The organism is Neisseria sp. HMSC068C12 (assembly GCF_001814095.1).
In the GTDB taxonomy this organism is placed as follows: Bacteria; Pseudomonadota; Gammaproteobacteria; order Burkholderiales; family Neisseriaceae; genus Neisseria; species Neisseria perflava.
This window is the reverse complement of record NZ_KV814783.1, coordinates 1-55103: the sequence shown is the minus strand read 5'-3', so window position 1 is coordinate 55103 and position 55103 is coordinate 1. Positions and strand designations below refer to the sequence as shown.

Genomic DNA, 55103 nt, shown 5'->3' with positions numbered 1-55103 from the left:
GAGCTGATTTTCGGGTTTAAATCGTGCAACATGCCGTTGCCGATTAGGTTTCAGACGGCCTGAATGCCGTTATTTTAATGGTTTGAAAAAAGGCGGGCAAGAATGCCCGCCTTTGTGCTTGCTTCAATTTAGTGATGAATGCCCAAAACGGTCGCGTTGTGGCTGATGATTTCGTCCGCCAAAGACGGATTGTCGTTCAGCTTGATGCCGTAACCGGGCACCAATTCTTTCAGACGGCCTGACCATGATTCGGCATGATCGGGGAAGCATTGGTGAACAAGTCTGATCATCAGCGGAACTGCTGTCGATGCACCGGGAGACGCGCCCAGCAATGCGGCCAGCGAGCCGTCGGCATGGGCGACGATTTCGGTACCGAATTGGAGTACGCCGCCTTTTTTCGGGTCTTTTTTGATGATCTGCACACGCTGACCGGCGGTAATCAGTTCCCAATCGTCAGGATTGGCTTCGGGATAGTAGTCGAGCAGCGAGGCGAAGCGTTCTTCTTTGGTTTTGCGCAATTCGCCCAAGAGGTATTTGGTCAGCGGCATATTGTCCCAACCGGCGCGGAGCATGGGGTAGAGGTTGTCCATGTGGATGGACATCGGCAAATCCATGAGCGAGCCTTGTTTGAGGAAGTTGGGGCGGAAGCCTGCATACGGGCCGAACATCAAATGGCGTTGGCCGTCCACGTTGCGGGTATCCAAGTGCGGAACGGACATTGGGGGCGCGCCGACGGAGGCTTGGCCGTACACTTTGGCGTTGTGTTGCGCGGCCGTTTCGGGATTGCTGTTGCGGAAGAAGAGGCCGGAAACCGGAAAGCCGCCGTAGCCTTTGCCTTCGGGGATACCGGATTTTTGCAGCAGGGTCAGTGCGCCGCCGCCTGCGCCGAGGAAGACGAAACGGGTGCGGAGTGTCAACGGGTCGTCATCGTCTTTGGTGCTGCTGGTTTTCAGCACCCATGCGCCGTCCGATTCGCGGTTGAGGTCGTCGACATGGCGGTTGAATTTGATTTTTACGCCTTTGTCGCTCAAGTATTTGACCATCTGGCGGGTCAGGCTGCCGAAATCGACGTCCGTGCCTTCGGCGGAGTAGTTGGCGGCGATGGATTGGTTTTCATCACGGCCGTTGATAACCAGCGGCGCCCATTCGGCAATTTTGGCGCGGTCGGTAGAAAACTCCATTTTTTCAAAGAGTTTTTGGTTTTTGAACACGTCGAAACGTTTTTGCAGATAACTGCAATGGTCGGCGTTCATCACCAGCGACATATGGGGGACGGAATTGATGAAAGTGCGGTCGGTCAGTTTGCCTTCTTCGACCAAAGTCGCCCAAAATTGGCGGCTGATATGGAATTGTTCGGCAATATTGAGGGCGCGGGTCGGATCAATCGTGCCATCGGCAGTCAGGGGCGCATAGTTCAATTCACACAGCGCAGAGTGTCCCGTACCGGCATTGTTCCATGCATTTGATGATTCCAACGCTACATCTTCCAAGCGTTCGATCAGGGTGATTTCCCAAGATGGTTCGAGTTCTTTGAGCAATACGCCCAAAGTGGCGCTCATAATGCCGCCGCCTACTAATACGACATCGGTTGCTTCAGCCATGGTTTTACTCCTACTAAAGTCAGGCATGGTTTGCCTTGTGGTTATCTATCATTATAAACAACTGATTTCAGAGGAATTATTTTGTATTTTTGTTGTGCATGAAACTTTTGTTGCCTGCTGAGTTTCCGAGCGTAAATGGCGGAAGGCAGTTTCGGTTTGGGTTCCAGATTTCAGGTCTTTATAATATGTTATTGAGAATTTAGTAGATTTTACGGAGAAATGCAAAGATTTTCTGTTCGGTTCATATAAAAATAAGAGACTAGGCCATCTGAAAACGTTTTCTTAACCTTTATCCGCCAACGTTTGCCAAGAAAAAAGAATTTTTCATTTCTTTTTTAATTGACCGTTTTTGTCAGCAATTTCAGCGCTAACAAACGTGAATCAACCGCCAATCTGCTATCATTTCGACTTATCCCACAACAAGGCAAACCGCCATGTATCTGACACAAGAAAAACCCTACCGCCCCCTATTGGTCGCACTGATGTTCCTCACCCTGCCGTTGGCGATGATATTGCACAATATCGTGCAAATCGCCTTTTCAGACGGCCAAGGACTGCTGGTCACGGTCAAAGACGGCGCATGGGCATGGCAAAGCGGCTGGCAGGATTCCGTCGCATGGTTCGTCTGCGGCATGTTTGCCTTCCTCAACCTGCCGATTGCCGGCGGACTGACTAAGCTGGCGTATAAAAAAATGATGCGCCGGCATTCGCGTTACGCCATCTTCCTTGCCGGGGTCGCAGCGTGTGCCTCGGCGGCGGCAGGATTGATTTTTGAAGCCATCTTAGGCAATGCCGCATTGGCAGGCTTGCGTGGGCAAGGCGTGTTCTACTACACCCTCTCCGTATGGATCATCGCCATGCTGGCCCTGCCCAAACAGCTCACGCGCGCGCCGGAGCAGCCCATCGTCTTTCACAAGATGAAACGTTGATTCAACAGGCACAAACATTTTCAGACGGCATGCTTTCCGTTACCATTACATCCAACGCGTTTTAACCAATAAGGAATAACAAATGAATCAGGCGCAACAGCTCCGCGACGGCATACAGGCACTGGGTTTGGACATCGACGAAGCCAAACAGGCCAAACTTCTAGACTATGCCGCCCTGCTGCAAAAGTGGAACAAAACCTACAACCTGACCGCCCTGCGCGATCCCGCCCAAACCGTCAGCCATCACCTGCTCGACAGCCTGACCCTCCTGCCCTACATCGAACACGCGCAAACCATGCTCGACGTCGGCTCCGGCGGCGGACAGCCCGGCATACCCACCGCCATCTGCCGTCCCGACCTCGACATCACCCTCCTCGATGCCAACACCAAAAAAACCGCCTTTCTGCAACAAGCCGTCATCGAACTCGGCCTAAAAAACGTCCGCGTCATCAGCGGCCGCGTAGAAGCCGCCGCCGACTGCCGCGCCGACGTTATCACCAGCCGCGCCTTTGCCGAACTCGCCGACTTTGTCAACTGGACAGAGCACCTCCTCAAAGACGGCGGCTACTGGGCGGCCATGAAAGGCGTATACCCGCAAGAAGAAATCGACAAACTGCCCGAAAGTGTCGCCGTCGAAAAAGTCGAAGCATTGCACGTCCCCCAACTCAATGCCGAACGCCATATCGTCATCATCCGCAAAAAGGCCGTCTGAAAACAACCCAAGCATACCGAATAACGGTACAATCCAGCCATCCACACTTAACACGACAGCAAAGCACATGAGCGCACAAATCCTCGCCGTCGCCAACCAAAAAGGCGGAGTCGGCAAAACCACCACCACCGTCAACCTAGCCGCCTCCCTGGCCTCCAAAGGCCGCCGCGTCCTCGTCGTCGACCTCGACCCCCAAGGCAACGCCACCACAGGAAGCGGCATCAACAAAGCCACCATCGAAAACGGCGTTTACCAAGTTGTCCTCGGCGAAACCGACATCCCCAACGCCGTCGTCCGCAGCAAGGAAGGCGGCTACGACGTATTGGGCGCCAACCGCACACTGGCCGGCGCAGAAGTCGAACTCGTCCAAGAAATCGCACGCGAAATCCGCCTCAAAAACGCCCTGCAGCTCGTTGCCGACGACTACGACTACGTCCTCATCGACTGCCCCCCGTCCCTGACCCTGCTCACCCTCAACGGCCTGGTCGCCGCCAACGGCGTCATCGTCCCCATGCTTTGCGAATACTACGCCCTCGAAGGCATTTCCGACTTAGTGGCCACCGTCCGCAAAATCCGCCAAGCCATCAACCCCAACCTTGACGTAACCGGCATCGTCCGCACCATGTACGACAGCCGCAGCCGCCTCGTCGTCGAAGTCAGCGAACAGCTCAAACAACACTTCGGCAACCTACTCTTCGACACCGTCATCCCCCGCAACATCCGCCTCGCCGAAGCCCCCAGCCACGGCCTCCCCGCCCTCGCCTACGACGCCCACGCCAAAGGCACCCAAGCTTATCTGGACTTAGCTGATGAACTGATTGCACGGTTGGAAAAATAAACAGAAATATGAATATAAAAAGGCCGTCTGAAAGTTGGGAAATACTTTCAGACGGCCTTTGGTTTGATTGGAAAGAACATTTTTAAAAGACCGCGTGCGTGCGTACCGCACACACCCTACAGACGGGTTTTGTGGGATTGCAAGTAGGGTGTGTGCCCAAAGGCACGCACGCGGTTGCAGGCTACGGCTTGCTGCGCCGCCCAACCCGGCACCAAACGCCCTGACGCATTGACCACGCGGTGGCAGGGGTAATCGCCGTAGTCCGCCGCATGGTGCAGTACGCTGCCGACCAAGCGGGCGTTTTTTTATAATGATGTATTTTCAAATTTAGTGCGGGAAATCCCCCAAAAATCTAGCAATAGAAATAACATACTTTTTACATCTATATTTGATGAATGATGAACAAATATCTTACTCATGGCTAATTGCTCAAAAGTTCTTGCTAAATGAAATAAATTTTTACTAACATCTATTCTAGAAAAATAATCAGATAATATTCCAAACTTGTCATCATTGAAACCTGTTTCAAGATGCTCTCTAATTTGATTAGCAATCCCTGCTCCATTTGGAATGCTATCCACCAATTTAATAGACGTTTGAATTATCTTATTTATTCCAGCACTTCCATATGATCCATATCTAAACCCCTCATCTAAATATTTCAATTTTTCAGATCTTTCAGAAAAGGAAACATCTAACATTTTATAATCTATGCCAATTGAGATAAATGAACAAATTAAATATAAACATCTAAGAGAAATCTCTGCATATTGAATATTTGTAATCGATTGTTCCGCAAAAAATCTAGCGGTTTCTAACCAATGATTAATATGATCAAAACTCATACCAAGAGGTATTAATTTTTTTGCAGTACGAATTTTTCCCTTCCAATCCCCATCTAACCTTTGTAATGAATAACTATTGATTAAATTATAAAATTCTTCATCTGTTAATCTATTATTCTTATATTCTGATTCGTATTTATCAATCCTTCTTAAAAAATCTTTATTCAGCACGACAACATTTTGCTCTTTCCCATACTTAACAATCGAAAGACGATTTTCTGTTGTTGCAACAATAGCTTTATCAACACCTAATGCCTGTTGTAAACCTTTTGTCCAAAAAATTCTCTCCAATGCTTGTGGTGTTTTCTTATTTTTTATATCTACAATAATTTTTTCTCTAGAGAAAGCAGAAGTTCGCCCGTATAAAAACAGATCAATATCTGTAATATCAAATCCATCATATTGATATGGAACACCTCTAACAACAAAATATCCTGACTTTAAGAAATAATATCTTAGCAATTCTTCTGCTTTCATGCCCTTAGTAGCCATTACAAGTTTCCTGTTCTCAAACTTAGCAAAATATCGTTAGTAGCTTTGGGAGTATTCTCAATTTGTTTCTTTCTCATTAATACACGATTTGTTTCAGGTGCATCAAATCGTTTAATAGTATTTTGAGTAATAGCCTCGTCTTTTTGAGATAATTTTAGAGAATATTCATTAGCAGACCCCGTAGTCAGAACTTCTAACGCCAGCTCCCCTACCTCCCTTTTTAACAGTCGCATTTTATAAACTTCTTGATTATAATTATTCTTTGTAGGTATTACTTTAATAACTCCTTTAAATTCTAATAATCTATAGTCATTGCCTATCGCCTTAACTGGACCAACTTCTTTCCCTTCAATTAACTTTCTTAATAACGCATCCACTTGAGTAATTTTTCCTCTAGAATAATTACTTTCTCTCATTCCATAAGTCAATGCACTAATAAATGTCTTTGCTAAATCAAATACATCATCAATCATAGGACTAACAAATTTATTAAACGCTGATGGTTTTGTTACAAAGCCAATACGTCCTTTTTCATTTGAAATAAAACTAACATCAATCAAGCCTACAGAAACAATTTTCTCGCATAAATAATCTCCTAAAATTTGCTTCATATCATTAAAAGATATACAGCCAAATTGATCTAATTTCTCATTTAGTTCTTTGAATTTTGTTGCTTCTTCTGAGGTTAAACTTTGTAGTACGGCGGATATTTTTGAAATCTCATTTCTTCTGAATAAATTACCGTTAAAAAATAATGTGTTATCGCCAATTATTTCGGTATCAACAAAACCTATTTGCTTGGAATCAATTAATAAACATTCAACATCATTGGTACTAATCTTATATTCATCAGATAATTTTTCAAAAACATCATTTTCTGTCTTTGGTGAGATAGAAGCTTCCTCTGCAAGTTCCAGGGCAGCTATTTGAATGCTAGAAGGTTGGTTATTATGAAAAATTTCTGAAGTGTGCTGTAAGATACTATGGCTTGATAAGCCTAGAATTCTAAGTTCAGTATTACTGCTATCAATAAGCTGTTGCTTTTTTAAAATCTCAATAATTGGTTCAAACTCTAATTTAGAAATCGAAGCAAGATTAGCTAAAAGTCTTGCGTTTTTAATAGAAATAGTTTGCTCCTCTGTCGCTGAAATAGCAGATAATAACATCCCAGCCTTTCCAGCAGTTTTTATATCTTCATATTCTGGTAGTTCGTTGGAAATTGCATTTAGCTTATGTGTATGATGAATTAGCCATGCACCAGTTTGTTTTTCATCCATATTTTTAATTACTCCTTTAATATTTTTCAAAATATTTTGATAAACGTTTAGTTGATACCGGATACGGTGTTTTCAACTCCTGAGCGAACAATGATACGCGCAGTTCTTCAATCTGCCAACGAAACGCAGCAAGGTCGTCTGAAACGGTTAATCTTTGTTTTACCAGCGCATTCACTTTCTCTGCCCACATATTTTCCAGCTCTTGAATATCGGCTTCGCGGGCTGCGTCGCGGGCGGGGTTGCCGCTGTATTTTTCGAGGCGCAGGGTCATGGCTTTGAGATAGATGGGGAGGCGCGGCCATTGTGCCCACGGGGTGCGGGTGGCGAAGCCGGCGGCGAGCAGGGTTTGCAGGTGTTGTTGCAGGAGGTGGGTGAGCGGGTGTTTGCCGAGTTTGCTGTTGAGTTCGGCGTAGGCGGCGGCGGTTTCCTGCAAGTAGCGGCTGAGGGCTTCTTTGACGGCGGGCAGGCGGCTGCGGGCGCGTTTGATTTGTTCTTTGAAAGCTTTTTCGTTGCGCGGCAGCTCGTCTTCGCCGATAAAGGCGCGGTCACAGACGGCTTGGATGAGGTCGTCGCGCAGGGTGTCGGCGTTGATGTGTTTGAGCAGCATGGCGGCTTGGGTGAAGCCTTGGATGCCTTTATTCAGGTCTTTAACTTGTTCTTTTAGTTGTAGTTTCATGAGTTCGATCACGCCTAATCGGTGGGCTTGTTCGGCAGCGGCAGACGTGTCGAACAGGCGCAGGGCGATGCGGCCGTCTTTTTCTTTTTGCAGGCCGAGGTAGCCGGTAAGCTGTTGTTTGCCACGGGCGAATTTGATGGATTCGGGCAGGGTGCCGATGTCCCATGTGGTAACGTTGTCGCGCTCGAATTCTTGGGTGTTGTCGCGAAAGGTAACGGCGGCGGCTTGGCCGAGCTGTTGTTGCAATTCGTGCAGTTTGCGGCCGCCGGCAAGCTCTTGTCCGCCATCGTCGATAATGCGCAGATTCAGATAGCAGTGTTCGGGCAATTCTTGCGCCGCCCATGCGTCTTGGTCGATTTGCTCGAAAATCCGCATATCGCCGGCGCTTTTGGCGATAAAGTGCGCCAACTGGGGAATGATGGCCGCTTGGCGGTCGGGATTGCTTTCGAGGAATTTGGTGATGAAATCGGGTACGGGCACGCAAATGCGGCGGATTTGCTTCGGCAGGGCTTTAATCAGCAGCTGGATTTTTTCGCGCAACATACCGGGCACCAGCCATTCGAGCGACGGCGCGTGCAGGCGGTTGAGGACGGTCAGCGGCACAGTCATGGTCACGCCGTCGAGCGGATGGTGCGGCTCGAAGCGGTAGGAAAGTTTGAACTTGCCGTCTGCGGTTTGCCAGAATTTGGGGAACTGCTCTTCGGTAATGTGCGCGGCGGCGTGTTGCATCAGATCGTCGCGGCTGAGGAACAGCAGGCGCGGATTGTCGCGCTCGGCGGTTTTGAGCCAGGCTTCAAAGGTACGGATATCGGCAAGAGGCAAAGGTTTCAGACGGCCTTTTTGAGATGCTGGCTGCTTTTTAGGTTTAGGGTCGTCTGAAACATTTTGTCGGGTATGTGAACTCGGTTCACGCTCGCGGTTGTTCTCATCTTTGGAATCTGCGTGCGCGGCTTGCGCCACGCGTCCTGCGTTGCGCCGGTTTGCTTGTCCGTTTTGATCGGCTGTCTTGTCCGACTGGGTTTGTCCGCCCTCTTCGCTTCCCCAAATGCCGCCTTTCGCGTCTTTCCACACCAACTCGGGCAGGCGTTCGTTATAAAACGCAAACAGGGCTTCGTCATCGACCAATACGTCTTGCTTGCGCGATTTGTGTTCGAGTTCGGTAATTTCTTTAATCAGCTTTTTATTGTGGGCAAAAAAGGCCGTCTGAAGATTGCTTTCCTGCGCCACCAATGCGCCGCGGATAAAGATTTCGCGCGCTTCTTCGGGCGCAACTTTGCCGTAAGACACGAGGCGGCGCGGCAATGCGGTCAGGCCGTAAAGCGTAACGCGTTCGCTGGCGACGACTTCGCCGCGTTTTTGCTCCCAGTGCGGCTCGAAATAATGGTAGCGGACGAGGTGCGGCGCTTCCTGCTCTATCCATTCGGGCTGGATAACGGCGACGTCACGCGCGTAAAGGCGCGTGGTTTCAACCAATTCTGCCGCCATCACCCATTTGGGCTTGGCTTTGAACAGGGCTGATGCCGGGAAAAGGTGGAAGCGGCTGCCGCGCGCGCCGGTGTAGTCGTTGCCATCGGGCGATTTCATGCCGACGTTGGCGATAAGGCCGGTCAGCAGGGCGCGGTGGATTTGTTCGTAGCCGGCTTCTTTGGCGGCACGGATTTGGGCGCGGTGTTGTTTCTTGTCCAGTTGTTTTTGTTTGAGCTTTGCCGCCAAATCTTGGTCGCCTTGGCTTTCAGACGGCCTTAATTGCTCTTGGGAAGGAGGTTGTCGAAACGCGGCTTCTTTGGTGGTCAAACCCATTTCAATCGCGGTTTGGGCAAGCTGGTGGTGTAGCTCGCGCCATTCGCGCATACGCAGGTGCGACAGGAAATATTGACGACACCACTGCACCAGCTGCTTGTTGGACAAACCTTTGTCGCGCTCGCGCTGGAAGCTGTCCCAAATATTCAGATAGGCAAGAAAGTCGGATTGCTTGTCGGTAAAGCGTTCATGCGCCTTAGCCGCGGCATCGCGCGCCTCCAGCGGCCGCTCGCGCGGGTCTTGAATCGACAGCGCGGACGCAATCACCAGTATTTCCGCCATGCAGTCGTGTTTCTTCGCCGCCAACAAAATGCGCGCGATTTTCGGGTCGATGGGCAGGCGTGCCATTTGTTCGCCGAGCTTGGTCAGGCGGTAGCGCGTGTTGGCACCGATATGGCCCGAACTGTTTTGCAGGCCGTCTGAAACATTGGCTGGGTTGGATCGGGCATCCATGCCTGATCCGCGTACTTGGTTTTTCATATTTTGCATAGTCTTGTCGGTCGGGCATCTTCCCCGACATCATCTAAATTTGTCTTTATTGGTTTTCACGCCGCTTATTGCGGATAAACATACTCCGCCTTGCCGTCGCGAATGTTCAAGCTGCCTGCATCGCCTGTAATCAGGTTGCCCGTTACCGAGCCTTCACTACAACCTGAAACCGGCATATCGTAGCCCAGCGTGTGAATCAGGAACGTTGAAAGCTGCTGATGGAAGGCAATCTCGCAAGGTGCAAAAGCCTGGTTGGCAGCCTGTTGCACGGCCTTATCCGGGCTGTACAACACCAGCGGCACGAGATAGCTGTCGGGCTGCACCGTGCCTTGATTGTAGGTATCTTGGCGCACATACTGGCCATGATCGGAGGTATAGGCAAACAGCCAGTTGCCGTCAGGCTGCTTTTGCAGCTGCTCGAATACGGTTTGAATCATTTGGTCGGTTTTGTGGATGGTGTTGTCGTACTTATCCACAATATTGGCTTCGCCGAAAACTTTATCTTGAGGCTGCAACAATGCGCCGTATGGGACGTGCGAACCGCGTTGGTGCAACACAATAAAATGCTTGCCCTGCTGCAAATTGATTTTGTCAAACAGCGGCAGCAGTTTCTCATCGGGCATATTGTCGCCGTTGCCGTAGCCAAGCTGCGTCGGCTGAATCAGATGGTCTATCCATTTCTTACCGATTAAGTTCAAAATTGCCATCTCGTTTTCCGCCTGCGCGCTATAAAAATACGTTTCATAGCCCTGCTCTTTAGCGAGGCGGAACATATTGGTATCGCCGCTGCTGATTTGCTCATAGCCGTTGGCATGCGGTATCGCATTGAAAAAGCTGGGCAGGGACATAGCCGTCATCAAAGCGGCGGAATAGCTTTGTTTCACAATCGGCTTAAAGTCGGCTTGCGAAAGTTGGGTTAAAAACGGCGAAGTTTCGCGGCCGTAGCCAAACAATTTCAAATGCGCCGCGCTTTCACTCTCGCCCATAATCAGGATGATATTTTGAATACTGCCTTGTCCGGTTTTGCTTGGCGCTGGCTGTTTGAACACAGGGATTTTGCTTAAATCAAACAACTGATACGGCAATACGCGCCCGACAAAATAGCCGAAGCTGAAATAATTGGCTTTGATGCGGCTGTATGTTGGTTTGGGCGAAATACCGTGTTCCTGCGTCGTACTGAATGAACGTCCAAAAATCAATAACATCGCCGCAATAAACAATATATCGGCGGCAAAATGCGTCTTACGGCGGAACTTGGCAAGGCTGCAAAACAACACGACCTCCAACACGCCCCACAACGCAGGCAGCCACAACTTATCCAACATCGACGCGCCCGCGCTGCCGACTTCGGTAACCTCTTTCAGCATCAACCAATAATTAATGCCTGTCATCCAACTTTGATAAACCGCATAATGCACATTGTTGGCAATGATGCTGAGCGCAAAAAACAACGCAATCAGCAATCGTGAAGCCTTATAACGCGCAAACAGATACAGCGCAGCAATTACAAATGTCAGTGCAAACGTTTCTGCAATTTTCGCAGCCGGCAGGGTTTCAATCCCGAATACAAAACGATAGGCAATTTCGCTGGCAGTCAGTAAAGACGAATACAGAACAAGCGTGAAGAAAGATTTTTGCATCATTAATATTTCACAATAAAAAATTTACCGATTGAGTTTTAAAACCCAATATTCCCTTTTCGATAGTTTTTAGTTTCTCAATGATTTAGGCCGTCTGAAAATGAAACATGGCCTGCCATTTGATTAAGAAAGATTTTATTTTCAGACGGACTCCACCGCACCCAACTCCAGCAACACCTGAAAACCGTCATTGATATACCGCGAATCGGGCATTTCTAAAAATGGGAATGCCGCTACGTCGCCCAGGTTCAGTGATGCCATGCGCAGGATGACGGCGGCGAGGTTGCTGCGGACGATTTCTGGGTCGGTGAATTCGGGGCGGCTGTTGAAATCTTCTTCTGAAAACAGTCGGATACACACGCCTGCGGAGACGCGGCCGCAGCGGCCGGAGCGTTGGCGCGCGGCGGCTTGGGAGATTTTTTCGACATGAAGCTGCTCCACTTTCGCCCGTGCGGAATAGCGTTTGACGCGCGCGAGGCCGGTGTCGATGACGTATTTGATGCCCGGCACGGTGAGCGAGGTTTCGGCGACGTTGGTTGCTAACACGATGCGGCGTTTCGCGCCTGTGGGGTGGAAGATTTTGTGCTGTTCGGCGTGCGATAGGCGCGCGAACAGGGGTAGGATTTCGTCGTTGCGGCGCAGTGTGGATTTGCGCAGGGCTTCGGCGGCTTCGCGGATTTCGCGTTCGCCCGGTAGGAACACCAAAATATCGCCTTCGCCGTGTCGCGCTAATTCGTCCGCCGCATCGACAATTGCGTCGGTCAGCTCGACTTCTGCGTCGTCTTCGTCTTTGCTGGTCAGCGGTCGGTAGAGGATTTCGACGGGATACGTCCGTCCGCTCACTTCTAAAACAGGGGCACCGTTGAAGTGTTGGGAGAAGCGTTCTGCATCTATCGTTGCCGAGGTGATGATGACTTTCAAATCAGGGCGGCGCGGCAGCAGCTGTTTCAAATAGCCCAAGAGGAAGTCGATGTTCAGGCTGCGTTCGTGCGCTTCGTCGATGATAATCGTGTCGTATGCGGCGAGATAATGGTCGGTCTGGGTTTCTGCCAGCAGGATGCCGTCGGTCATCAACTTGACGCAGGCATCGCGCGAGGTGTGGTCGGTAAAGCGCACCTTATAGCCCACCGCGCTGCCGATTTCCGATTTCAGCTCTTCGGCAATCCGCTCTGCCACCGAGCGCGCGGCCAAACGGCGCGGCTGGGTATGCCCGATCAGCCCCGCCGCCCCGCGCCCGAGTTCCAAACAAATCTTGGGCAGCTGCGTGGTTTTGCCCGAACCGGTTTCGCCACAAATAATCGTTACCTGATTCTCGGCAATGGCTTTTTTGATTTCGTCAAGTTTTTCGTGAACGGGCAGCGTGTTGTCGAATTCGGGCTTGGGCAGTTTGGACAGGCGTTGCAGATAGAGGTCGTGCGATTTTTTGTATTTTTCTTCAACCTTGGCCAAGCCGCCGTATTTTTTTGGGTTTTTAAAGGCGGATTGCAGGAAATGGCGGTCTTTGGAGAGGGTTTGGGCGAAATCGGGATGCGGCATGATGGTGCAATGAATTAAATAATGTGAAAAGAATGGAATTATAGCAAAAGGCCGTCTGAAACTTGCTTGCTTTCAAGTTTCAGACGGCCTTTGTATGGATAAACCGTTTTAGTCGGCAGCGTGCCAAGGTTTTTGCATACCGGCGTGGAAACTCGGTTTTTCTCCGCCCCACAAGGTGTCGATGTCGTAGAAGTCGCGCACGGCAGGGAGCATGACGTGGACAACGAGGTCGCCTGCGTCGACGAGCGTCCATTCGCCGCTGTCGCCTTCGGTGCTGAGGATTTCGAAACCAGCTTCTTTCAAATCGACGGCAACGTTGTTGGCCAGTGCTTTAACTTGGCGTGTGCTGTCGCCGCTGGCAATAATCATGCGGGCGAACAGGGAGGTTTTGTCTTGGGTTTCCAAAACAGAGATGTCTTTGGCTTTGATGTCTTCGAGGGCGTTTACGGCCACTTCGACCATTTTTTGCAGGTCTTGCAATTCTTGTTCGTTCATTATTTTCCTAATTGAAATGTTTTCAGACGGCATTATAGCTTATCTGCCTGAATAAACGCTATTTTTCATAGAGTTTGTGTTGGCGGATGTATTGGGCGACCGGTTGCGGCAGGCCGTCTGAATGGTGCGTTTTGGCAAGATTGGCACGGATTTGGGTGGAGCTGGTGTTGTGCAGCGGCGCGTTGAGGATGCGGACGCTGCCGTTTTGCAGTGCTTCGCCGAGCCATGCGTGCAATTCGCGCGGGGTTTTGTTGAGGTTGTCGCCTTGTCGCATGGCGATGGCGATATGGGTCTGGCGCACGAGGGTTTGCCATTTTTTCCATGTGTGCAGCTGCATCAGGCTGTCGCTGCCCATCAGCCACCACAGTTGCGCGCTGGGAAACTGCTGGCGGAAGATTTGGACGGTGTCAAACGTATAAGTTGCGCCGTCGCGGACGATATCACAGTCGCTGGCGGCGAATTTCGGCTCGTCGGCGATGGCGAGTTCAACCATATTGAGGCGCTCTTGTGCCGGCGTGCGCGTGCTGTCTTTGTGGTACGGGTCGCCTGCCGGCAGGAAGACGACGAGATCCAAACCGATTTCGTCGGCGAAGGCGCGGGCGATGTGGAGGTGGCCGTTGTGAATGGGGTCAAACGTGCCGCCGAATAATCCGATGTTTTTCATTTCGTGGTGATGTCTGCGTTAGATGTTTTGGCCGTCTGAAGCAGGCAGACTGCCGTCAACAATCAGGTTGAGCTTGCCTGTGGTCGGGTGAATGACTAGGCCATGGATGGCGATGTTGTCGGGCATCAGCGGATGTTTGCGAATCAGCTCGACGGTATGGCGCACGCTGTCTTCGACATCGTCAAAACCGGTCAGCCAGCCGTCCAAATCGATACCGGCATTGCGCAGGGTTTCGATGCGGTCGTCGGGGATATTGCTGTCGTGTACGCGTTGGAGGAACTCTTCGGCGTGCAATCCGCGCATACCGCAATCGTGGTGGGCAATGACCATGATTTCTTTGACTTTAAGTTCAAATACGGCCACCAACAAACTGCGCATCACCGAACCCCAAGGGTGGGTCACCAGCGCGCCGGCGTTTTTGATGAGCTTGGCATCGCCGTTTTTCAAACCCAACGCGTTGGGCAGCAATTCGATAATGCGCGCGTCCATGCAGGAGAGGATGGCCAGCTCGCGGCCGGGGTATTTGTTGGTAAAGTATTTTTCGTATTCGCCCGTTTCGACGAAATGTTGGTTATAGGCGAGGATTTCGCTCAATTCGCTCATGATGTGCTCGTTTCGGATGGTTTACTCTATTATAGCGGTTTTCGGGTAGTGCGGTTGTTTTGCAAATTCGCCATAAACGGCTAAAATCGACGTATCTTTAGTTCTTTTGGAGGATGCGCCATGTCTCAGTCTTTCCGTTTTGAACAGGTATTCGCGTCCGATGTCCACGACGCATTGTGGGATTGGGCGCAAACCAGCTATGGCGCATCCGACGATTGGTGCATTCTGTATCTCAACGGCCTGCCTTTAGGCCGTCTGAACCCATTATGGCGCGAACGCCTCGGGCAAGATTGGACAGGCAGGCAGTCAACCCTTTCAGACGGCCTGAATTTGGAAACAGACAGCTGGGCTCAGATGGGCGACAGTTTACAAACGCTGGCGCAACAATGGCGCGAGTGCGGTTGGCTCAAAGGTTGGCGCGGTGAAAAGTTCGACATCTGCGACCAGTCGGGCAAGCCTTTATGCGCACTCGAACGCGCAGCCTTCCGTCCGTTCGGCCTGATGAGTCAGGCAGTGCATTTGAACGGATTGGTCGAAACAGAAGACGGTTTGCGCTTTTGGATAGGCCGCCGCAGTCCGCACAAAGCCGTCGATCCAAACAAACTCGACAATCTGACCGGCGGCGGCATCAGCAGCGGCGAGAGGCCGTCTGAAGCCGTCTGCCGCGAGGGCGAAGAAGAAGCAGGCATTCCCGCTTCATTAACACCTCATATCCGACCGACTGCCCAAATATATAGTTTGCGCCCCGTTAACCGCGGTGTCCACAACGAAATCCTGTATATCTTCGACATCGTCCTGCCCGAAGGCTTCCAACCCGCCAACCAAGACGGCGAAGTCGCCGGTTTTGAACTGATGGACATCCCCACCCTGCTTGATGCCATGTTGGGCGGACACATGATGCACGATGCCCAGTTGGTCACAATCGAAGCCTGCCGTCGATACGGCCTGATCGACCCCAAACATCTGCTGTCCGCATGGCTCGACAGCATCCGTTGCCGACCCCATTTTTAAAGGCCGTCTGAAACCATGTTACAACTCAAAAACATCAACAAACGCTTCGGCAGCAAAACCGTTGCCCAAGACATTAATCTAAACGTCGAAGCAGGCGAAATCCTCGCCGTACTCGGCCGCTCCGGCTGCGGCAAATCCACCCTGCTCAAAACCATCGTCGGCCTGGTGCGTCCCGACAGCGGCGAAGTCTGGCTCAACGGCGACAACATCACCGACATGCCGTCTGAAAAGCGCAATATCTCGCTGATGTTTCAAGACTACGCCCTTTTGCCGCATTTAACCGCCCTCGACAACGTCGGTTTCGGCCTCAAAATGCGCCGCCTGCCCAAAGCCGAAATCGAAGAACAATCCATGCAGGCCTTGCGCGACATCGGTTTGGAACACGAAGCGCAACGCAAACCCGAAAGCCTCTCCGGCGGCGAACAGCAACGCCTCGCCCTCGCACGCGCCCTCATCACGCGCCCGTCGCTGTTGCTCTTGGACGAAGCCTTCTCCAGCCTCGACACCCACCTGCGCCGCCACCTGCGCACCCTGACCGCCGAACGCATCCGCAGTCAAAACATCCCCGCCATCCTCGTGACCCACTCCGCCGAGGAAGCCTGCACCATGGCCGACACCATCGCCATCATGCACGAAGGCCGCATCCTCCAACACGGCACGCCGGAAACCCTTATCCACCGCCCCGTCAACGCCCAAGCCGCCCTACTGCTCGGTTTGGCCAACACCGGCGACACACGCTACATTCCCCAACACGCCATTCGATTCGACCCAGACGGCACGGCCGTCCGCATCAGCGAAGCCGTTCCCCTCGCCGAAGGCACACGCCTCACCCTCGCCCATCCGCAATACGGCGATTTGATTTGGTATCCCCACGCTGACCACGATACGGACAAACCGCAAACCGGACAGGAAATCCGCATCAGCGTGGATGAAAGTCAGATCGTTTGGTTTGATTGAATTTGATGGATTAAGAAAAAGAAAAAGGCCGTCTGAAAATTAAGTTTCAGACAGCCTTTGTTATCTAGCCATCAATCAAACAAACCTATCTGACCTATGGTCGCTTTTTACTTCACTTTCGTACATACCTCACGGGCAGTCCCGTCTTCAAACACCAATTTGCCTGTTTTATCCAGTTGATAAACCTCGTCTTCACCGGGCTTGTCCATCTGCGCGACCAATCCGGTGTATATCATACTTTCCAAGAATTGGCCGTCTTCTGATTCTTCCAACCATGCCAATGTTTCAGGGCTGTGGAGTCGTGAAACTTCACTGTACTTGATTTGGCTTTGAGTTAAGGCATTGTTCGCAAAACGCCATTTACCCCCACCAACAACATGGTATGCCAAAACATTGCCGTCATCGTCCACTTTGAGCTTAGCGTCGCCACGGAAACTGTCGTCCTGAAGATATTCGACTTTTGTATCACTCTGAATGTTTTCATCAGAGCCAACGCAATGCCATGTACCGACAATTGGAGAAGCCAGAGCAGTTGTTGCGGATAAAAGCACCGGCAGAATAAAGAGTTTCATCTATTTCCTTTTTTTAAAGAGGCCGTCTGAAAAAACATTTTTCAGACGGCCTTGTCTATTCAATCAAAATCAGTCTTTCAACTTCGCCAACTGAGTTTGAACTTTCGCCATTTTGTCTTCCAACTCCGCCAAATCGGCTTTGTCTTTTTCCACCAGATGCACGGGGGCTTTTTCGGTGTAGCCGGGTTTGGAGAGTTTGGCATTGAGTTTGTCCAAGGCTTTTTGCAGCTTCTCGGCTTCTTTGCTCAAACGGGCGGTTTCGGCGGCTTTATCGATTTCGACTTTCAGCATCAGGCGCGCGCAATTGCAGACGGCGCTAGGTGCGTCTTCGCTTTCGGGCAGCCTGTCCACTGTTTTGGCTTCGGTCAGGCGCGTGAGGGCGGGCAGGTATTTCAGCAGCGCTTCAGGCACACTGCCTTCCACAAACAGCGGCGCTTTCACGTTCGGGGCAATGCCCATTTCGCCACGCAGGTTGCGCACGGCGCCAATCAGGTCTTGCAGTTGCGCCATTTGGTCAAAAGCAGCCTGCACGATTTTTTCCGGGTCGGCTTTGGGATAAGCGGCCAACATAATGCTGTCGGCGGTTTTGGCATTCGCCAGAGGCGCAACGACCTGCCACAGCTCTTCGGTAATGAACGGCATGATTGGGTGCAGCAGGCGCAGGATGGTTTCGAGTACGCGCACGAGGGTGCGGCGTGTGGTGCGCTGGGTTGTCGGGCAGCCGGTTTGGATTTGCACTTTTGCCAGCTCGATGTACCAGTCGCAATATTCGTTCCACACAAATTCGTACAGCGTTTGCGCGGCAAGGTCGAAGCGGTAGGTTTCAAAGGCTTCGGCAACGGCGGCTTCGGCTTGTTGCAGTTTGCCGATAATCCATTGGTCGGCAAAGGTAAACGCCAACGGCTGCATTTCGTCTTGGCCGCAGTCTTTGTCTTCGGTGTTCATCAACACGAAGTTGGTGGCGTTCCACAATTTATTGCAGAAGTTGCGGTAGCCTTCGGCACGTTTGAAGTCGAAGTTGACGCTGCGGCCGAGGCTGGCGTAGCTCGCCATGGTGAAGCGCAATGCGTCCGCACCCATGCTCGGAATGCCTTCGGGGAAGAGTTTTTTGGTTGCTTCTTCCACTTTCGGCGCGGTTTCGGGTTTGCGCAGGCCGGTGGTACGTTTCACCAGCAGTTTTTCCAAGTCGATGCCGTCAATCAAATCCACAGGGTCGATGACGTTGCCTTCGGATTTGGACATTTTTTTGCCTTCATGGTCGCGCACGATGCCGTGGATGTACACGTCTTTAAACGGTACTTTACCGGTGAAGTGGGTGGTCATCATAATCATGCGCGCCACCCAGAAGAAGATGATTTCGTAGCCGGTGACCAAGACGTTGGACGGCAGGAAGGCTTTGAGTTCGTCGGTTTCAGACGGCCAGCCCAATGTGGAGAACGGCACGAGCGCGGAGGAGAACCATGTATCCAATACGTCTTCTTCGCGGATCAAACCGGTTTTGCCGGCTTGTTTTTCGGCTTCTTCCTGATTGCGGGCAACGTACACATTGCCTTCGTTGTCATACCACGCAGGGATTTGATGGCCCCACCACAGTTGGCGCGAGATACACCAGTCTTGGATGTTGTTCATCCATTGGTTGTAGGTGTTGACCCAGTTTTCAGGGATAAAGCGCACTGCGCCGCTGTCGACGGCTTTTTTGGCTTTGTCGGCAAGGCTTAAGCCTTTGAATTCGCTGTCAGGCTCGCCGCCGTTTGGCGTGGCGGACATGGCGACAAACCATTGGCTGGTCAGCATCGGCTCAATCACTGAACCGGTACGGTCGCCTTTCGGCGTCATCAGCGTGTGCGGTTTGATTTCGACCAAGAAGCCTTGTTCTTGCAAATCGGCAACCATTTGTTTGCGCGCGGCAAAGCGGTCCAAGCCTGCGTATTTTTCAGGCAGGGCAAAGCCTTGTTGCGCTTCGCCTTTGAAGTTGAACACTTCGGCGTTTGCCAGCACTTTGGCTTCCAAGTCGAACACATTAATCAGGCGCGTGTCGTGGCGTTTGCCGACTTCATAGTCGTTGAAGTCGTGCGCAGGCGTGATTTTCACGCAGCCGGTGCCAAAATCTTTTTCAACGTATTCGTCAGCAATCACGGGGATGGTGCGGCCGGTCAGTGGCAGGATTAATTCCTTGCCGATTAAGTGGGTATAACGTTCGTCTTCAGGGTTGACGGCAACGGCCACGTCGCCCAGCAACGTTTCGGGACGGGTAGTCGCCACGATAACGGCTTCGGCAGGATTGTCGGCCAGCGGATAGCGGATGTGCCACATAGAGCCTTGTTCTTCCACGCTTTCCACTTCCAAATCCGACACTGCGGTACCCAATACTGGATCCCAGTTCACCAAGCGTTTGCCGCGGTAAATCAAGCCTTGTTCAAAAAGGCGCACGAACACTTCGGTCACGGTTTCGGCGCGCACGTCGTCCATCGTGAAATACTCGCGCGTCCAGTCGGCAGAGCAACCCACGCGGCGCATCTGCTGCGTAATCGTGCCGCCGGAAACTTCTTTCCATTCCCACACTTTTTCCAAGAATTTTTCGCGGCCCAAGTCATGACGGGATACGTTTTGTGCGGCAAGCTGACGCTCGACCACGATTTGCGTGGCGATGCCCGCGTGGTCGGTGCCCGGAATCCAGGCGGTGTTGCAGCCTTTCATGCGGTAATAGCGGGTCAGGCCGTCCATAATGGTTTGGTTGAAGGCATGGCCCATGTGCAGCGTGCCGGTTACATTGGGCGGCGGCAGTTGGATGGAGAAAGACGGTTTGGTCAAATCCATATCAGGCTGGAAATAGCCCTGCTTTTCCCAGTTTTGATAATGTTTGGATTCGATTTCGGCTGGATTGTATTTGTCTAACATGATGGAACTTTGTGAAATTAAGGTTATTTTTGATGTGCGGATTATAACGCAAAAAGGCCGTCTGAATCATTTCAGACGGCCTTTGGCATACGGGTTTTAAAAATGGAACAATACCAGGCTGACGGCAATCACTGCCATGCCCGTTGTCAGGCCGTAAACGGTTTCATGGCCGTCTGAATAGCGTTTGGCGGCCGGCAACAACTCGTCCAACGCCAAAAACACCATCACACCGGCTATCACGCCGAACACCGAACCAAACACGGCAGGCGATAAAAACGGCTGCAAAACCAAATAGCCCAAAGCCGCCCCCAAAGGCTCGGCCAAGCCGGATAGCAGACACGCCCATACCGTTTTCTTACGGCTGCGGGTGGCAAAATAAACCGGCGCGGCGATGGAAATGCCCTCCGGAATATTATGGATGGCAATCGCCAAGGCCAAAGGCATCCCGACCGCCGGATTTTCCAAGGTGGCAAAAAACGTCGCCAAACCTTCGGGGAAATTGTGCGCCGTAATCGCAAACGCCGCCATCATACCGACTCGTGCGATATGGCGGCGTTTACTTTCTTGAAACGACGGGTCTTGCGCATCTAAGGTTTCATGCGGGTTCGGCACCAGGCGGTCGATCAGCGCAATGCCGCCCATCCCAGCCAAAAATGCCATGGTCGCCGCCGCAAACGCGTGGTCTTTATCATAAATTTCAGCGAATGCCTCGCTGGATTTACTGAAAATTTCCGTCAGGGAAACATATACCATCGCACCGCCGGCAAATGCCAAACCAAACGACAACACGCGCGGATTGGGCGTTTTGGAAAACATCACCAAGCCGCTGCCTAATACGGTAAACAAACCAGCGGCCAGCGTGATGGAAAAGGCAACGGCCAAATTGGACATCGAAAAATCGGGCATGAGAAAACCTGCGCTAAAAGCTGGGACAGGTTCAGACTAACACTTTTTAATGCATATGATAATAGTTATTATTTATTTTATTGATTAGGTACACAGATTTTGAAACAAAAGGCCGTCTGAAAAATAATTTTCAGACGGCCTTTAAGTTTGAAATGTCACTAAACCTTATCGCTTTCCAGCTTAAGCCTGATAGCGCGACAGGCTCAAATCATCGCTGCGGATTTCGGTGTCTTTACCGCTCACGATATCGGCGGTTAATTTTGCCGAACCCAGCGACATGGTCCAGCCCAAAGTGCCGTGGCCTGTATTTAGGAACAGGTTGTCAAAGCGGGTGCGCCCGATTAACGGCGTGCTGTCGGGCGTCATTGGTCTGAGACCGCTCCAGAACAATGCCTGATTCAAGTCGCCGCCTTCGGGGAACAAATCGTTGACGACCAAAGCCAGGGTTTCGCGGCGTTTTTCGGGCAGTTTGATTTCGTAGCCCGATAATTCCGCCATGCCGCCGACGCGGATTCTGTTGTCAAAGCGCGTGATGGCGACTTTGTAGCTTTCATCCAAAACGGTGGACACTGGCGCGCCGTCTGAGTTTGTGACAGGCAGGGTCAAGGAATAGCCTTTGACGGGGTAAATGAGCAGATCGAGGTCCAACTGCGCCAAAACCGTCCTGCTGAAGCAGCCGAGCGCACAGACGAAGGCATCTGCTTCAAACCGTTCTGTTTCGGTTTCCACTGCGCTGATGCGCTGGCCGCCCTGTTCGATGCGGCGGATGGTTCGGTTGAAATGAAACTGTACTCCCTTTTCCTGACACAATTTGTATAGGTTTTCAGTGAAGAGGTGGCAGTCGCCGGTCGCGTCTGCGGGCAGGTGCAGGCCACCGGCAATTTTGGCGGTAACGCGTGCCAGCGCAGGCTCAAACTCTGCGCATTCTTCGGGTTTCAGACGGCGGTACGGCACGCCGTAGCGTTCCAAAACGGCAATGTCTTGTTCTGCCGCTTCAACTTCTTTGGCTTGGCGGAAAATCTGCAACGTCCCTTTTTTGCGCCCTTCAAAATTCATGCCGGTTTGCGCTTCAAAACGGCGGAACATTTCTCGGCTGTATTCAGAAATCCTGACCATGCGCTCTTTATTGATTTGATAGCGCGCTGACGTGCAGTTTTGCAGCATTTGCCACAGCCATTCGATTTGATACAGGCTGCCGTCAGGGCGAAACAGCAAAGGCGGATGGCTTTTAAACAGCCATTTCAGTGCTTTGGTCGGGATACCGGGTGCAGCCCAAGGCGTGGTATAGCCGTAAGAAAGCTGGCCTGCATTGGCAAAACTGGTTTCCATCGCCACGCCCTCGGCGCGGTCGATGACCGTTACTTCATGCCCTGCCTCTGCCAGATACCACGCGGAAGATACGCCGGCAACACCAGCACCTAAAACAAGCACTTTCATTTTTCTCCTCCTCTGACTTTTTTCAAAACAAACTTAATATCCATCGGGCCGTCTGAATGTTCAGGTTCAGACGGCCTTGGACATTAATGCGGCAATTCGCCGTTTTTGATTTTTTGTTTGAAGTCACGCGTTTCATTGACGATGACTTTCGCCATCAACAAAAGCGCAATCAGGTTGGGCAATGCCATCAAGCCGTTGAATGTATCCGAAGCCAGCCACACCAAATCAAGGCTCAACACGGTTCCCAGCATAACTGAAGAAACATAACCAACGCGGTACAAACCGGCAAACTTCTCGCCGAAGACGTAAACCGCGCATTTCTCGCCGTAATAACACCAGCCGAGAATGGTTGAGTAGGCAAAGAAAATCAGGCCGATGGTGACAATCCAGCCGCCGATACCGGGCAGCATTTTTTGGAAAGTGACGGTTGTCAGCGCCGCGCCGCTCAATTCAGGTTTGACAAACTCGCCACCTGCGCCGAGCAGACCCATGACCAACACGATACCGGTAATCGAGCAGACAACGATGGTATCCAAAAAAGTACCGGTCATGGAAACCAAAGCCTGGCGGACGGGGTGGTCGGTTTTCGCGGCGGCGGCGGCAATCGGCGCAGAACCCATACCTGCCTCGTTGGAGAACACGCCGCGCGCCACGCCGTAGCGGATGACCGTACCGATGGCGCCGCCTGCCACGGCTTGCGCGCTAAACGCATCGGAGAAAATCAGTTTGACGGCGGGCATCAATACATCGGAATTAATCACGATAATGGCAATACCGCCTACTACATAAAACACTGCCATGGCAGGCACGATAAAGGACGCGGCTTTGGCGATGCCCTTAATGCCGCCCAAAAGTACAATGGCCGTTAATACGGTCAATATCACGCCTGTGTAGGCAGGTTCGACACCGAAGCTGGTTTGCACTGCCTGCGCAACCGAGTTGGACTGCACCGAGCTGCCGATACCGAAGGAAGCAAATGTGCCGAACAGCGCAAATGCGACGGCCATCCATTTCCAGTTTTTGCCCAAGCCTTTTTCGATGTAATACATCGGGCCGCCGGACATTTCGCCTTTGGAATTGGTGACGCGGTATTTCACCGCCAACACGCCCTCGCCGTATTTGGTGGCCATACCGAAAATGGCGGTCATCCACATCCAAAATACCGCGCCCGGGCCGCCGGTTACCACCGCAGTCGCCACACCGGCAATGTTACCCGTACCGATGGTGGCAGACAGCGCGGTCATCAACGCCGCAAAATGGGAAATATCGCCTTCGTGGTCTTCGCCGTTTTCATGCTTCTTTGACGGCACAAACGCCTGTTTCAGAGCATAACCCAACATGGTGAACTGCAAGCCTTTCAGCAAAACGGTCAGCAAAATGCCCGTACCAACCAGCAGCATCAACATAATAGGTCCCCAGACCCAGCCGCTGATGGTTTCGAAAAAGGCTTTAAGATTGTCTAAAAACAATTGCATGGCTTTCTCCTTTGTCTGTTTTATTTTTTTATGCACTACTTTTTGTAGTGTCATGTAATTTCAGCACAGAATATTCAATAAGACAATATCTTTCTTTTTAAAAAGATTTTTGAGGTTTTACCCTAAAAAGATATCTATTTAGACCGGCCAGATTGTTTACAATCCGCTAAAAATAAAGGCTGCGGCCGAGAGAAAATGCCAAATGAAAGTTAATCAACCATCAATTAAGACTGCAACAATTAAAATGACACAATCGACAAATGGCACATTATTGAAAAATACAAACACGCAAATCTTGTTTTAAAAAGCTTCAGGCCGTCCGAAAGATGGTTTTCAGACGGCCTGAGGCTTGCTATTTATATTGATAAAGTCAGGTTGATGAATGTTACCCAAGCAACTGCGCCAACAATCGGGCAAAGCGTTCCGTTGCGCCTTCGCTGGTGTGCAAATACAGGGCGGGCTCGATGAGTTCCAATTCATTGAGCAGGAAGGTGTCGCCGACCAATGTACCGTCCACCCGAGCGTAAACCGGAATTTGCGGCAAAGCGGCCAGTACGTCTTGCGCGGCACGGACGGCAAACTCGGGCGGCTCAATACCGAACACCGACACGCCATAGGCCGAGTTGGCGCGCCATTCGCCTTGCGGCGGCTGACGGCGCACGGCATGGCTGAGTATGCCGTTGAAAAACACCAGCGAGGTTTCACCCGCTGTTTCGATTTCGCGGATATACGGTTGAACAATCATACCTTGCGGATAATCCGCCATGTTCACGTCCAATGCGTCCGCACAAACTTTAACCACGCCTTTGCCGCTCTGCCCAAATGCCGGCTTGATGACTGCTTCCATCCAACCTTGTCGGTTCAGGATGTCGGCCAATTCGGCTTTTTGCGGCGGAACGAACACGCTGGGAATCACTTGCGCACCGCGTTCTGCCAAATCGCACAAATAAGTCTTTTCCATATTCCAAGCCATCAGCTCGGGCGGATTGATAAAACGCTGCCCCGCCTGCTCGGCATGCTCCAGCCATTGGCGGAAGACTTCGGGTTCGGCGGCATAATCCCATGCGCACAAAGGCAGTAAAAACGGTGCGGACGGATGGTTTTGCCACGCATCAAATACGGTTTTCACGCCCATGCTTTCCAAGCATGCCGCCAATGTTTTCAGGTTGTCCGATGGTTCGGGATAGGTTTGGCAGGTAATGAGTGCCAAAACGGTTTGCTCGGTCATGGTTGCCACCTCGTCGCTAAAACCAAAATTATATAGCGAAATCAAACCAAAAGATTTTTCAGACAGCCTGATACATGAGGCCGATTCTGATAAAATGGTTTCCCCTTTTTCGTCGGAACATGCTCATGAAATCTGCCCACGTCCTTGTCTGGTTCCGCCGCAACCTCCGCCTGCACGACAATGCCGCGCTTAATGCCGCCGTTGCAAGCGGTTTGCCCATCACCTGCGTCTGGGTCAGCCAAAGGCCGTCTGAAAACCACAATCCGCGTCAAAGCCTGTTCCACTATCAAGCCGCGCAAGAGCTGCATACCCGTCTGGCGGCACACCATATTCCTTTATATGTCGTTGCCTCCGACGAAGACCTCCTCCCCTTGGCTGCTGCGCTCAATGCCCATACCGTCATCACAGACGAAGCCTACACCGAAGCCGAAATCCGTCAAGACAACCACCTCTGGCACAATTTCGACCGAGCAGGCATTGCCCTGCAACACGCCAACGACCGCGGCATTTTGGCCAAATCCCCCCTCATGGATGCCAACGGCCTGCCCTACACCGATTTTGCCGCCTATAAACAAGCATGGTTGCAGGCTTATTCAGGACAAAGGCCGTCTGAAACCGAATTGCCTGTTCAAACCGGACAAAACGTTCCACTGTTTCCAGCCCATACCGGCGCAGTATTGCCTGCCTATCAACAGGGTGGCGAAACCGCGGCCTTAACGCAATGGCACGCGTTCAAACAGAATTTGGTTCACTACCCGATTACCCAAAATTTTCCGGCACGAAAAAACACCAGCCTCCTCAATGCCTACCTGTCCGCAGGCTGCATTTCACCGCGCCTGCTGGCCGCCGAAGGCTTGGCAAACCGACATTTCGAGTGGCTGGACAAGCTTATTTTCCGCGACTACTGCTACCAGCTCGCCTACCACCGCCGCCTGCCCGAAACAACCGATGCCGCTCCGATATGCGAATACTGGCGACACGGCCAAACCGGCGTGCCCATCATCGACGCCTCCATCCGCGGCCTCGAAGCCACCGGCCACTTACACCCCGTTCTCCAGCAGCTGTGCGCCCACTATTTCTGCCATGCCCTCAACTTTGACCCTAACCAAGGCATCGCGTGGACAACCTCCGTCCAAACCGGCACCGACCCCGCGCTCAACCAAGCTAACTGGCACCTTGCCGCACAAGACACGGCCACCGTCCGCTATGCCCACCGTTCACATCAAATCGACCCCGACGGCAGCTACATCCGCAGTTACCTCCCCGAATTGGCGCACCTGCCCTCCACCCTCATCCACACGCCGTGGGCCGCCGCCGACGACATCGACACACACGGCTACCCCTTTCCCAAGGCCGTCTGAAACCTACGTTCACACCAAAAAACCACACTAAATACAGCTGAAAAACGTTCAAACAAAATATTTTGGTTTCAGACGGCCAAACAGATTGAATAGCCAAGATTTACACGGTAAACTTACGTCATTAAAAAATTTTATTATTTCATTACAATGAAACCCGCATTCGACATAAAAACGTCACGTTTGGACGTCTTATCCATCCATCTGCACACCGCAGATCTAACCGAATTGGAAGAATTCCTGCGCCAACTGGCAGGCCAATCCCAAGACGAATTCGTTCCCTTCATTTTAGACGTACAAGATTTCGACCATCCCGAATCCATCGATTTGGGCGGCATGATTTCCCTGTTTGCCCGTTACGGCATGCAAATTTTAGGGCTGCACCACACCAGCGACACATGGGCAGCGGCGGCGGCGCGTTACCACTTGGTATTCAAACAAGGCAACGCCACCCAGGCAGCCGACACACAGGCAGCGCCCACCCCGCGCCAAGCACCGCAGCCGCAAGACGTACAGGCCACCGTCATCAACAATCCGACCGTATTGGTCAGCACGCCCGTGCGTACCGGCCAGCAGGTGTACGCTGAAAACGGCGACCTCATCGTTACCGGCATCGTCAGCCAAGGTGCAGAACTTATCGCCGACGGCAACATCCATATTTACGCCCCCATGCGCGGCAGGGCGTTGGCCGGTGCGAAAGGCAACACCAACGCGCGCATCTTCATCCATTCCATGCAGGCCGAGTTAGTCTCCGTTGCCGGCATCTACCGCAACTTCGAGCAAGACCTGCCCGAGCATCTGCACAAAAAACCCGTACAAGTATCATTGCAAGACAACCGACTGGTTATCAGCGCAATCGACGCCGAATAAACATCAGTACTTAAAAAGGAAATATCGTGTCCAAAATCATCGTAGTAACTTCAGGTAAAGGCGGCGTAGGCAAGACCACTACCAGCGCCAGCATCGCAACCGGCCTGGCCCTGCGCGGCCACAAAACCGCCGTAATCGACTTCGACGTCGGTTTGCGCAACCTCGACCTGATTATGGGTTGCGAACGCCGCGTCGTGTATGACCTCATCAACGTCATCCAAGGCGAAGCCACACTCAACCAAGCCCTGATTAAAGACAAAAACTGCGAAAACCTCTACATCCTGCCCGCCTCGCAAACCCGCGACAAAGACGCGTTGACCCGCGACGGCGTCGACAAAGTGATGAAAGAGCTGTCCAGCAAAAAAATGGGCTTCGAGTTCATTATCTGCGACTCCCCTGCTGGTATCGAACAAGGCGCACTGATGGCGCTCTACTTTGCCGACGAAGCCATCATCACCACCAATCCGGAAGTATCCAGCGTCCGCGACTCCGACCGCATCTTGGGCATTTTGCAAAGCAAATCCCGCAAAGCCGAACAAGGCGGCACAGTTAAAGAGCACCTGCTGATTACCCGCTACTCCCCTGAGCGCGTGGCCAAGGGCGAAATGCTGTCTGTTCAAGATATCTGCGACATCTTGCGTATTCCGTTGATCGGTGTGATTCCTGAATCACAAAACGTACTGCAGGCCTCCAACGCCGGCGAACCTGTCATCCACCAAGACAATGCCGCCGCAGCCGAAGCCTACAAAGACGTTATTGCCCGCCTCTTGGGTGAAAACCGCGAAATGCGTTTCCTTGAAGCCGAGAAAAAAGGTTTCTTAAAACGACTGTTCGGAGGTTAATACATGTCACTGCTCGATATGCTGTTCGGCAGAAAGCCGAAAACCGCCACCGTCGCGCGCGACCGCCTGCAAATCATCATCGCGCAAGAACGCGCACAAGAAGGCCAAGCTCCAGATTATCTGCCGACCTTGCGCAAAGAGCTGCTGGAAGTCCTGTCCAAATACGTCAACGTATCATTGGACGACATCCGCATCTCCCAAGAGAAACAAGACGGCTTGGACGTTCTTGAGCTGAACATCACCCTGCCGGAACAAAAAAAGGCTTAACACATGACCTTGACCGAATTGCGTTACATCGTAGCCGTCGCACAAGAACGTCACTTCGGACGTGCCGCACGACGCTGCTTTGTCAGCCAGCCCACCCTCTCCATCGCCATCAAAAAGCTGGAGGAAGAGCTGTCGGTATCCCTGTTCGACCGTAGCAGCAACGACATCATCACGACCGAAGCGGGCGAGCGCATTGTCGCCCAAGCCCGCCGGGTTCTGGAAGAAGCCGAACTCATCAAGCACCTTGCCAATGAAGAGCAAAACGAATTGGAAGGCGCGTTCAAACTCGGCCTGATTTTTACCGTTGCCCCCTACCTTCTGCCCAAGCTCATTACCGCGCTGCGTGAAACCGCGCCGAAAATGCCGCTGATGCTGGAAGAGAACTATACCCACATCCTGACCGAGTCGCTCAAACGCGGCGATGTCGATGCAATCGTCGTTGCCGAACCGTTCCAAGAGCCGGGCATCGTAACCGAGCCCCTGTATGACGAACCTTTCTTCGTCATCGTTCCCAAAGGCCATCACTTTGAAGAACTCGATGCCGTTACGCCTCAGCTTTTGAGCGAAGAACAAGTGTTACTGCTATCCGAAGGCAACTGTATGCGCGACCAAGTGTTGGCAAGCTGTTCCGAATTGGCTTCCAAGCAAAAAATCCAGGGCTTGACCAATACCCTGCAAGGCAGCTCCATCAACACCATCCGCCACATGGTTGCCAGCGGCCTGGCCATCAGCGTCATGCCGGCTACCGCCTTGACCGAAAACGACCACATGCTTTTCAGCATTATCCCGTTTGAAGGCACTGCACCGCACCGCCGTGTCGTTTTGGCTTATCGCCGCAACTTTGTCCGTCCGAAAGCACTGACTGCCTTGCGCACTGCTATTTTGCAATCGCAACTGACCGGTGTAACGTTCGTCAACGAATAAACCGTAAAACAAAAGGCCGTCTGAACATTCAGACGGCCTTTTTATTTTTAACCAAATAAAGGATTAGTAGCGGGTATGAACTTGACTGCCGATAACACCACCCAAAGCCGCGCCACCCAAGGTAGAGCCGGTATCGCCACCAATCAAATTACCTGCCACGCCGCCCAATACCGCACCAGCAGCAGTGTTGCGTTGGGTTTGAGTCATATTGGCACATGCACCCAAAGAAGCGGCCAACATGATCAAGGTCACAGTTTTTGCAAAAGTTTTCTTCATGGTTTGATTCTCCATCAGGGGTTAAGCTGTATATGAAACAGTATGGCACAACCTTTCATTAATATATTTTCTGATAAGTAAAGACAGATTAAACTAAGATAACGCTCTTGATGAGCGGTTAAATACAAAAACAAACGGCAATTCCAAAAGAATATTTATAAATTTTAATATACTTGGCATAAAATTGCGCATACATCAACCGCATTCGGTAGTGATACAATGACGACTTGTCTGAATTACCGGAAACACCCGTCATGAGTATCTACGCACTGGCACACATCATCCACGTTTATTGCGCGATTGCCTTTGTCGGCGGCGTATTTTTCGAAATGCTGGTCCTCTCCGTTTTACACACCGGCCGCGTTTCGCGCGAATCGCGCCGTGAAGTCGAACGTGCCATGTCCTATCGTGCCGTCCGCGTGATGCCGCCTGTCGTCATTACCCTGTTCATCAGCGGCATCGTGATGGTGTACAACCGCTACCTGCCGATACTGCACCACCCATTCGACAGCTCCTTCGGCATCATGCTGAGCATCAAAATCCTGTTGGCAGTAAGCGTTTTGGTACATTTTGCCATCGCCGTCGTCAAAATGGCACGGCACACCCTTACCGTCGGCTGGTCGAAATACATACACGCCGTCGTATTCAGCCATATGCTGTTTATCGTCTTTTTTGCCAAAGCAATGTTCTACCTGTCTTGGTAAACCTTACCCATACCCCACACACAAGGATTGTTTATGACCCAATACCCGTCCGTCGGCTCGCCGATGTTTTACGGCATCTTCTTTATTGCCGTCTTAATTATGATCGCCATCGATATGGTGTCGCTGAAAAAAAACGGTGCCCACAAAGTCAGCATTAAAGAAGCCCTCGCTTGGAGCGGCATTTGGGTGGCCGTATCCTGCGCGTTTGCCGGCTGGCTCTATTTCGAACTGGCGGGCAACCCGGCTTACGGGGTCGTTGTCGCCAAAGAAAAAGTCCTCGAATTCTTCACCGGCTATGTGCTCGAAAAATCCCTTGCCGTCGACAACATCTTCGTTTTCCTGATGATTTTCGGCTATTTCAAAGTCGAACCCAAATTCCAACACCGCGTCTTACTCTATGGCGTATTCGGCGCCATCGTCCTACGCGCCATCATGATCTTCATCGGCGCAGCCTTGGTACAACAATTTGAATGGATTCTCTACCTCTTCGGCGCCTTCCTCTTATACACCGGCATTCACATGATGAAGCCCGAAGCCGAAGCTGAAGAAGACCTTTCCCAAAATAAGATCCTGACCCTGCTCAAAAAAGTCATCCCGACCAGCCTACAGTTTGACGGTGAAAAATTCTTTACCATTGAAAACGGCAAACGCATCGCTACGCCGCTTTTACTGGTATTGATTATGATCGAATTGAGCGACGTCATCTTTGCCGTGGACAGCATTCCTGCTATTTTTGCCGTCACCACCGACCCGTTCATCGTCCTTACCTCCAACATTTTTGCCATCTTAGGCCTGCGTGCCATGTACTTTTTGCTGGCGGATTTTGCCGAACGCTTTATCTTCCTCAAATACGGCTTGGCCTTCGTATTGAGCTTTATCGGTATCAAGATGCTGATTATGCACTGGGTACATATTCCGATTTCCATTTCCCTGTCCGTCGTCTTCGGCGCACTGGGCGCATCCATCCTGACTTCTTTGGTGTACACGCGTCAGCAAGAAAAAAAATAATCCGCCGATACAAAAAGGCCGTCTGAAAAACATTTTTTCAGACGGCCTTTTCAAATATCGGACACCGGCTTATTTAGCAGCATCTTTCAATTTGTCGGCAGCTTCTTGAGTTGCATCGGCAGCTTTACCCAAAGCATCTTTAGCCGCATCTTTGGCAGCGTCTTTAGCTTCGCCCACAGCAGCTTTTGCATCGTCCAAAGCTTTGTCGCTGGCTTCTTTAGCACCATCGATGGCTTTACCGGTAGTTTCTTTAGCATCGGAAATTGCTTTCTCCGCAGTTTCCTTCGCATCGGCACCGGCTTCTTTAGCGTCAGAAACAGCTTGTTCAGCAGCGCCTTTAGCTTCGGAAGCAGCAGCATCAGCAGCAGAAGCCGCGTGTTCAGCAGCAGCGTTCACATCAGAAGCAACGGCAGAAGCCGCTTCTTGAGTTTCCTGTTTCGCCTCTTGAGAACAAGCAGCCAAACCAGCCACCATCATCGCAGCAATCAATAATTTTTTCATGTTGTATATCCTTTGGTCTAAAAAATATCCATCAGAACTGACAGATTAGAAAATCATAACATAATTAATACTCGGAAACGGGAGAATTAACGCCAAATAACAATCGATTTACGTTTTTTGAAAAAAATTTCAAAAAAACAGTTGACGGAAAGAAACAAGCCACCTATAATGCACAGCCTATCGGGTCGTTAGCTCAGTCGGTAGAGCAGCGGACTTTTAATCCGTTGGTCGAGCGTTCGAATCGCTCACGACCCACCAAATATAAAAACCTGCTTTGAAAAAAGCAGGTTTTTTTACATCCCTATCAAACCCTTCTCCATACGATACCTCCCCTATCTTCAAAATCAAGCCATATACAGGCTTTGTCCCAATGCCGCGCATGAACGTTACCCAACGCATCACACCAGCACCAACCTACCTTTAATCAACCAAGTCCGACTCCCCCTTCCATCAACTTTTTCTAAAAACTTCCAAATACCTACCGTCAACCCACTCTAAATACTCTTGTATGCCAGACAATTTAGGCATAGACTAAAACTACATTCAACTACAACAATAGGAGAAAGTTTGATGAAACAACTGTCTATGTATATCAACGGCCGTTTTGAAACCGATTTTAACGGCACATGGCGCGATGTATTGAATCCGGCAACCGAAGAAGTCATCGCGCGTGAGCCTAAAGGCGGAAAAGCCGATGTTGACCGTGCCGTTGCCGCCGCCAGAGAGGCGCAAGCCGCATGGGAGCGTTTGCCTGCCGTTGAACGCGGCGCATACTTGCGCAAAATCGCCCAAGGCATCCGTGAACGCGCCGACGAGCTGACCGACACCATTGTCGCCGAAGGTGGCAAAACCAAAGACTTGGCACGCATAGAAGTCATGTTCACTGCCGACTATCTCGATTATCAAGCCGAATGGGCGCGCCGTTATGAAGGCGAAATCATCCAAAGCGACCGCCCGCGCGAAAACATTTTATTGTTCAAACGTCCTTTGGGCGTAATCGCCGGCATTTTGCCGTGGAATTTCCCCTTCTTCCTGATTGCCCGCAAAATGGGCCCGGCTTTGGTAACAGGCAATACCATCGTCGTCAAACCCAGCAGCGTCACCCCGATCAACTGCCACATCTTTGCTGAAATCGTTCACGCTTCAGGCTTACCGGCCGGCGTATTCAACGTCGTCAACGGCCCGGGTGCAGAAATCGGCAATGCCTTGGCATCACATCCGCAAGTCGACATGGTCAGCCTGACCGGTTCTGTAGAAGCAGGCCGCCAAGTAATGGAAGCCGCCGCCACTAACATTACCAAAGTCTCATTGGAACTCGGCGGCAAAGCCCCTGCCATCGTTTTGAAAGACGCGGATTTGGACTTGGCAGTGAAATCCATCTTGGCTTCGCGCGTCGGCAACACCGGCCAAATCTGCAACTGCGCCGAGCGCGTGTATGTCCACAGCAGCCTGAAAGACGCATTTATCGAAAAAATGACCGCCGCCATGAAAGGCGTGCGCTACGGCAACCCGGCCGAAGCCGAACCCGGCGCACTGGAAATGGGCCCGTTGATTGAAGAGCGCGCCGTCAAAGCCGTTGCCGAAAAAGTGGAACGCGCCGTCAAACAAGGTGCGACGCTGGTCTGCGGTGGCAAACGTGCCGACGGCAAAGGCTACTTCTTCGAACCTACCCTGCTGACCGATACCGACAACAGCATGGACATCATGAAAGAAGAAACCTTCGGCCCAGTCCTGCCGGTTGCCACTTTTGACACGCTCGACCAAGTCATCGCTTTGGCAAACGACAGTGAGTTCGGCCTGACCAGCTCCGTCTATACCACCAATCTGAATGAAGCGTTTTATGTAACCCGTCGCCTGCGTTTCGGCGAAACCTACATCAACCGCGAAAACTTCGAAGCCATGCAGGGCTTCCATGCCGGTTGGAAAAAATCAGGTATCGGCGGCGCCGACGGTAAACACGGTTTGGAAGAATATCTGCAAACCCAAGTTGTTTATTTGGAAACCGATATCTAACCGCCGATACCGCCCTTCATGAAGCAAAAGGCCGTCTGAAACTGATTTTTCAAGTTTCAGACGGCCTTTTTGCCTTTATAGAAAAAAATACCGACATCGCGTAAAATAGAGCCAATTTTTCACTTTATGCAGGCCGTCTGAACACTTGGACAGCCTGACTTATTTTCCCGGAAAACACCATGAGCGAACAAAACAATCCTCAAATCGAGCCGCAGTTGGACGAAAACCAAATCATCGCCCTGCGCCGCGAAAAACTGCACAACATCCGCAAAGAACGCAACGCTTACCCTAACGATTTCAAACGCGACAGCTTTGCCGCCGACCTGCATACCCAATACGGCGAAATCAGCAAAGAAGAACTCGACCCGCAAGGCATTCCCGTCAAAGTGGCCGGCCGCATGATGCTCAAACGTCAAATGGGCAAAGCCAGCTTCGCCACCATTCAAGACGTAACCGGTCAAATCCAACTTTATCTGAACAACAAAGGCGTGAGCCAAGAAGTCTTGGACGACTTCAACCACTGGGACTTGGGCGACATCGTCGGCGCGGAAGGTACTTTGTTCAAAACCAACCACGGTGAATTGACCGTGCGCGTGTCCAACATCCGCCTGCTGTCCAAATCCCTGCGTCCTCTACCGGACAAACATAAAGGTTTGAGCGATCAGGAAACCAAATACCGTCAACGCTACGTCGATTTGATTGCTAATGAAGAGTCGCGCAATACCTTCATCAAACGCAGCCAAATCATCCAATCCGTGCGCAATTTTATGGTGAACGAGCATTATCTCGAAGTCGAAACCCCGATGATGCACCCGATTCCGGGCGGTGCGACGGCAAAACCGTTCGTTACCCACCACAATGCCTTGGACATTCCGCTCTATCTGCGCATCGCTCCCGAGCTGTATCTGAAACGCTTGGTTGTCGGCGGCTTGGAACGCGTGTTTGAAATCAACCGCAGCTTCCGTAACGAGGGCATGTCCGTACGCCACAACCCTGAATTCACCATGATCGAATTCTACGAAGCCTTCTCCGACTACGAACGCATGATGCAAATGGCGGAAGACATCATCCGCAACGCTTCCCGCGCGGTAAACGGCACGGCAAAAATCAGCTACAACGGCAAAGAAGTCGATTTGGAAAGCCCGTTTGAACGCCTGACCATTCTCGAAGCCATCAAGAAATACAATCCGCACTACACCGACGAGCAGTTGAACGATGAAGAATGGCTGAAAAAAGAAATCGTCAAACACGGCGAAAGCCTGCCTCCGTCTCCGGGCATCGGCAGCCTGCAACTTGCCCTGTTTGAAGGTTGTGCAGAAAGCAAACTGTGGAACCCGACTTTCATCATCGACTACCCTGTCGAAGTATCGCCATTGGCACGCGCATCCGACAGCAAACCGGGTTTGACCGAACGCTTCGAGCTTTTCGTTGTCGGCCGCGAACTGGCAAACGGCTACTCCGAGTTGAACGATCCGGAAGATCAAGCCGAACGCTTCAAGGCACAAGTGGCGCAAAAAGACGCTGGCGACGACGAAGCCATGCACTACGATGCCGACTACATCCGTGCCATGGAATTCGGCCTGCCGCCGACCGGCGGCTGCGGCATCGGCATCGACCGCTTGGTAATGTTGCTGACCGATTCGCAAACCATCCGCGACGTGATTCTGTTCCCGCAAATGCGTCCCGAATAACACATTGAAATAAAATCAAGGCCGTCTGAAAACAAGATTCTGTTTTCAGACGGCCTTTTTGTTCAAATATGTAAAACGGAAAAATTAAAATCGACAATTCCTTTACATTATAATAATAAAATTCCATGATAATCAAAAGCATAATATAAAAAAGAATATGTAAACGTTTTTCAGTTTGTTGACAGTCTGCTAGAATACATCCAATTACAGGACAGCCCACACACACAGGCTGTCTGAAAATGCAAAAACTCTGAAAGGTTTGTATGGATCAATTTTTCGAACAGCTTCACGGCTGGGTAAACGCCATCAACGACCCAATGTGGTCGGGGTTGGTATATATGCTTTTAGGCGCAGGCCTCTTTTTCACCGTTACCACCGGTTTTGTACAATTCCGCCTCTTCGGCCGCAGTATCAAAGAAATGCTGGGCGGCCGCAAACAAGGTGATGATCCGCACGGAATCACACCGTTCCAAGCATTCGTTACCGGCTTGGCCAGCCGCGTAGGCGTGGGCAACATCGCCGGCGTGGCGATTGCCATCAAACTCGGCGGGCCGGGCGCGGTATTCTGGATGTGGGTAACCGCCTTAATCGGCATGAGTTCGGCGTTTGTCGAATCTTCACTGGCCCAACTCTTTAAAGTCCGGGACTACGACAACCACCACTTCCGCGGCGGTCCTGCCTACTACATAACTCAAGGCCTGGGACAAAAATGGCTGGGCGTTTTGTTCGCCCTGAGCCTGATTTTCTGTTTCGGCTTTGTATTTGAAGCCGTACAGACCAATACCATCGCCGATACCACCAAAGCGGCATGGGGCTGGGATCAACACTATGTCGGTGTCGCCCTGGTCATTCTGACTGCCCCTATTATCTTCGGCGGTATCCGTCGCGTATCTAAAGCCGCGGAAATTATCGTTCCGCTGATGGCGGTTTTATATCTCGTCATAGCACTCTTCATCATTGCTACCAATATTTCCCTGATTCCTGATGTGTTCGATCAGATTTTCTCCAACGCGTTCAACTTCGATTCGGCTGCAGGCGGTTTCCTCGGCGGTCTGATTTCGACCACCATGATGCAGGGTATCAAACGCGGCCTGTATTCCAATGAGGCGGGTATGGGTTCTGCGCCGAACGCCGCAGCCGCAGCCGAAGTGAAACACCCCGTCTCCCAAGGCATGATTCAAATGCTGGGCGTTTTCGTCGATACCATCATCGTCTGCTCATGCACTGCCTTTATCGTCTTGACCTATCAACAGCCTTACGGCGACCTGAGTGGTGCGGCGCTGACCCAAGCGGCAATCGTCAGCCAGGTAGGCGAATGGGGCGCGGGCTTCCTTGCCGCCATCCTGTTTATGTTTGCCTTTTCAACCGTTATCGGCAACTATGCCTATGCTGAGTCCAACGTCCAATTCATCAAGAGCCATTGGCTGGTTACCGCCGTTTTCCGTATGCTGGTTTTGGCATGGGTCTACTTCGGCGCAGTTGCCAACGTACCCTTGGTATGGGATATGGCAGACATGGCCATGGGCATCATGGCATGGATTAACCTCGTTGCCATCCTGCTCCTGTCACCACTTGCCTTCCTGCTGTTGAAAGACTACACAGCCAAGCTGAAAATGGGTAAAGACCCAGAGTTCAAACTCTCTGAACACCCAGGCTTGAAACGCAAAATCAAATCCGATATCTGGTAATACCAAAGGCCGTCTGAAATTTCAGACGGCCTTTTTAATCCCTGCCATCTAGATAAAACGATGCCCCTTAAAGCAGAAGCCTTAAGGGGCAGAGCGTTGCGGCACATCTTTTCAGACGGCCTTATTGTAGCAACGTTTCTCATTTCGCAGTGCAACAATATGGACGGATTCTAATTCCAAATCGGCACCCAGTCAAGCATTTCATTTGCATAGTAATACTTACCTAGGATATATTTATACTTACCAAACATCACATTACGGAGAAACTGATGGCTGCATTCAAACCCAATCCAATCAACTACATCCTCGGTCTCGATATCGGCATTGCATCCGTCGGCTGGGCGATGGTAGAAATTAACGAAGAAGAAAACCCCATCCGCCTGATTGATTTGGGCGTGCGCGTATTTGAGCGTGCAGAAGTACCGAAAACAGGCGACTCTCTCGCAGCGGCAAGACGCTTGGCACGCAGTGTTCGCCGCCTGACCCGCCGTCGCGCCCACCGTCTGCTTCGGGCCCGCCGTCTATTGAAACGCGAAGGCGTATTACAAGCCGCCGATTTTGATGAAAACGGCTTGATTAAATCCTTACCGAATACACCATGGCAACTTCGCGCAGCCGCATTAGATCGCAAACTGACGCCTTTGGAGTGGTCGGCAGTCTTGTTGCATTTAATCAAACATCGCGGCTATTTGTCGCAAAGAAAAAACGAGGGCGAAACTGCCGATAAGGAGCTTGGCGCTTTGCTTAAAGGCGTAGCCGACAATGCCCATGCCTTACAAACAGGCAATTTCCGCACACCAGCCGAATTAGCTTTAAATAAATTTGAGAAAGAAAGCGGCCATATCCGCAACCAACGCGGCGATTATTCGCATACGTTCAACCGCAAAGATTTACAAGCAGAGCTGAATTTACTGTTTGAAAAACAAAAAGAATTCGGCAATCCGCATGTTTCAGACGGCCTTAAAGAAGGTATTGAAACCCTGCTGATGGCGCAACGCCCTGCCCTGTCTGGCGATGCTGTTCAAAAAATGTTGGGGTATTGCACCTTTGAGCCGACAGAGCCGAAAGCCGCTAAAAACACCTACACCGCCGGACGTTTCATCTGGCTGACCAAGCTGAACAACCTGCGTATTTTAGAGCAAGGCAGCGAGCGGCCATTGACCACTACCGAACGCGCCACGCTTATGGACGAGCCATACAGAAAATCCAAACTGACTTACGCACAAGCCCGTAAGCTGCTGGGTTTAGAAGATACCGCCTTTTTCAAAGGCTTGCGCTATGGTAAAGACAATGCCGAAGCCTCAACATTGATGGAAATGAAGGCCTACCATGCCATCAGCCGTGCGCTGGAAAAAGAAGGATTGAAAGACAAAAAATCCCCATTAAACCTTTCTCCCGAATTACAAGACGAAATCGGCACGGCATTCTCCCTGTTCAAAACCGATGAAGACATTACAGGCCGTCTGAAAGACCGTGTTCAGCCCGAAATTTTAGAAGCGCTGTTAAAACACATCAGCTTCGACAAGTTCGTCCAAATTTCCTTGAAAGCATTGCGCCGAATTGTGCCTCTAATGGAGCAAGGCAAACGTTACGATGAAGCCTGCGCCGAAATCTACGGAGACCATTACGGCAAGAAAAATGCGGAAGAAAAGATTTATCTGCCGCCGATTCCCGCCGACGAAATCCGCAACCCCGTCGTCTTGCGCGCCTTATCTCAAGCCAGAAAAGTCATAAATGCCGTTGTACGCCGGTACGGCTCCCCTGCACGTATCCATATTGAAACGGCAAGGGAAGTAGGCAAATCGTTTAAAGACCGCAAAGAAATCGAAAAACGCCAAGAAGAAAACCGTAAAGACCGGGAAAAAGCCGCCGCTAAGTTCCGAGAGTATTTCCCCAATTTTGTCGGCGAACCCAAATCCAAAGATATTCTGAAACTGCGCCTGTACGAGCAACAACACGGCAAATGCCTGTATTCGGGCAAAGAAATCAACCTAGGCCGTCTGAACGAAAAAGGCTATATCGAAATCGACCATGCCCTGCCGTTCTCGCGCACATGGGACGACAGTTTCAACAATAAAGTGCTGGTATTGGGCAGCGAAAACCAAAACAAAGGTAATCAAACCCCTTACGAATACTTCAACGGCAAAGACAACAGCCGCGAATGGCAGGAATTTAAAGCGCGTGTTGAAACCAGCCGTTTTCCTCGCAGTAAAAAACAACGGATTCTGCTGCAAAAATTCGACGAAGACGGCATATATCGAATCGGTGTCAAAACCGCCCTTTCATTCCCAAAATACCAAATCGACGAACTCGGCAAAGAAATCAGACCATGCCGTCTGAAAAAACGCCCACCTGTCCGTTAAATTAATCTATCCCTGTTTCAGACGGCCTGAAGCAGGGATTTTTTATAAAAAATAAGGGGAAAAACATGACTTGGCGCAGCCTGCTCATTCAAAACGGCGGTAAATTATCCTTACAACGCCGGCAACTGCTGATTCAACAAAACGGCGAGTCCCATACCGTACCATTAGAAGACATCGCCGTTATCATCATCGAAAACCGCGAAACCCTAATTACCGCCCCGCTCTTATCAGCCTTAGCCGATCATAGTGCAACCCTGCTGACATGTGATGAGCAATTCCTACCCTACGGACAATGGCTGCCTTATGCCCAATATCACCGCCAACTTAAAATCCTCAAGCTGCAACTGAATATAAGCGAACCCTTAAAAAAGCAACTCTGGCAACATATCGTCCGCCAAAAAATCCTAAATCAAGCATTTGTCGCAGACGAAACAGGCAATGATCTTGCAACCAAACGGCTGCGCACTTTGGCAGTCGAAGTCCGTTCAGGCGATACAGGAAACCGTGAAGCCCAAGCTGCCGCCCTCTACTTCCAAGCCCTCTTTGGGGAAAAGTTTACCCGTACGTCAATGCCGCATTGAACTACACCTACGCCGTACTCCGTGCAGCAGTAGCACGCGCCCTGACCTTATATGGTTGGTTGCCTGCATTAGGCTTGTTTCATAGGAGCGAACTAAATCCATTCAACCTCGCCGATGACTTTCTCGAACCCTTACGCCCATTGGCCGACCTGGTCGTTATACATTTGCATAAACAAGGCCGTCTGAAAACTGAACTGACACCCAACCTCAAACAAAACCTTATCAAGATCCTTCACTATCAAATCTGCATCGAACGGCAACATTTCAGCACCTTGGCTGCCATCGACAAAATGATTTCTTCATTTCAAGCCAGCGTAACTAACAAAAACGCTAAACAGCTGAAACTGCCCGAAATCTTGCCATTGAAAGAATACCAATATGAGTGAGGCTAAATTTATGAGGATTATCGTCTTCTTCGACCTACCTGTTACCACGGCGGCCAAGCGCAAAGCCGCCAATCAATTCCGCCAGTTCCTTTAAAAGATGGATACCAAATGCTCCAACTTTCCGTATACAGCCGTATTGTCAAAGGTCGAGATTCGTTGCAAAAACACCACAATAGGCTATGTGCAAACCTACCGCAAGAAGGCTCAATCCGCTGTTTGGAAGTAACAGAAAAGCAATATACCACCATGAAACTGCTGTTGGGAGAGCTGAAAATCCAAGAAAAAAGGGTAAATTCCGACCAACTATTATTATTTTAAGGCTGCTTTTTTAGACAAAATAAAACGGGAAACCCTTATAGAATAAGGGTTTCCCGTTGAAGTATTGTAGCACTGCGAAATGAGAAAGGGTCTATCCAAATAAAAAAGCACCACCTAAACAGGTAGTGCTTTCATATTAATTTGCTTATTCAGCAGAATCAGCTGCTTTATCAACCAATTCAACCAATGCCAAAGGAGCATTGTCGCCTTTACGGAAACCGTATTTCAGTACACGAATATAGCCGCCGTTACGAGCAGCAAAGCGTGGACCCAATTCGTCAAACAATTTAACTACAACATCACGATCGCGAGTGCGGTCAAAAGCCAAACGACGGTTTGCCAAAGAAGGTTTTTTACCCAAGGTAATCAAGGGCTCAACTACGCGGCGCAATTCTTTTGCTTTAGGCAAAGTTGTCACGATGGTTTCGTGAGTCAACAAGGAATTCGCCATATTGCGCAGCATCGCAGCACGGTGGCTGCTAGTACGGTTTAATTTGCGGTTGCCATTACGATGACGCATGTCATTATCCTTTAATCTTCAAACTTACGGCTTTTCTAAGCCTACAGGCGGCCAAGCTTCTAATTTGGAACCTAATGTCAGACCTTTAGAGGCCAACACTTCTTTGATCTCATTCAAAGATTTACGACCCAAATTAGGGGTCTTGAGAAGCTCGGTTTCAGTACGTTGAATCAAATCGCCAATATAGTAAATATCTTCAGCTTTCAGACAATTAGCTGAACGTACGGTTAATTCCAAATCATCTACAGGACGCAGCAAGATAGGATCGATAGGAGGTGCTTTTTCTTCAACCTCTTCAACCGGAGTACCTTGCAGATCTGCAAAAATAGACATTTGGTCAATTAAGATACGTGCGGCACTACGTACAGCTTCTTCTGGATCAATAGAACCATTGGTTTCAATATCCAAAACCAATTTATCCAAATCCGTGCGTTGCTCTACGCGTGCAGGTTCAACTTCAAAGCTAACACGACTGATGGGCGAAAAGCTCGCATCCAACTGAATCGCACCAATCTGTTTGTTCTCATCACGCAATACGCGACGGCCTGAAACAGACTGATAACCACGACCTTGCTCTACTTTAATTTCCATGTCGATTTGGCCATTGTCAGCCAAGTGGCAAATAACATGTTCAGGATTGATGATTTCCACATCGTGTGGCAAATCAATATCACCGGCTACAACTGCACCGGCACCTGTTTTCTTCAAAGTCAACTGAACTTGGTTACGACCGTGAAGCTTGAATACGATACCTTTAATGTTCAAGAGAACGTCAACAACATCCTCCTGAACACCATCAATAGTAGAGTATTCGTGCAATACGCCAGAAATAACTACTTCAGTTGGGGCAAAGCCATTCATGGATGACAGTAAGATACGACGCAAAGCATTACCTAAAGTATGACCAAAACCACGCTCAAATGGCTGCATAGACACCTTAGCTCGAGTAGAAGACAAGGTATCTACATCGATTTGACGAGGTTTCAAAAATTCGGTTGTGCTATTTTGCATTTAACTGTCCCTCATTGAGCTAGCATTATTTAGAGTAGAACTCTACCACCAGCTGTTCATTAATATCGCCAGACAATTCTGAGCGATCCGGCATATTTTTGAATACACCTTCCAATTTGTCGGCATCAACAGATACCCAGCTTGGCAAGCCAATTTGAGTAGCCAAGCTCAATGCCTCTTGGATACGTACTTGTTTCTTAGCTTTTTCACGAACAGCTACAACATCGCCTGCTTTAACTTGGAAAGAAGGGATATTAACAACCTGACCGTTTACAACGATAGCTTTATGAGAAACCAATTGACGTGCTTCAGCGCGGGTAGAGCCAAAACCCATACGATAAACGACATTATCCAAACGGGACTCCAGCAATTGCAACAGCAATTCACCGGTAGAACCTTTACGACGATCAGCTTCCGCAAAGTAACGACGGAATTGGCGTTCTAACACACCATAAATACGACGGATTTTTTGTTTTTCACGCAATTGCAAACCGTAGTCTGACAAACGTGGTTTTTTCGCACCGTGCTGACCAGGTGCAGAATCCATTTTACATTTTGAATCCAAAGAGCGACGTGCACTCTTCAAAAACAGATCCGTACCTTCGCGACGTGCTAATTTACATTTAGGGCCAATATAACGTGCCATGTTTTAAATCACTCCAATATTAAATACGACGTTTTTTAGGCGGACGGCAACCGTTATGAGGCAACGGGGTAACGTCAGTAATGCTGGTAATCTTGAAACCAAGAGCGTTTAAAGCACGTACAGAAGATTCGCGACCAGGGCCAGGGCCTTTAATGCGGACTTCTAAATTTTTAACGCCATACTCTTGGGCAACTTTACCAGCTGCTTCTGCTGCAACTTGTGCTGCAAATGGTGTACTTTTACGAGAACCTTTAAAACCAGCGCCGCCAGAGGTAGCCCAAGACAATGCATTGCCTTGACGGTCAGTGATTGTAATGATGGTATTGTTGAAAGATGCATGAACGTGCACAATACCTTCGCTTACGGTTTTACGTACTTTTTTACGTACACGCGAAGCTGTGTTTGCTTTAGCCATTAATCAAATTCCTTAAAATTTATTTCTTACCGGCAATCGCTTTGCGCGGACCTTTACGGGTACGAGCATTTGTGCGAGTGCGTTGACCACGACAAGGCAAGCCACGACGATGACGGAAGCCGCGATAGCAACCCATATCCATCAGTCGTTTAATGCTCATCGTTACTTCACGACGCAAATCGCCTTCAACTTCATATTTAGCAACTTGCTCACGCAAAGCGTCTAATTGAGCCTCGTCCAAATCTTTTGCTTTAGTAGTAGGAGCAATATTTGCTGCCTCACAAATCAATTTAGCACGAGTCGCACCAATACCATAAATAGCCTGAAGGCCAATTACGATATGGGCATTATTAGGGATATTTACCCCTGCAATACGAGCCATATTTTTTCCTTTTTAGGGCAAAGTATGTCACTATACCACAAAATCAATAGTTAAGAAAACTAGCTTCTTAACCTTGACGTTGTTTGTGACGTGGGTCAGTACAAATTACGCGAACTACACGATTACGACGAATAATCTTGCAATTGCGACAAATTTTCTTTACAGAAGGTTGTACACGCATTTTATTTCCTTTTATCGTTTATCTTGCTCGGAAAACAATCCGAGCACGGGTTAAATCATAAGGAGTTAATTCAACTGTTACCTTATCACCTGGAGAAATACGGATATAGTGCATTCGCATTTTTCCAGAGATATGACCAAGTACTACATGATCATTTTCCAGTTTTACTTTAAACGTTGCATTGGGCAAAGTCTCAAGGATTTCACCCTGCATCTGTATGGTATCTTCTTTAGCCATAAGCCTACTTACGTGATAAAGATTTCATATCTGGACGACTCATCAAATCTTCATACTGACTGCTCATTACGTAGGAATTGATTTGCGTCCTAAAATCCATTGTAACGACAACCAAGATAAGCAAAGATGTTCCGCCTAAATAGAAAGGTACATTCAATGCTGTCGTTAAAAATTCAGGTATCAGACAGATTGTAGTGATATACAAAGCACCAAATAATGTTAGTCTCAGTACAACTTTTTCCAAATATCTAGAAGTTTGCTCACCTGGGCGAATACCAGGTACAAATGCACCACTTTTCTTCAAATTCTCAGCCATTTCTTTAGGGCTAAATACTAAAGCAGTATAGAAATAGCAGAAGAAGATAATAGTTGTTGCAAACAATCCAATATACAAAGGCTGTCCGTGTTGCAGCATTGCAGCAACCTTATGAAGAACAGAATTCGTACTATTTGAACCAAACCAACCTAAAAGTGTAGATGGAAATAAAATAATACTGGAAGCAAAAATAGGAGGAATAACACCTGCCATATTTAGCTTGAACGGCATATGAATGCTTTGTCCCGGCATTATTCCAGAGCCAAACTGTCTTTTAGCATAATGCACAGGAACTTTACGCTGAGCACTCTCAAAATAAACTACAGCATAGATCAACAGCAAAATACCAATCACAATTGATACCGCCATCAACATACTCATAGAGCCTTGTTCAGTCAAAGTTAATAACCGAACAATACCGGATGGGATACCCGATACAATGCCTGCTGTAATAATTAAAGAAATACCATTACCAATACCACGCTCGGTAATTTGCTCCCCTAACCACATCAGAAACATAGTACCTGTAACCAAACAGACCACTGTAGAAATATGAAACTCAAGCGAACTCGTTACAACAACACCTTGTTGATAAACAAATGTTGCAACACCAAAGCTTTGCAATACAGCCAATAATACCGTCCCATACCTAGTATATTTCGTAATTATTTTCCTACCAGCCTCACCTTCCTTCTTTAAAGCTTTTAAAGAAGGAACAATTTCAGAAGCAAGCTGAACAATAATCGACGATGAAATATAAGGCATGATACCAATTGCAAATATACTAAAGCGCTCCAACGAACCACCCGAGAACATATTTAACATTCCGAATATGCCGTTTGCAGCGCCTTCGTATAACTTAGCTAATGCAACAGCATCTACGCCCGGTACCGGTATATGAGCACCAATACGGAAAACGACTAAAGCACCTAAAAGGAACACCAGACGTTTTTTCAGATCACCAAATTTGGATAATCCTGATAAAGATTGTTGATTAGCCACTGTAGTGCAAGCCTTATTCTTCTACTTTACCACCGGCAGCTTCAATAGCAGCTTTAGCACCTTTAGTAGCTTTTACACCTTTCAAGGTAACTGCTTTTGAGATTTCACCAGAAGCAATAACTTTTACATTAGAAGCAGTTGCAGGAATCAGACCAGCTTGTTTAAGAACCAAGACATCAATCTCGTTCACAGCAATCAGATTCAATTCACTCAAACGAACTTCAGCATTAGCGGCCGCAGTCAAAGATTTGAAACCACGTTTCGGCAGACGACGTTGCAAAGGCATTTGACCGCCTTCAAAACCTACCTTGTGGAAGCCACCAGAACGGCTTTTTTGACCTTTATGACCACGACCACCTGTCTTACCCAAGCCGCTACCAATACCACGGCCTACACGACGACTAGCGTGAGTAGCACCCTCAGCAGGTTGAATAGTATTCAAAAACATATTAAGACTCCACTTTCAACAAGTAGCTGATTTTATTGATCATGCCACGGTTTTCAGGGGTATCCAAAACCTCTACAGTATGTTCACGACGGCGCAAACCTAAACCGCGAGCACATGCACGATGAGATTCAATTGTACCGATCAGGCTCTTAACCAATGTAACTTTAATCTTTTTTTGCTCAGTCATGGTTAGCTCCCAAAATATCTTCTACTGTCAAGCCACGTTTAGCAGCAATATCAGCAGGGGTATACAATTTAGACAAACCGTCTAATGTAGCGCGTACAATATTGTAAGGATTAGTAGAACCATGTACTTTAGCTGAAATGTTATGAATACCCATAGCATCAAATACTAAACGCATTGGACCACCAGCTTTCACACCGCTACCTTCTTTAGCAGGTTGCATAAATACCTTAGTAGCACCATGACGACCAATAACTTCATGATGAATAGTACCGTTTTTCAAAGGTACTTTAATCATAGAGCGTCGAGCTTGATCCATTGCTTTTTGAACAGCAACTGGTACTTCTTTTGATTTACCTTTGCCCATACCGATGCGACCATCACCATCACCAACAACAGTCAGTGCAGAGAAAGCCATGATACGGCCACCTTTAACTACTTTAGTCACGCGATTAACTGCGACCATCTTTTCAATCAGGCCGTCACCGCGTTCTTCAATTTCATGTTTTGCCATCTGAAAGTCTCCAAATATTAGAAGCTTAAACCATTTTCACGTGCAGCTTCAGCCAAAGCTTTCACACGACCGTGATATTGGAAACCTGAACGGTCAAAAGCAACTTTTTCAACACCCACTGCTTTAGCTTTTTCAGCAATACGCTTACCAACTACAGCTGCTGCTTCAACGTTACTACCTGATTTCAGGCTACTACGTACTTCAGCTTCCAATGTAGAGGCTTGAGCCAATACTTTATCACCTTCAGCACTAATTACTTGAGCATAAATATGATTATTGCTGCGGAACACACATAATCTTACCATTTTCAAGTCCGCAATACGCGCACGGGTTTTGCGTGCACGACGGAGTCGGGTTGTATGTTTATCCATTAGTGAACCTCAATTATTTTTTCTTGGCTTCTTTCATCACTACTACTTCACCCACATAACGAACACCTTTACCTTTATAAGGCTCAGGAGAACGGAATGCACGAATTTCAGCAGCGACTTGGCCAACCACTTGTTTATCTGCACCAGTCAAAACGATTTCTGTTTGGCTAGGAGTTTGAACAGAAACACCTTCAGGCATTTCGTATACGATTGGATGAGAGAAACCCAAAGACAAGTTCAAAACTTTGCCCTGAGCTTGGGCACGATAACCCACACCAATCAATTGAAGTTTTTTCTCAAAACCTTCAGAAACACCCTTAACCATGTTATTAACCAATGCACGAGCAGTACCAGACATAGCATTAGCCTGTTTACTGTCATTTTTTGCAGCAAAAGTCAATTTACCATCGTTCAGTTCAATAGCAACATCGGAATGCAAAGGAAAAGACAATTCGCCGTTTTTACCTTTGATAACCAATGCATCTGTTCCGAATTTTACTTCTACACCAGCAGGAACAGTCACTGGGTTTTTTGCGACGCGTGACATTTACTTTTCTCCACTAGGCTACGATGCACAACAACTCACCACCAACACCCTCAGAACGGGCTTTGCGATCAGTCATTACACCTTTAGAAGTACTAACAATAGCGACACCCAGGCCATTCATTACGCTAGGGATCTCACTTGATGCTTTGTAAATACGCAAACCTGGACGTGAAACACGTTTAATTTGCTCAATCACAGGACGACCTGCATAGTATTTCAATTGAATTTCCAATACCGGTTTTGCATCAGCAGAAACCGCAAAATCCTCGATATAACCTTCTTCTTTCAGAACTTTTGCAATTGCACATTTCAGTTTAGAAGAAGGCATGGCAACTGCTGCTTTATTAGCACGTTGCGCATTGCGAATACGAGTCAACATATCGGAAATAGGATCATGCATACTCATTATTTATACTCCTATTACCAGCTAGCTTTAACAACACCAGGGATCTCGCCACGCATAGCGATTTCACGGATTTTAATACGGCCCAAACCAAATTTACGGAAAGTGCCACGAGGACGACCTGTTAAAGCACAACGACGACGTTGACGTACAGGTGCTGCATTACGAGGAATGGATTGAAATTTCAAACGTGCCTCAAAACGTTCTTCTTCAGTCGCATTAGCATCATTAATAACAGCGAAAATTGCCTCACGTTTAGCTGCAAACTTTTTCGCCAATGCTTGACGTTTCAGCTCACGATTAATAAGTGCTTTCTTAGCCATGATTATCCTTTAAACGGAAACTTGAACAGTGACAACAAAGCTTTCGCTTCTTCATCAGTTTTTGCAGTAGTTGTAATAGTAATATTCAAACCACGCAAAGCATCGATTTTATCGTATTCAATTTCCGGGAAAATAATTTGCTCACGAACGCCCATATTGTAATTGCCACGACCATCAAATGATTTACCGCTTACACCGCGGAAGTCACGTACGCGAGGCAATGCAATAGTAATCAAACGATCTAAGAATTCAAACATTTGATCACGACGCAATGTTACTTTGCAACCAACTGGATAGTTATCACGGATTTTAAAACCTGCGATAGATTTACGAGCAACAGTAACAACTGGTTTTTGACCAGCAATTTTCTCTAAATCAGAAACAGCATGCTCCATTACTTTTTTATCAGCAACAGCTTCACCTACACCCATATTTAAGGTGATTTTTTCAATACGTGGAACTTCCATTACTGATTTGTAACCAAATTGTTTAACCAATTCAGGAACAACTGTATCTTTATAAAACTCTCTCAAACGAGCCATGTTATCTCCTTATGCTCCAATGATAGAGCCATTTGATTTGAAGAAACGAACGCGTTTAACTTTGCCTTCATTTTCAATCAGCTTAATACCAACACGGTCTGCTTTATTAGTTTCCGGATTCAGGATTGCAATATTAGAAATATCTAAAGGCATTTCTTTAGCAATAATGCCACCCTCAATACCACGCATTGGATTAGGTTTTTGATGGCGTTTTACAACATTAACACCCTCAACAACAACTTTATCACCCAATACTCGAACTACTTGACCTTGCTTACCTTTATCTTTACCGGTAATCACTACAACCTGATCGCCTTTAATGATTTTATTCATCGCGCTATTCCTTATAATACTTCAGGCGCCAATGAAACGATTTTCATAAATCGCTCAGTACGCAATTCACGGGTTACCGGACCAAAAATACGGGTACCCAGAGGTTCAAGTTTATTATTCAACAACACAGCAGCATTGTTATCGAATTTAATTAACGCACCATCAGGACGACGCACACCTTTAGCAGTACGAACAACTACCGCATTGTATACATCACCTTTTTTGACACGACCACGCGGGGCTGCATCTTTAACTGCAACTTTAATAATGTCGCCAACAGAAGCGTAGCGACGCTTAGATCCGCCTAATACTTTGATGCACATTACGCGACGCGCACCAGAGTTATCAGCCACATCTAAGATGGTCTGCATTTGAATCATATTAGTACCTTTAAATTAACCAACTTAATTTACCACTTTCATATAACTCGCACCTTACTTTAAGCTGCTTATTAAATGAAACCATCACGGTTCTAGTAAACCAGTCTTGGATCCCGAAGGGAGAGAAACTTCCATAAGAAGCTGGAAGATAAGAAACGAAGTTTACACGCAAATTAACTTTGCTGCAAGACTTCGTTTCTTATTAAGCTGCATTACTGTGTTTTAAATCAAACAGTACGGGCTTTCTCAACCAATTCCTTTACAACCCAAGACTTGGTTTTTGACAAAGGACGAGATTCCTCGATTACCACTACATCACCAATGCCATATTGATTGTTTTCATCATGGGCATGGATTTTAGTTGATAAACGAATAATTTTACCGTACAGAGGGTGTTTAACCTTACGTTCAACCAATACTGTAACAGTTTTGTCCATTTTGTCGCTTACCACTTTGCCTTGCAAAGTACGAACATTTTTAGCTTCGCTCATTACTTAGCACCTTTTTCAGTTAAAATGGTTTTAATACGAGCAATATCGCGACGTACACGTTTCAACTCGCTAGATTTACCCAACTGACCGGTTGCATTTTGCATGCGTAAGCCAAACTGAGCTTTCAACAAGTCCAACAAATCAGAGTTTAATTGCTCAATAGATTTGTCTTTCAATTCATTTGCTTTCATTATTGACCCACCTGTCTTACTACAAAGGTTGTAGGAATAGGCAATTTGGCAGCGGCCAATTCAAATGCTTCACGAGCCAAAGACTCAGGAACACCGTCCATTTCGTACAATACTTTGCCTGGTTTAACTTCAGCAATGTAATATTCCACATTACCTTTACCGCCACCCATACGAACTTGGATAGGTTTTTCAGTAATTGGTTTATCAGGGAATACACGAATCCAAATACGACCGCCACGTTTAATATGACGAGTCATAGTACGACGAGCAGCTTCGATTTGGCGGGCAGTCAAACGACCACGACCTACGGCTTTCAAACCGAACTCACCGAAACTTACTTTGTTACCGCGAGTAGCAATACCGGTATTACGACCTTTTTGTTGCTTGCGATATTTCAGTCTAGTTGGCTGCAGCATTACGTCCACCTGCCTTTCTTTGTTTCTTCTCATGCTCAGGTTTAGAAGATTTAATATTACCTTCTGTATAAACCCAAACTTTCAGACCCAGTACACCATAAGTAGTGTGCGCTTCGCTAGTTGCATAATCTACGTTCGCACGCAAAGTATGCAAAGGCACACGACCTTCACGGTACCATTCGCTACGAGCGATATCAGCACCATTCAGACGACCTGAAGTCATGATCTTGATGCCTTTAGCACCAGAACGCATTGCATTTTGCATTGCACGTTTCATAGCGCGACGGAATTGAACACGTTTTTCAAGCTGCTGGGCAATACCATCAGCAATGATTTGTGCATCCAATTCAGGACGACGAATCTCTTCAATATTTACATGAACAGGCACACCCATCAGAGTTTGCAAGTCACGCTTCAAGATTTCAATATCCTCACCTTTTTTACCAATAACCACACCTGGACGAGCAGAGTGAATAGTAATACGTGCAGATTTAGCAGGACGCTCGATCACTACGCGACCAACTGAAGCATTAGCCAGTTTTTTACGCAAGTAGTTACGAACATCAATATCTTGTTTCAAAACAGTAGAAAAGTCGGTGCTTTTAGCAAACCATTTTGAAGACCAGTCTTTAGTTACCGCCAGGCGAAAGCCTGTAGGGTTAATCTTTTGTCCCATAGCTTTTCCTTAGTTGCCCACTGTCACGTTAATATGACAAGTTTGTTTCTCGATGCGGTTACCGCGACCTTTGGCACGAGCTTGAAAACGTTTCAAGCTTGGACCTTTGTCAACAAAGATAGTTACCACTTTCAGTTCGTCAATGTCTGCACCATTGTTGTGTTCGGCATTGGCGATTGCTGATTCCAATACTTTTTTAATCAGCTCAGCACCTTTTTTAGGGCTGAATGCCAAGATATTCAAAGCTTGGGCAACGTCTTTACCACGAATCAAATCAGCTACCAAACGAGCTTTTTGAGCTGAAATACGGGCGTTTTTATGTTGTGCACTTACTCTCATGATTCACCTTATTTCTTTTTAGCCTTTTTATCGGCCAAGTGGCCTTTAAAGGTACGGGTCAATGAGAACTCACCTAATTTATGACCAACCATGTTGTCACTGATAAACACAGGCACGTGAGTGCGACCGTTGTGTACAGCGATAGTCAGACCAATGAAATCAGGCAAAATGGTAGAACGACGTGACCAAGTTTTAATTGGGCGTTTGTCGTTGCTTGCACGAGCAGCATCTACTTTTTTCAGCAAATGCAGGTCTACATATGGGCCTTTTTTTAATGAACGAGCCATACTAATTAACCTTTATTTGAGTAACGACGACGAACAATCATGTTATCCGTGCGTTTGTTATTACGAGTGCGGTAGCCCTTAGCAGGAGTACCCCATGGGCTAACCGGTTCGCGAGCTTCACCAGTACGGCCTTCACCACCACCATGCGGGTGATCAACAGGGTTCATTACAACACCACGAACGGTCGGACGAATACCACGCCAGCGGTTAGCACCAGCTTTACCGATTTTTTTGAGGCTTTGTTCTTCGTTACCAACTTCACCGATAGTTGCACGGCAATTTACGCTAATTTTGCGTACTTCACCAGAACGCAAACGAACTTGAGCGTAAGCACCTTCTTTTGCAAGCAATACCGCAGAAGCACCAGCAGAACGCGCAATTTGCGCACCTTTACCTGGTTTCATTTCGATACAGTGAATAGTTGTACCAACAGGAATATTGCGGATCGGCAAAGTGTTACCTACTTTGATAGCAGCCTCAGCACCGGAAACCAATACTGCACCGGCTTGAATACCACGAGGAGCAATGATGTAGCGACGCTCACCATCTGCATAGCACAACAGTGCGATAAATGCAGTACGGTTAGGGTCATATTCGATACGCTCTACTTTTGCAGGGATACCGTCTTTGTTACGTTTAAAATCTACAACGCGGTAATGATGTTTATGGCCACCACCTTTATGACGGGTAGTGATATGACCATTGTTGTTACGACCGGCAGTAGAATTTTTCTTTTCTAGCAGAGGTGCATAAGGTGCACCTTTGTGCAAACCTTCTGTTACCACGCGAACCATGCCGCGACGGCCTGCAGAGGTCGGCTTCATTTTAACGATTGCCATTTTGTTTATTCCTTATCTGCAGCTGCAGCAGCGGCTTCCAAATCCAACTCTTGACCGGCAGCCAAGCTTACATAAGCCTTTTTAACATCGCTGCGACGACCTAAAGTGCGACCAAAACGTTTAACTTTACCTTTAATGGTAACAGTAGTAACGTCTGCAACTTGAACGCCGAACAGCAGCTCAACAGCCGCTTTAATTTCAGGTTTTGTTGCATTTGCCAAAACTTTAAACGTCATTTGGTTACGTTTTTCAGCCAATACGTTGCTTTTTTCAGAAACGATAGGTGCCAAGATTACTTGAGTCAAACGTTGTTGATTCATACCCATTGCTCCTCTAATTGTGCAACTGCATCTTTAGTGATAACGACTTTTTTGTAACGCAGCAAGCTGTAAGGATCAACTTGTTGAGCTTCCAAAACCAATACGTTAGGCAAGTTGCGTGAAGCCAAGTAAACATTCTCGTCGAGCTGTTTAGTTACAAACAGAACTTGCTCCAAACCCAAATTTTTCACTTGTTCAGCAAAAACTTTGGTTTTAGGAGTTTCAGCAGTCAATGCTTCGATTGCAAACAAACGTTCATCACGAGCCAATTGGGACAAAATAGTCGCCATACCGGCACGGTACATTTTACGGTTCACTTTTTGAGTGAAGTTTTCGTCAGGTTTGTTTGGGAATGCACGACCACCTTTACGCCACAGCGGAGAAGAAGTCATACCGGAACGAGCACGATCGGTACCTTTTTGGCGCCATGGTTTTTTAGTAGAGTGGTTTACTTCGGCACGAGTTTTTTGAGCACGATTACCAGAACGGGCATTTGCCAAGTAAGCAGTAACCAGTTGGTGAACCAGAGCTTCATTGTATTCACGAGCAAACAAAGCATCAGAAACAGCCAAGCTGCCAGATACTTGTCCTTTAGCGTCAATTACTTTCAATTCCATTACGCACCTACTTTCACGCTAGGACGAACCACGACGTCGCTGTTAACCGAACCCGGAACAGCACCTTTAACCAACAAGAGTTGGCGTTCAGCATCAACACGTACAACTTCCAATTTTTGAACAGTTGCTTTAGTGTTACCGTATTGACCTGCCATACGCTTACCAGGGAACACGCGACCAGGGTCTTGTGCCATACCGATAGAACCAGGAACACGGTGAGAACGGGAGTTACCGTGGGAAGTACGTTGAGCACCGAAGTTATGACGTTTAATCGTACCAGAGAAACCTTTACCTTTAGAGGTACCGGTTACATCTACCAATTGACCAACTTCAAACATAGAAACGGTAATTTCATCACCGGCTTTCAATTCAGCCAGTTTTTCTTCAGTCAAAGCAAACTCAACCAAACCGCGACCAACTTCAACACCTGCTTTAGCAAAGTGACCGGCTTCAGTTTTGTTGACACGATTAGCTTTTTTCTGACCAAAGGTAACTTGTACAGCAGTGTAGCCGTCAGTATCTTTGGATTTCACTTGTGTAACGCGGTTGGCAGACATATCCAAAACGGTTACCGGAACAGAAACACCCTGTTCATCGAACACGCGAGTCATACCAACTTTGCGTCCAACCAGACCTAAAGTCATGATTATTTTCCTTTTAAGTAAAGGGGCGGGCTACGATTGGCCTGCCTTTCAGACAAAGTTAAACTTGATACGGATGTACCAAGTCCGCCATTATAATTGACAAATCAAAGAAATATCAACAAAAATTTCAATTTTACTTCTTAAACCCATCATTTTTTTCGGATGAAGTGTTGCCAAATATCTGAAAATTTTCAGACGGCCTAAGAATTCTATAAAAAACCGAACAGCCAAGCTGTTCGGTTTTTTAGTTCTTATTGAACTTTAATTTCTACATCCACACCTGCTGGAAGATCCAGTTTCATCAGTGCATCAGTAGTTTTGTCAGTCCAATCCACGATGTCCATCAGACGCAAGTGGGTACGGATTTCCAATTGTTCACGAGAAGTTTTGTTCACGTGAGGAGAACGCAAGATGTTGAAACGTTCGATTTTAGTTGGCAAAGGAATCGGACCTTTAACAACAGCGCCAGTACGTTTGGCAGTTTCAACAATTTCTTGCGCAGAACGGTCAATCAGACTGTAATCATAAGCTTTCAGGCGGATACGGATTTTTTGGTTTGCCATTTATCAATATCCCTCAATTAAGCAATTACAGAAGAAACCACACCCGCACCTACGGTACGACCACCTTCGCGAATCGCAAAGCGCAGACCTTCTT

62 protein-coding genes, 1 tRNA gene and 4 pseudogenes are annotated in these 55103 nt (G+C 48.7%); 19 read left to right on the top strand and 48 right to left on the bottom strand.

Features of this window, described 5'->3' with window-relative positions; all coding sequences use genetic code 11:
* Nucleotides 1-128: 128 nt before the first annotated feature.
* Complete coding sequence (locus tag HMPREF2952_RS01255) at nucleotides 129-1601, bottom strand: malate:quinone oxidoreductase (RefSeq protein ID WP_070695188.1); 1473 nt, start codon at nucleotides 1599-1601, stop codon at nucleotides 129-131.
* A gap of 434 nt (nucleotides 1602-2035) precedes the next feature.
* On the opposite strand from HMPREF2952_RS01255, the gene HMPREF2952_RS01250 reads away from it, so the two are divergent.
* From HMPREF2952_RS01250 to HMPREF2952_RS01240, 3 genes are all read left to right on the top strand, one after another.
* The gene (locus HMPREF2952_RS01250) at nucleotides 2036-2530 is read left to right on the top strand and encodes a hypothetical protein (protein ID WP_070695187.1); all 495 of its coding nucleotides are present in this window, start codon (nucleotides 2036-2038) and stop codon (nucleotides 2528-2530) included.
* Between the two features lie 82 nt (nucleotides 2531-2612).
* A complete protein-coding gene (gene rsmG / locus HMPREF2952_RS01245) occupies nucleotides 2613-3242 on the top strand; it encodes a 16S rRNA (guanine(527)-N(7))-methyltransferase RsmG (protein ID WP_036493627.1) in 630 nt (209 codons plus the stop codon).
* Between the two features lie 67 nt (nucleotides 3243-3309).
* Entirely contained in the window at nucleotides 3310-4080 is a 771-nt protein-coding gene (locus HMPREF2952_RS01240) for a ParA family protein (RefSeq protein WP_070695186.1), read from the top strand.
* Nucleotides 4081-4196: 116 nt separating this feature from the next.
* Here the strand turns inward: HMPREF2952_RS01240 and HMPREF2952_RS11435 are convergent, their stop codons facing one another.
* From HMPREF2952_RS11435 to HMPREF2952_RS01195, 9 genes are all read right to left on the bottom strand, one after another.
* Complete coding sequence (locus HMPREF2952_RS11435; protein WP_239665340.1) at nucleotides 4197-4373, bottom strand: MGMT family protein; 177 nt, start codon at nucleotides 4371-4373, stop codon at nucleotides 4197-4199.
* Between the two features lie 12 nt (nucleotides 4374-4385).
* Nucleotides 4386-5417: a hypothetical protein gene (locus tag HMPREF2952_RS01230; protein ID WP_049343719.1), complete on the bottom strand. Its 1032-nt coding sequence runs from the start codon at nucleotides 5415-5417 to the stop codon at nucleotides 4386-4388.
* The gene (locus HMPREF2952_RS01225) at nucleotides 5417-6694 is read right to left on the bottom strand and encodes a hypothetical protein (protein ID WP_049343718.1); all 1278 of its coding nucleotides are present in this window, start codon (nucleotides 6692-6694) and stop codon (nucleotides 5417-5419) included. Before HMPREF2952_RS01225 ends, HMPREF2952_RS01230 begins: the two co-directional genes overlap by 1 nt.
* Before the next feature lie 16 nt (nucleotides 6695-6710).
* Complete coding sequence (locus tag HMPREF2952_RS01220; RefSeq protein WP_065424124.1) at nucleotides 6711-9659, bottom strand: DUF3418 domain-containing protein; 2949 nt, start codon at nucleotides 9657-9659, stop codon at nucleotides 6711-6713.
* 65 nt (nucleotides 9660-9724) lie between these two features.
* On the bottom strand, nucleotides 9725-11302 hold the full coding sequence (lpt3, locus tag HMPREF2952_RS01215) for a lipooligosaccharide phosphoethanolamine transferase (protein WP_141754799.1): 1578 nt from the start codon (nucleotides 11300-11302) through the stop codon (nucleotides 9725-9727).
* A 138-nt stretch (nucleotides 11303-11440) separates the two neighbouring features.
* Entirely contained in the window at nucleotides 11441-12835 is a 1395-nt protein-coding gene (gene hrpA / locus HMPREF2952_RS01210; RefSeq protein WP_083314037.1) for an ATP-dependent RNA helicase HrpA, read from the bottom strand.
* Nucleotides 12836-12943: 108 nt separating this feature from the next.
* The gene (gene rsfS, locus HMPREF2952_RS01205) at nucleotides 12944-13330 is read right to left on the bottom strand and encodes a ribosome silencing factor (RefSeq protein WP_002246503.1); all 387 of its coding nucleotides are present in this window, start codon (nucleotides 13328-13330) and stop codon (nucleotides 12944-12946) included.
* Between the two features lie 58 nt (nucleotides 13331-13388).
* Entirely contained in the window at nucleotides 13389-13994 is a 606-nt protein-coding gene (nadD, locus tag HMPREF2952_RS01200) for a nicotinate-nucleotide adenylyltransferase (RefSeq protein ID WP_049343716.1), read from the bottom strand.
* 18 nt (nucleotides 13995-14012) lie between these two features.
* The gene (locus tag HMPREF2952_RS01195; RefSeq protein ID WP_049336840.1) at nucleotides 14013-14597 is read right to left on the bottom strand and encodes a beta-class carbonic anhydrase; all 585 of its coding nucleotides are present in this window, start codon (nucleotides 14595-14597) and stop codon (nucleotides 14013-14015) included.
* 120 nt (nucleotides 14598-14717) lie between these two features.
* Between HMPREF2952_RS01195 and HMPREF2952_RS01190 the strand changes: the two genes are divergently transcribed.
* Nucleotides 14718-15608, top strand: coding sequence for an NUDIX hydrolase (locus HMPREF2952_RS01190; RefSeq protein ID WP_049343715.1), 891 nt, complete (start codon nucleotides 14718-14720; stop codon nucleotides 15606-15608).
* Between the two features lie 15 nt (nucleotides 15609-15623).
* Complete coding sequence (locus HMPREF2952_RS01185) at nucleotides 15624-16565, top strand: ABC transporter ATP-binding protein (RefSeq protein ID WP_070695185.1); 942 nt, start codon at nucleotides 15624-15626, stop codon at nucleotides 16563-16565.
* A 107-nt stretch (nucleotides 16566-16672) separates the two neighbouring features.
* Here the strand turns inward: HMPREF2952_RS01185 and HMPREF2952_RS01180 are convergent, their stop codons facing one another.
* The 6 genes from HMPREF2952_RS01180 to HMPREF2952_RS01155 all read right to left on the bottom strand — a co-directional run bounded on the left by HMPREF2952_RS01180 (nucleotide 16673) and on the right by HMPREF2952_RS01155 (nucleotide 25081).
* On the bottom strand, nucleotides 16673-17137 hold the full coding sequence (locus HMPREF2952_RS01180; RefSeq protein ID WP_049336837.1) for a hypothetical protein: 465 nt from the start codon (nucleotides 17135-17137) through the stop codon (nucleotides 16673-16675).
* A 69-nt stretch (nucleotides 17138-17206) separates the two neighbouring features.
* Nucleotides 17207-20035, bottom strand: a complete 2829-nt coding sequence (locus HMPREF2952_RS01175) for a valine--tRNA ligase (RefSeq protein WP_070695184.1) — start codon at nucleotides 20033-20035, stop codon at nucleotides 17207-17209.
* Between the two features lie 96 nt (nucleotides 20036-20131).
* Nucleotides 20132-20941, bottom strand: coding sequence for a zinc transporter ZupT (gene zupT / locus HMPREF2952_RS01170; protein ID WP_002224778.1), 810 nt, complete (start codon nucleotides 20939-20941; stop codon nucleotides 20132-20134).
* A gap of 180 nt (nucleotides 20942-21121) precedes the next feature.
* On the bottom strand, nucleotides 21122-22378 hold the full coding sequence (locus tag HMPREF2952_RS01165) for a D-amino acid dehydrogenase (RefSeq protein ID WP_049336835.1): 1257 nt from the start codon (nucleotides 22376-22378) through the stop codon (nucleotides 21122-21124).
* Nucleotides 22379-22461: 83 nt separating this feature from the next.
* Complete coding sequence (locus HMPREF2952_RS01160) at nucleotides 22462-23853, bottom strand: alanine/glycine:cation symporter family protein (protein ID WP_070695183.1); 1392 nt, start codon at nucleotides 23851-23853, stop codon at nucleotides 22462-22464.
* Between the two features lie 385 nt (nucleotides 23854-24238).
* The gene (locus HMPREF2952_RS01155; protein WP_070695182.1) at nucleotides 24239-25081 is read right to left on the bottom strand and encodes an ATP-grasp domain-containing protein; all 843 of its coding nucleotides are present in this window, start codon (nucleotides 25079-25081) and stop codon (nucleotides 24239-24241) included.
* Between the two features lie 125 nt (nucleotides 25082-25206).
* On the opposite strand from HMPREF2952_RS01155, the gene HMPREF2952_RS01150 reads away from it, so the two are divergent.
* From HMPREF2952_RS01150 to HMPREF2952_RS01130, 5 genes are all read left to right on the top strand, one after another.
* Nucleotides 25207-26442 (top strand): FAD-binding domain-containing protein, encoded by a 1236-nt coding sequence (locus HMPREF2952_RS01150; RefSeq protein WP_070695181.1) that lies wholly within the window; start codon nucleotides 25207-25209, stop codon nucleotides 26440-26442.
* A 147-nt stretch (nucleotides 26443-26589) separates the two neighbouring features.
* Nucleotides 26590-27309, top strand: coding sequence for a septum site-determining protein MinC (gene minC / locus HMPREF2952_RS01145; RefSeq protein ID WP_003749320.1), 720 nt, complete (start codon nucleotides 26590-26592; stop codon nucleotides 27307-27309).
* 26 nt (nucleotides 27310-27335) lie between these two features.
* The gene (minD, locus tag HMPREF2952_RS01140) at nucleotides 27336-28151 is read left to right on the top strand and encodes a septum site-determining protein MinD (protein WP_003749316.1); all 816 of its coding nucleotides are present in this window, start codon (nucleotides 27336-27338) and stop codon (nucleotides 28149-28151) included.
* A 3-nt stretch (nucleotides 28152-28154) separates the two neighbouring features.
* Entirely contained in the window at nucleotides 28155-28418 is a 264-nt protein-coding gene (gene minE / locus HMPREF2952_RS01135) for a cell division topological specificity factor MinE (protein WP_003680625.1), read from the top strand.
* A gap of 3 nt (nucleotides 28419-28421) precedes the next feature.
* A complete protein-coding gene (locus HMPREF2952_RS01130; protein ID WP_003749313.1) occupies nucleotides 28422-29342 on the top strand; it encodes a hydrogen peroxide-inducible genes activator in 921 nt (306 codons plus the stop codon).
* Nucleotides 29343-29405: 63 nt separating this feature from the next.
* On the opposite strand, the gene HMPREF2952_RS01125 is transcribed toward HMPREF2952_RS01130, so the two are convergent.
* Nucleotides 29406-29618 (bottom strand): glycine zipper 2TM domain-containing protein, encoded by a 213-nt coding sequence (locus tag HMPREF2952_RS01125; RefSeq protein ID WP_003684747.1) that lies wholly within the window; start codon nucleotides 29616-29618, stop codon nucleotides 29406-29408.
* A 254-nt stretch (nucleotides 29619-29872) separates the two neighbouring features.
* On the opposite strand from HMPREF2952_RS01125, the gene HMPREF2952_RS01120 reads away from it, so the two are divergent.
* Together HMPREF2952_RS01120 and HMPREF2952_RS01115 are read left to right on the top strand one after the other, a co-directional pair.
* Nucleotides 29873-30322, top strand: a complete 450-nt coding sequence (locus tag HMPREF2952_RS01120; protein WP_036493576.1) for a CopD family copper resistance protein — start codon at nucleotides 29873-29875, stop codon at nucleotides 30320-30322.
* A 33-nt stretch (nucleotides 30323-30355) separates the two neighbouring features.
* Nucleotides 30356-31330, top strand: a complete 975-nt coding sequence (locus HMPREF2952_RS01115) for a TerC family protein (RefSeq protein ID WP_070695180.1) — start codon at nucleotides 30356-30358, stop codon at nucleotides 31328-31330.
* A 69-nt stretch (nucleotides 31331-31399) separates the two neighbouring features.
* Here the strand turns inward: HMPREF2952_RS01115 and HMPREF2952_RS01110 are convergent, their stop codons facing one another.
* Complete coding sequence (locus HMPREF2952_RS01110; protein WP_003749309.1) at nucleotides 31400-31831, bottom strand: Ag473 family lipoprotein; 432 nt, start codon at nucleotides 31829-31831, stop codon at nucleotides 31400-31402.
* 182 nt (nucleotides 31832-32013) lie between these two features.
* Here HMPREF2952_RS01110 and HMPREF2952_RS01105 point away from each other — a divergent pair.
* The 7 genes and pseudogenes from HMPREF2952_RS01105 to cas2 all read left to right on the top strand — a co-directional run bounded on the left by HMPREF2952_RS01105 (nucleotide 32014) and on the right by cas2 (nucleotide 40871).
* Nucleotides 32014-32089 (top strand) — tRNA-Lys (locus HMPREF2952_RS01105).
* Nucleotides 32090-32401: 312 nt separating this feature from the next.
* On the top strand, nucleotides 32402-33844 hold the full coding sequence (gene aldA, locus HMPREF2952_RS01100) for an aldehyde dehydrogenase (protein WP_049323417.1): 1443 nt from the start codon (nucleotides 32402-32404) through the stop codon (nucleotides 33842-33844).
* 179 nt (nucleotides 33845-34023) lie between these two features.
* Nucleotides 34024-35535, top strand: a complete 1512-nt coding sequence (gene lysS, locus HMPREF2952_RS01095; RefSeq protein ID WP_049336982.1) for a lysine--tRNA ligase — start codon at nucleotides 34024-34026, stop codon at nucleotides 35533-35535.
* Nucleotides 35536-35798: 263 nt separating this feature from the next.
* Nucleotides 35799-37223 (top strand): alanine/glycine:cation symporter family protein, encoded by a 1425-nt coding sequence (locus HMPREF2952_RS01090; RefSeq protein ID WP_004520201.1) that lies wholly within the window; start codon nucleotides 35799-35801, stop codon nucleotides 37221-37223.
* A 269-nt stretch (nucleotides 37224-37492) separates the two neighbouring features.
* Nucleotides 37493-39475 (top strand): annotated as a pseudogene (cas9, locus tag HMPREF2952_RS01085) (type II CRISPR RNA-guided endonuclease Cas9); the annotation flags it as partial.
* Nucleotides 39476-39651: 176 nt separating this feature from the next.
* Nucleotides 39652-40553 (top strand): annotated as a pseudogene (gene cas1 / locus HMPREF2952_RS01080) (type II CRISPR-associated endonuclease Cas1).
* Nucleotides 40546-40871, top strand: a pseudogene (gene cas2, locus HMPREF2952_RS01075) (CRISPR-associated endonuclease Cas2). Before cas1 ends, cas2 begins: the two co-directional pseudogenes overlap by 8 nt.
* Nucleotides 40872-41016: 145 nt before the next feature.
* Here the strand turns inward: cas2 and rplQ are convergent.
* The 30 genes and pseudogenes from rplQ to HMPREF2952_RS10800 all read right to left on the bottom strand — a co-directional run.
* Nucleotides 41017-41391, bottom strand: coding sequence for a 50S ribosomal protein L17 (rplQ, locus tag HMPREF2952_RS01070; protein ID WP_039862272.1), 375 nt, complete (start codon nucleotides 41389-41391; stop codon nucleotides 41017-41019).
* A gap of 24 nt (nucleotides 41392-41415) precedes the next feature.
* Nucleotides 41416-42402: a DNA-directed RNA polymerase subunit alpha gene (gene rpoA / locus HMPREF2952_RS01065; protein WP_003684706.1), complete on the bottom strand. Its 987-nt coding sequence runs from the start codon at nucleotides 42400-42402 to the stop codon at nucleotides 41416-41418.
* Between the two features lie 25 nt (nucleotides 42403-42427).
* Nucleotides 42428-43048 carry a 30S ribosomal protein S4 gene (gene rpsD, locus HMPREF2952_RS01060; protein ID WP_003749296.1) on the bottom strand — a complete coding sequence of 207 codons (621 nt, stop codon included), beginning with the start codon at nucleotides 43046-43048 and terminating at the stop codon, nucleotides 42428-42430.
* A 19-nt stretch (nucleotides 43049-43067) separates the two neighbouring features.
* A complete protein-coding gene (gene rpsK, locus HMPREF2952_RS01055; RefSeq protein WP_002216249.1) occupies nucleotides 43068-43463 on the bottom strand; it encodes a 30S ribosomal protein S11 in 396 nt (131 codons plus the stop codon).
* Nucleotides 43464-43482: 19 nt separating this feature from the next.
* Nucleotides 43483-43845, bottom strand: a complete 363-nt coding sequence (rpsM, locus tag HMPREF2952_RS01050; protein ID WP_003749295.1) for a 30S ribosomal protein S13 — start codon at nucleotides 43843-43845, stop codon at nucleotides 43483-43485.
* 67 nt (nucleotides 43846-43912) lie between these two features.
* Nucleotides 43913-44026, bottom strand: coding sequence for a 50S ribosomal protein L36 (gene rpmJ, locus HMPREF2952_RS10805; RefSeq protein WP_003697674.1), 114 nt, complete (start codon nucleotides 44024-44026; stop codon nucleotides 43913-43915).
* Nucleotides 44027-44044: 18 nt separating this feature from the next.
* Nucleotides 44045-44263, bottom strand: coding sequence for a translation initiation factor IF-1 (gene infA, locus HMPREF2952_RS01045; RefSeq protein ID WP_003684714.1), 219 nt, complete (start codon nucleotides 44261-44263; stop codon nucleotides 44045-44047).
* Nucleotides 44264-44267: 4 nt separating this feature from the next.
* The gene (gene secY / locus HMPREF2952_RS01040) at nucleotides 44268-45581 is read right to left on the bottom strand and encodes a preprotein translocase subunit SecY (RefSeq protein ID WP_004520193.1); all 1314 of its coding nucleotides are present in this window, start codon (nucleotides 45579-45581) and stop codon (nucleotides 44268-44270) included.
* A gap of 13 nt (nucleotides 45582-45594) precedes the next feature.
* Entirely contained in the window at nucleotides 45595-46029 is a 435-nt protein-coding gene (gene rplO, locus HMPREF2952_RS01035) for a 50S ribosomal protein L15 (protein WP_004520192.1), read from the bottom strand.
* 1 nt (nucleotide 46030) lies between these two features.
* A complete protein-coding gene (gene rpmD, locus HMPREF2952_RS01030) occupies nucleotides 46031-46216 on the bottom strand; it encodes a 50S ribosomal protein L30 (protein WP_003684808.1) in 186 nt (61 codons plus the stop codon).
* A complete protein-coding gene (gene rpsE / locus HMPREF2952_RS01025; RefSeq protein WP_003684704.1) occupies nucleotides 46209-46727 on the bottom strand; it encodes a 30S ribosomal protein S5 in 519 nt (172 codons plus the stop codon). Before rpsE ends, rpmD begins: the two co-directional genes overlap by 8 nt.
* A 17-nt stretch (nucleotides 46728-46744) precedes the next feature.
* A complete protein-coding gene (gene rplR / locus HMPREF2952_RS01020) occupies nucleotides 46745-47098 on the bottom strand; it encodes a 50S ribosomal protein L18 (protein WP_003749287.1) in 354 nt (117 codons plus the stop codon).
* A 13-nt stretch (nucleotides 47099-47111) separates the two neighbouring features.
* Nucleotides 47112-47645, bottom strand: a complete 534-nt coding sequence (gene rplF / locus HMPREF2952_RS01015; protein WP_004464590.1) for a 50S ribosomal protein L6 — start codon at nucleotides 47643-47645, stop codon at nucleotides 47112-47114.
* Between the two features lie 13 nt (nucleotides 47646-47658).
* Nucleotides 47659-48051 (bottom strand): 30S ribosomal protein S8, encoded by a 393-nt coding sequence (rpsH, locus tag HMPREF2952_RS01010; RefSeq protein WP_003684738.1) that lies wholly within the window; start codon nucleotides 48049-48051, stop codon nucleotides 47659-47661.
* A gap of 14 nt (nucleotides 48052-48065) precedes the next feature.
* The gene (gene rpsN / locus HMPREF2952_RS01005) at nucleotides 48066-48371 is read right to left on the bottom strand and encodes a 30S ribosomal protein S14 (RefSeq protein WP_003684736.1); all 306 of its coding nucleotides are present in this window, start codon (nucleotides 48369-48371) and stop codon (nucleotides 48066-48068) included.
* 2 nt (nucleotides 48372-48373) lie between these two features.
* A complete protein-coding gene (gene rplE, locus HMPREF2952_RS01000) occupies nucleotides 48374-48913 on the bottom strand; it encodes a 50S ribosomal protein L5 (RefSeq protein WP_003684750.1) in 540 nt (179 codons plus the stop codon).
* A 9-nt stretch (nucleotides 48914-48922) separates the two neighbouring features.
* On the bottom strand, nucleotides 48923-49246 hold the full coding sequence (rplX, locus tag HMPREF2952_RS00995; RefSeq protein WP_004520190.1) for a 50S ribosomal protein L24: 324 nt from the start codon (nucleotides 49244-49246) through the stop codon (nucleotides 48923-48925).
* Nucleotides 49247-49257: 11 nt separating this feature from the next.
* Nucleotides 49258-49626: a 50S ribosomal protein L14 gene (gene rplN / locus HMPREF2952_RS00990; protein WP_002215434.1), complete on the bottom strand. Its 369-nt coding sequence runs from the start codon at nucleotides 49624-49626 to the stop codon at nucleotides 49258-49260.
* A 227-nt stretch (nucleotides 49627-49853) separates the two neighbouring features.
* A complete protein-coding gene (gene rpsQ, locus HMPREF2952_RS00985; protein ID WP_003684766.1) occupies nucleotides 49854-50117 on the bottom strand; it encodes a 30S ribosomal protein S17 in 264 nt (87 codons plus the stop codon).
* Complete coding sequence (gene rpmC, locus HMPREF2952_RS00980; RefSeq protein ID WP_003684705.1) at nucleotides 50117-50308, bottom strand: 50S ribosomal protein L29; 192 nt, start codon at nucleotides 50306-50308, stop codon at nucleotides 50117-50119. Before rpmC ends, rpsQ begins: the two co-directional genes overlap by 1 nt.
* Entirely contained in the window at nucleotides 50308-50724 is a 417-nt protein-coding gene (gene rplP / locus HMPREF2952_RS00975) for a 50S ribosomal protein L16 (RefSeq protein WP_003684741.1), read from the bottom strand. Before rplP ends, rpmC begins: the two co-directional genes overlap by 1 nt.
* Entirely contained in the window at nucleotides 50708-51400 is a 693-nt protein-coding gene (gene rpsC / locus HMPREF2952_RS00970) for a 30S ribosomal protein S3 (RefSeq protein ID WP_004520189.1), read from the bottom strand. The genes rplP and rpsC overlap by 17 nt, the downstream gene beginning before the upstream one ends.
* Nucleotides 51401-51409: 9 nt before the next feature.
* On the bottom strand, nucleotides 51410-51739 hold the full coding sequence (gene rplV, locus HMPREF2952_RS00965; protein ID WP_003749277.1) for a 50S ribosomal protein L22: 330 nt from the start codon (nucleotides 51737-51739) through the stop codon (nucleotides 51410-51412).
* Nucleotides 51740-51747: 8 nt separating this feature from the next.
* A complete protein-coding gene (rpsS, locus tag HMPREF2952_RS00960) occupies nucleotides 51748-52026 on the bottom strand; it encodes a 30S ribosomal protein S19 (protein WP_002215422.1) in 279 nt (92 codons plus the stop codon).
* Between the two features lie 5 nt (nucleotides 52027-52031).
* Complete coding sequence (rplB, locus tag HMPREF2952_RS00955; protein WP_003684813.1) at nucleotides 52032-52865, bottom strand: 50S ribosomal protein L2; 834 nt, start codon at nucleotides 52863-52865, stop codon at nucleotides 52032-52034.
* Between the two features lie 5 nt (nucleotides 52866-52870).
* Nucleotides 52871-53185, bottom strand: a complete 315-nt coding sequence (rplW, locus tag HMPREF2952_RS00950) for a 50S ribosomal protein L23 (protein ID WP_002243944.1) — start codon at nucleotides 53183-53185, stop codon at nucleotides 52871-52873.
* Nucleotides 53182-53802 carry a 50S ribosomal protein L4 gene (gene rplD / locus HMPREF2952_RS00945; protein WP_070590582.1) on the bottom strand — a complete coding sequence of 207 codons (621 nt, stop codon included), beginning with the start codon at nucleotides 53800-53802 and terminating at the stop codon, nucleotides 53182-53184. The genes rplW and rplD overlap by 4 nt, the downstream gene beginning before the upstream one ends.
* Complete coding sequence (gene rplC / locus HMPREF2952_RS00940; RefSeq protein WP_070695179.1) at nucleotides 53802-54446, bottom strand: 50S ribosomal protein L3; 645 nt, start codon at nucleotides 54444-54446, stop codon at nucleotides 53802-53804. Before rplC ends, rplD begins: the two co-directional genes overlap by 1 nt.
* 251 nt (nucleotides 54447-54697) lie before the next feature.
* Entirely contained in the window at nucleotides 54698-55009 is a 312-nt protein-coding gene (gene rpsJ / locus HMPREF2952_RS00935) for a 30S ribosomal protein S10 (RefSeq protein ID WP_002642322.1), read from the bottom strand.
* Nucleotides 55010-55026: 17 nt separating this feature from the next.
* Nucleotides 55027-55103 (bottom strand): annotated as a pseudogene (locus HMPREF2952_RS10800) (elongation factor Tu); the annotation flags it as partial.

Excerpts from the sequence above, each read along its gene's own strand:
- HMPREF2952_RS01255 (WP_070695188.1), bottom strand. The coding sequence starts at position 1,601 with ATGGCTGAAGCAACCGATGTCGTATTAGTAGGCGGCGGCATTATGAGC.
- HMPREF2952_RS01250 (WP_070695187.1), top strand. The coding sequence starts at position 2,036 with ATGTATCTGACACAAGAAAAACCCTACCGCCCCCTATTGGTCGCACTG.
- rsmG (WP_036493627.1), top strand. The coding sequence starts at position 2,613 with ATGAATCAGGCGCAACAGCTCCGCGACGGCATACAGGCACTGGGTTTG.
- HMPREF2952_RS01240 (WP_070695186.1), top strand. The coding sequence starts at position 3,310 with ATGAGCGCACAAATCCTCGCCGTCGCCAACCAAAAAGGCGGAGTCGGC.
- HMPREF2952_RS01230 (WP_049343719.1), bottom strand. The coding sequence starts at position 5,417 with ATGGCTACTAAGGGCATGAAAGCAGAAGAATTGCTAAGATATTATTTC.
- HMPREF2952_RS01225 (WP_049343718.1), bottom strand. The coding sequence starts at position 6,694 with ATGGATGAAAAACAAACTGGTGCATGGCTAATTCATCATACACATAAG.
- HMPREF2952_RS01220 (WP_065424124.1), bottom strand. The coding sequence starts at position 9,659 with ATGCAAAATATGAAAAACCAAGTACGCGGATCAGGCATGGATGCCCGA.
- lpt3 (WP_141754799.1), bottom strand. The coding sequence starts at position 11,302 with ATGATGCAAAAATCTTTCTTCACGCTTGTTCTGTATTCGTCTTTACTG.
- hrpA (WP_083314037.1), bottom strand. The coding sequence starts at position 12,835 with ATGCCGCATCCCGATTTCGCCCAAACCCTCTCCAAAGACCGCCATTTC.
- rsfS (WP_002246503.1), bottom strand. The coding sequence starts at position 13,330 with ATGAACGAACAAGAATTGCAAGACCTGCAAAAAATGGTCGAAGTGGCC.
- nadD (WP_049343716.1), bottom strand. The coding sequence starts at position 13,994 with ATGAAAAACATCGGATTATTCGGCGGCACGTTTGACCCCATTCACAAC.
- HMPREF2952_RS01195 (WP_049336840.1), bottom strand. The coding sequence starts at position 14,597 with ATGAGCGAATTGAGCGAAATCCTCGCCTATAACCAACATTTCGTCGAA.
- HMPREF2952_RS01190 (WP_049343715.1), top strand. The coding sequence starts at position 14,718 with ATGTCTCAGTCTTTCCGTTTTGAACAGGTATTCGCGTCCGATGTCCAC.
- HMPREF2952_RS01185 (WP_070695185.1), top strand. The coding sequence starts at position 15,624 with ATGTTACAACTCAAAAACATCAACAAACGCTTCGGCAGCAAAACCGTT.
- HMPREF2952_RS01180 (WP_049336837.1), bottom strand. The coding sequence starts at position 17,137 with ATGAAACTCTTTATTCTGCCGGTGCTTTTATCCGCAACAACTGCTCTG.
- HMPREF2952_RS01175 (WP_070695184.1), bottom strand. The coding sequence starts at position 20,035 with ATGTTAGACAAATACAATCCAGCCGAAATCGAATCCAAACATTATCAA.
- zupT (WP_002224778.1), bottom strand. The coding sequence starts at position 20,941 with ATGCCCGATTTTTCGATGTCCAATTTGGCCGTTGCCTTTTCCATCACG.
- HMPREF2952_RS01165 (WP_049336835.1), bottom strand. The coding sequence starts at position 22,378 with ATGAAAGTGCTTGTTTTAGGTGCTGGTGTTGCCGGCGTATCTTCCGCG.
- HMPREF2952_RS01160 (WP_070695183.1), bottom strand. The coding sequence starts at position 23,853 with ATGCAATTGTTTTTAGACAATCTTAAAGCCTTTTTCGAAACCATCAGC.
- HMPREF2952_RS01155 (WP_070695182.1), bottom strand. The coding sequence starts at position 25,081 with ATGACCGAGCAAACCGTTTTGGCACTCATTACCTGCCAAACCTATCCC.
- HMPREF2952_RS01150 (WP_070695181.1), top strand. The coding sequence starts at position 25,207 with ATGAAATCTGCCCACGTCCTTGTCTGGTTCCGCCGCAACCTCCGCCTG.
- minC (WP_003749320.1), top strand. The coding sequence starts at position 26,590 with ATGAAACCCGCATTCGACATAAAAACGTCACGTTTGGACGTCTTATCC.
- minE (WP_003680625.1), top strand. The coding sequence starts at position 28,155 with ATGTCACTGCTCGATATGCTGTTCGGCAGAAAGCCGAAAACCGCCACC.
- HMPREF2952_RS01130 (WP_003749313.1), top strand. The coding sequence starts at position 28,422 with ATGACCTTGACCGAATTGCGTTACATCGTAGCCGTCGCACAAGAACGT.
- HMPREF2952_RS01125 (WP_003684747.1), bottom strand. The coding sequence starts at position 29,618 with ATGAAGAAAACTTTTGCAAAAACTGTGACCTTGATCATGTTGGCCGCT.
- HMPREF2952_RS01120 (WP_036493576.1), top strand. The coding sequence starts at position 29,873 with ATGAGTATCTACGCACTGGCACACATCATCCACGTTTATTGCGCGATT.
- HMPREF2952_RS01115 (WP_070695180.1), top strand. The coding sequence starts at position 30,356 with ATGACCCAATACCCGTCCGTCGGCTCGCCGATGTTTTACGGCATCTTC.
- HMPREF2952_RS01110 (WP_003749309.1), bottom strand. The coding sequence starts at position 31,831 with ATGAAAAAATTATTGATTGCTGCGATGATGGTGGCTGGTTTGGCTGCT.
- aldA (WP_049323417.1), top strand. The coding sequence starts at position 32,402 with ATGAAACAACTGTCTATGTATATCAACGGCCGTTTTGAAACCGATTTT.
- lysS (WP_049336982.1), top strand. The coding sequence starts at position 34,024 with ATGAGCGAACAAAACAATCCTCAAATCGAGCCGCAGTTGGACGAAAAC.
- HMPREF2952_RS01090 (WP_004520201.1), top strand. The coding sequence starts at position 35,799 with ATGGATCAATTTTTCGAACAGCTTCACGGCTGGGTAAACGCCATCAAC.
- rplQ (WP_039862272.1), bottom strand. The coding sequence starts at position 41,391 with ATGCGTCATCGTAATGGCAACCGCAAATTAAACCGTACTAGCAGCCAC.
- rpoA (WP_003684706.1), bottom strand. The coding sequence starts at position 42,402 with ATGCAAAATAGCACAACCGAATTTTTGAAACCTCGTCAAATCGATGTA.
- rpsD (WP_003749296.1), bottom strand. The coding sequence starts at position 43,048 with ATGGCACGTTATATTGGCCCTAAATGTAAATTAGCACGTCGCGAAGGT.
- rpsK (WP_002216249.1), bottom strand. The coding sequence starts at position 43,463 with ATGGCTAAAGCAAACACAGCTTCGCGTGTACGTAAAAAAGTACGTAAA.
- rpsM (WP_003749295.1), bottom strand. The coding sequence starts at position 43,845 with ATGGCTCGTATTGCAGGGGTAAATATCCCTAATAATGCCCATATCGTA.
- rpmJ (WP_003697674.1), bottom strand. The coding sequence starts at position 44,026 with ATGCGTGTACAACCTTCTGTAAAGAAAATTTGTCGCAATTGCAAGATT.
- infA (WP_003684714.1), bottom strand. The coding sequence starts at position 44,263 with ATGGCTAAAGAAGATACCATACAGATGCAGGGTGAAATCCTTGAGACT.
- rplO (WP_004520192.1), bottom strand. The coding sequence starts at position 46,029 with ATGTTTTTGAATACTATTCAACCTGCTGAGGGTGCTACTCACGCTAGT.
- rpmD (WP_003684808.1), bottom strand. The coding sequence starts at position 46,216 with ATGACTGAGCAAAAAAAGATTAAAGTTACATTGGTTAAGAGCCTGATC.
- rpsE (WP_003684704.1), bottom strand. The coding sequence starts at position 46,727 with ATGGCAAAACATGAAATTGAAGAACGCGGTGACGGCCTGATTGAAAAG.
- rplR (WP_003749287.1), bottom strand. The coding sequence starts at position 47,098 with ATGGATAAACATACAACCCGACTCCGTCGTGCACGCAAAACCCGTGCG.
- rplF (WP_004464590.1), bottom strand. The coding sequence starts at position 47,645 with ATGTCACGCGTCGCAAAAAACCCAGTGACTGTTCCTGCTGGTGTAGAA.
- rpsH (WP_003684738.1), bottom strand. The coding sequence starts at position 48,051 with ATGAGTATGCATGATCCTATTTCCGATATGTTGACTCGTATTCGCAAT.
- rpsN (WP_003684736.1), bottom strand. The coding sequence starts at position 48,371 with ATGGCTAAGAAAGCACTTATTAATCGTGAGCTGAAACGTCAAGCATTG.
- rplE (WP_003684750.1), bottom strand. The coding sequence starts at position 48,913 with ATGGCTCGTTTGAGAGAGTTTTATAAAGATACAGTTGTTCCTGAATTG.
- rplX (WP_004520190.1), bottom strand. The coding sequence starts at position 49,246 with ATGAATAAAATCATTAAAGGCGATCAGGTTGTAGTGATTACCGGTAAA.
- rplN (WP_002215434.1), bottom strand. The coding sequence starts at position 49,626 with ATGATTCAAATGCAGACCATCTTAGATGTGGCTGATAACTCTGGTGCG.
- rpsQ (WP_003684766.1), bottom strand. The coding sequence starts at position 50,117 with ATGAGCGAAGCTAAAAATGTTCGTACTTTGCAAGGCAAAGTGGTAAGC.
- rpmC (WP_003684705.1), bottom strand. The coding sequence starts at position 50,308 with ATGAAAGCAAATGAATTGAAAGACAAATCTATTGAGCAATTAAACTCT.
- rplP (WP_003684741.1), bottom strand. The coding sequence starts at position 50,724 with ATGCTGCAGCCAACTAGACTGAAATATCGCAAGCAACAAAAAGGTCGT.
- rpsC (WP_004520189.1), bottom strand. The coding sequence starts at position 51,400 with ATGGGACAAAAGATTAACCCTACAGGCTTTCGCCTGGCGGTAACTAAA.
- rplV (WP_003749277.1), bottom strand. The coding sequence starts at position 51,739 with ATGAGAGTAAGTGCACAACATAAAAACGCCCGTATTTCAGCTCAAAAA.
- rpsS (WP_002215422.1), bottom strand. The coding sequence starts at position 52,026 with ATGGCTCGTTCATTAAAAAAAGGCCCATATGTAGACCTGCATTTGCTG.
- rplB (WP_003684813.1), bottom strand. The coding sequence starts at position 52,865 with ATGGCAATCGTTAAAATGAAGCCGACCTCTGCAGGCCGTCGCGGCATG.
- rplW (WP_002243944.1), bottom strand. The coding sequence starts at position 53,185 with ATGAATCAACAACGTTTGACTCAAGTAATCTTGGCACCTATCGTTTCT.
- rplD (WP_070590582.1), bottom strand. The coding sequence starts at position 53,802 with ATGGAATTGAAAGTAATTGACGCTAAAGGACAAGTATCTGGCAGCTTG.
- rplC (WP_070695179.1), bottom strand. The coding sequence starts at position 54,446 with ATGACTTTAGGTCTGGTTGGACGCAAAGTTGGTATGACTCGCGTGTTC.
- rpsJ (WP_002642322.1), bottom strand. The coding sequence starts at position 55,009 with ATGGCAAACCAAAAAATCCGTATCCGCCTGAAAGCTTATGATTACAGT.